This is a genomic window from Avibacterium sp. 21-599 (assembly GCF_026226765.1).
GTDB lineage: Bacteria > Pseudomonadota > Gammaproteobacteria > Enterobacterales > Pasteurellaceae > Avibacterium.
In genome coordinates, this window is sequence record NZ_JAKKOB010000001.1 from 1 (window position 1) to 56,686 (window position 56,686).

Consider the following 56,686-nt stretch of genomic DNA (forward strand, 5'->3'; position numbering starts at 1 on the left):
CTTCTTCATTAGAAACGCCCTCACCAACTTCACTCCCATCAATGTAAAGCTTATACGGCATTCCTACATATTTCTTTTGCTCAGAAAAGGCTGATTGAAAGAGAGATAATTTAAGTTCCTGTTTTCCCTCTGCACTTTTGCCATGCACGGTTTTTGTGCTGTCATACACAGTAATCGTTGGAAAGGCATTGATAATCACCCCGCCACAACTGGTTTTATCTCCCTCTCGGGCTAACGCCTTACCGCCAATGGAGACGGTTTTTGCTCCGGCGATAATTACACCACTATGTCCTGGACATTCTACCTTATCACCAATACAAGCCGCCGCTTTACCCCCAAAAGTGATGCTAGATTGCCCTCCCACAACCTGGCCAACCGAACCATCAGGGTGTAGCACAGAAGCACCAATATGAGCAGGATTTTTGCCTTTCGGCGTAATAGACCAACGTTTTGGAGAAGAAATTAAATTTGAGTGTTGCATAATGGCGTTCCTTATGCTTATATAGATTGAACATTATTTCAGCATAGTTTATATATGCAATGCAAGCTAAACGATGCTCGACTTTGTATTTATTCATTAAGATGAAAGATTCCACAAAAACATATTTAGTTATATAATGTTTTACGTCCGAGGTTTAAGCAGGGTGTCTGTATTTTGCTTTTCCTATAGGCAGCCTCTTCTTTAGTTGTTAAATCTATTTTTAGTTTTTTTATTATTATCAGTAAAAAAACTAACACAAATTGGTATGGAGCAATAAAATGATAAGCGGAGACAATAAGACTCTAATCCTGAAAGTAACAAACTCTGCAAATATAGAGAGTGGCTGTCAGGCTTATTTTATTTTTGATTACAATGGAGGAACGCTAGGTAGCAGTAAGAATAATCTGTGGGTTATTCAAGATACCAAGAATAACATTCAGCCCGACCAGGCTAGAGTTGAATGGCGAGATAACCATTATTGTTTCCAAGTCACCGGTAAGAATGAGGTTTCAATCAATGGAAGTATGATAAATTCTCGTTCTGGTTTTATTAGATTAAATAAAAGTGACATCATCACCATTGGTAATATAGAGATTAAAGTTTATATTGAAAATGAAAAAGATGTTGATCTTAAATCTCTCGCTCTAGAACCAGTAGAAATTATCGGCACGCAAGATCATTTAAAACACCTAATCGGAGATAAAAAACAATTCTCCTCCCCTCAGAATAAAACAAATAATTTCCTCAAAGGGGATAAAAGTCTAGACCCTTTATCAGCCTTATCTAATGATGATCCAGCAGTTTCCTCCACAGGATTATCAAATAATGAAAGTCCATTTACTCACTCTTCGGCTACCTCTTCAAATATAGGACGCTCTACCATGTCTTCATCAAACTTTATTGATTTACCACAACCTGAACAACATCAAAAATCCGAATATATTGAAAATGCATATGTAACTATTTCTCCTTTGCTACGAGAAATGGATACGAAAATACCGTTAAACAATAGCCAAGACATCAATGATATTCTAAGTGAGATAGGAAGCACATTAAAAGCAACAGTTGATGGTCTATTACGTTTACAGCAAGCTCAAAGTAGTTTATCAGATAAACACCTACGCCCTATTGAGGATAATCCCTTACGTTTAAACTTAGATTATCCAGCCACAATGGACATTTTATTTGGGAATCAAAAAAGCCCTGTTCATTTAGCTGCGCCTGCTGCTGTATCTGAATGTTTAAATAATTTACTCATTCATAATGAAGCAAACAAAATGGCTATCATTAGTGCGTTATCTGCAATCTTACAGGCATTCTCACCCGAAATGTTATTGGCTCGTTTTGAAAATTATCGCCGCAGTAATGAACGGCAAGACATGGATCCATCCTGGGCTTGGCGAATGTATGAAAATTACTATCGAGAATTAACTTCAACACGTCAGCAAGGCTTTGAGAAACTGTTTTGGGAAGTATACGAACAAGCCTACGATAAAGCATTACGGGAACAGGGTAAGTAATAGGATTTAGTATGATTAGCAAATTTAGTTTTTTCCTGAAAATTGCTATTTATTTACCAATTAGCATGGTCTTAATTGGGTGCAGTAGCACTTTAGAAACTGCGACAAAAATTGGGCAGATAATTAGTGACCCTAGCACCCCAGTAGGACCAATTGAAGATCGGCCATCTACAATGACATTAACTTTATTAACTGATAATAATGTTAATCCTAATGATGATGGTGAGCCTTCCCCTTTAGAATTACAAGTTATTTATCTTTCTGAAGACTCAAAATTACTCGCCTCTTACTATGAACAATTTGAAGGAGATAGCTTAAAAGATATACTAGGAAAAAACTATATTTCTCATCAAGATTATGCAGTTCAACCAGATCAGTACAAGGTTATTTCTGATATTACATTAGATAAAGATACACGTTATTTAGGGGTTATTGCCTATTACTCAGATCCAGAAAAAGCACAATGGCGTAAAGTCATTCCAATCAAAGGTAAGGGATACCATTATAATATTTTAGTTTATTTAAAAAAATGGACATTTGATATTAAGGAGTATAAAGAATAAATATGGCAACAAGAAATCGCGTTATTTGGGGAGAAGGGACTTTTGTTAGACCTCAGCACTTCCAGCAACAACAACGGCATTTAGATTATCTACTGTCAAACCAGCTCCTTTCTCTGACAGGGTATAATTATGGATTACAATACGTAGAAATTGATTCGGAGCTTTTGAACTTAGGTAGAATTTCTCTCATCGCTGCAAAAGGTTATTTTTCTGATGGTACTTATTTTGATATACCATCTCAAGATGCCAGCCCAAATATTCTTGAAGTTAAACAAGGTGATAATGTCGTTGGACAATGCATTTATTTAGCATTACCTACTTTAACGAATACTATTAATGAAATTCAATCAGAAAATCAAAAAAATAATCATATCGTACGTTATAAAGAAGTTCATGAAGAAATAAGAGATTTGCATACACCTCATGGAGATACTTCAACCATATTTTTAGCTCAATTATCACCACGCTTAATGTTTGAAATGGAAGATAAGAGTGCTTATACCTATATCCCTATTGCTAAAATAAAAGAGCGATTGGAAAATGGCCAAATTATTTTAGATGAAAAGTTTATTCCAACCTGTATGACGATATCTGCCTCTGCAGTATTGAAAGATTTTGTCGTTGAAATGGAAAATACACTGGATCAACGAACATTAACATTGGCATCCCGCATTGGTTCTCCAGGACAGCGAGGCGTTGCTGAGGTTTCTGAATTTTTAATGCTACAATTACTTAACCGTAAGTTGCCATTTTACCGTCATTTAAATATTCATCCTAATTTACATCCTGAATATTTTTATCGAGAACTTGCTTCATTTTGTGGAGAATTGATGGTTTTTACTGATGCTTCGAGAACAGTAAGCCCATTCCCTCCTTATGATCACCTTAATTTGACAAAAAGTTTTCAGCAACTATGTTCAGAAATTAGAATGGCATTAAGTACAGTTCTAACACCTAGAGCTGTATCAATCCAACTTGCTATTAACGAACATGGCATTCGTTCTGCAGCAATTAATGATGAACAATTACTCAACACTGCAACATTTATTTTAGCTGTGTCTGCAAGAATACCTGTTGAAAATTTAACTCATCAATTTATGCATCAAACCAAAGTTACCTCTCAAGGTCGCCTACAGCAACTGGTAAGTGTACAAGTACCCGGTGTTTCTCTTATATCATTAGGCGCAGCCCCAAGAGAGCTACCTTACCATGCAGGTTATGTTTATTTTCAGCTAGATACAAATTCAGATGAATGGCAAGAAATTAAACGTAATCGAACTATTGCTTTCCATATATCAGGAGAATTTCCAGATTTAGATATGCATTTATGGGCGATAAGGAATTAATTTATGTTCGATCAGTCTGATTTATCATTACAAGAATATTATCATCTTCCATTGCGCGGAAATAACATTAATAAGATGATTGATGCTGCAACGCCATTACTCGGAATGATTTTACGCCTAAAAGAAGTAAATGCAGATATGATGCCAGAGAAACTGTATTCGCAAGTGGTGACGGATATACAGTCTATGGAGCAGTTACTAAGAGAAAATCATTATGAAGCTGGTATGATTGTCTCTTTCCGATATATTTTATGCACATTTATTGATGAGGTTGTGCTATCGCATGGATGGGGAAGCAGCAATAGCTGGTTAAATAAATCCTTATTGACTCATTTCCATAATGAGACTTGGGGTGGTGAGAAAGTTTATATCTTACTCGATAAGCTAATGTCTGAACCTAAACGTTATAGAGATCTCCTTGAATTTATGTATCTATGCTTCTCCTTGGGGTTTAAAGGACGTTACAAAATAAACAATCATAATGCTGAGTTTGAAGATATTTTTAAACGTTTATATGATTTGCTCCTCACATTAAGAGAGAATAAACCAGAACATCTTGTTTTATATCAAAATAATGATGAGCAAATACAACAACCTTATTCATTAACCAAAAAGCTCACAATTAAAAGAATTCTTATCTATCTCATTATCGTATTAACTTGTATTTATGCGGTCTATTTCTTTATGCTAGACCATCAAAGTGATGTAATTTTAGAGCAATTAAATAATTTACTTAATTAGGAAAATGTATGAAAGTAGAATTATCCAGCCTTATTGCCAAACTCTCTCCAGTTACTAAATCCATTATGGAAAGTACTGCTGCACAATGTATGTCAGAAAACCAAACAGAAATTTTGGTACCTAATCTGTTATTACAAGCAATAAAAACCCCACTTTGTGATATAAGAAAAATACTTTCTCATTTTGACATCGACATAGATACACTGTCAGAACAGCTCCAAGAAACATTACCTCAAACTCCATCTTTAGTTGAGGGGAACTACCCTAGTTTCTCACCATTATTAGTAGATTTATTACAAGATGCCTGGTTGCTAACAACCACTGAACTTAATCAAAAAGTCCTTAGAAGTGGCGCTATTTTATTAACTTTACTTGCAACACCACAACGTTACTTATTACCCAAAGTATCGAATATCTTAGTTAATATCAATCGTGATTTATTAAAGCAACAATTTGAGCAAATTACATTTGGCTCTAGTGAAAGCGATACTTTCGAAAGAGAGCAAAATAGAAATAACTATGAAACTGAACATCAGCTTCTTAATAAATATGCACAGAATGTGACCGCATTAGCAAGAGAAAATAAATTAGATCCTGTCTTATGCCGAGATGACGAAATTAACTTAATGATTGATATACTTTGTCGTCGTAGAAAAAATAATCCGATCATCGTTGGAGAAGCTGGCGTTGGTAAAAGCGCATTAGTTGAGGGGCTTGCCTTACGTATTGTGGAAGGAAATGTCCCTGAAAATATGAAAGATACCGAGTTGATGACATTAGATCTCGGAGCTATGCAAGCTGGTGCATCTGTAAAAGGTGAGTTCGAAAAACGTTTTAAAGGTATTATGTATGAAGTTAGTCATTCACCAAAACCAATAATTCTTTTTATAGATGAAGCTCATACATTAATTGGTGCAGGTAATCAACAAGGTGGGTTAGATGTATCCAATTTATTGAAGCCCGCACTTGCTCGAGGAGAATTAAAAACTATTGCTGCAACTACCTGGAGTGAATACAAAAAATATTTTGAAAAAGATGCCGCACTTTCTCGTAGATTCCAATTAGTCAAGGTTGATGAGCCAAATGTTGAAGAATCTATAGTGATCTTAAGGGGGTTGCAAAATATTTATGAAACCGCCCATAATGTATTGATTGAAGAGGAAGCGCTTATTGCCGCAGCTCAATTGAGTGAACGTTACCTAACAGGCAGACAATTACCAGACAAAGCCATTGATGTACTAGATACAGCTTGTGCTAGGGTGGCTATTAATTTCACTTCTCCGCCAAAACAACTAGCCTTATTTCAGAATCAATTATCACAGATAAAATTAGAAATTGAGCTATTAGAGCGTGAAATTTCAATAGGATTTAGCCAAAATAATGTTCGTTTAACGCAATTAAATAAACAATACAATCATATACAGAAGCAAAAGGATACCTTATCTAAACAATGGGAAAAGCAAAAAGATTGCGTAAACCAGATTATAAAATTAAGAGAGGCTCTTTTAAATAATGATGTTGCGAATAAAAGATCAAATATCAATAAGTTAAAACATTTATCCTCTCGTTTATCAAAATTACAAGAAACACAAATTCTTGTTGCACCTCAAGTGACGAAACAGCAGATTGAAAGTGTTATTGCAGAATGGACCGGAGTCCCATTAGACAAATTATCACAAGATGAATTGAATACAATTACCCATCTACCTCAATTTTTAACCCAAGAAATAAAAGGTCAGGATCTTGCAATTCACCACCTATATAAACATTTACTTACTGCAAGAGCTGATTTGCGTAGATTAGGACGCCCGCTAGGCTCATTCTTATTAGTCGGTCCAAGTGGTGTCGGTAAAACAGAAACAGTAATACAAATTGCAGATTTATTATTTGGAGGAAAACAGTATCTAACGACAATCAATATGTCTGAATTTCAAGAAAAGCATACTGTTTCTCGCTTGATTGGCTCGCCTCCTGGCTATGTTGGTTATGGCGAGGGAGGAATACTTACCGAAGCAATTAGACGCAAACCTTATTCCGTTGTCTTACTAGATGAAGTCGAGAAAGCGCACCCTGACGTACTAAACCTTTTTTATCAAGCTTTTGATAAGGGGGAGCTTGCGGATGGAGAAGGTAGATTAATTGATTGTAAAAATATTGTATTCTTTCTAACATCAAATTTAGGCTACCAAACTATTGTAGAGAATGCCAAAACGCCTGAAGTGATAACGGATAAGCTTTATCCTGAACTAGCAAATTTCTTCAAACCAGCTCTTTTGGCAAGAATGGAAATCGTTCCTTATTTACCATTGAATAAAGAAACGCTATTGACCATTGTAAATGGAAAACTCAATAGGCTCGTTAACCTACTCACTGAGCGTTTTAGTGCAAAAGTGACTATCTCAGAAGAAGTGAAAGAGGAAATTTTATCTCGTGCAAGTAGATCTGAAAATGGAGCTAGAGTTCTTGAATCAATTATAGATGGCCAACTATTACCTCCAATTTCATTATTACTTTTACAGGCATTAGCAAATAAGGAAAACATAGATCATATCCACTTTATCGTTGATAACCATACGTTTATTGCAAAAATTGGAGACAAAGAATGCAATTTAAGCTAATTTTATACGTGATCGGAATTCTATTTCTCCCTCTTTCTATACACGCCAGTGAAAAGGGAGAAAATTTAGATCTTTCCCTATTAAAAGACATAAAAAAATGCCGTGCGGTTCAATCTGTGTTAGAACGAATAGAATGCTACGATTCTATCTCTATTGGTCAAGAAACTGGGGAGCAAAACTCAAACTCCCCCAAAGGAGAGGCTTGGACTCGAGCAAATCAGCAGGAAGCAAAACGCGAAACGAATACTACCCATTTTATCTTAACTGAACACGGAGATACTAATCCAACAATACTATTAACAACACCCGCTTTAGGGTATCGTTCAAATAGGCCAATTCTTATGTTTAGTTGTATTGATAATATCACTCGATTACAAGTAGCTCTACCGGCTCCTATCAATAAAAAGAATAGTATTTCAGTGATATTGACAACAGAAAATTCGACATTCTCAACACAATGGTTTGTTCGTGAAAACTATTTTTTACTCGAGTCTAGCCGTGGTTTAGATGGGATCAAAGAAATACAAAAATTATTTAATGCAGATACATTAAAAATACAAGCTAAACATAAAGAATTTTCTGATTTGATCTTCAACATCAAAGAATTGGCTAATGAAATTAAGCCGCTACGAACAGCTTGTCACTGGTAAATAAATTTTATAACGTTGAGCAACACTATGGATTACTTAGAACAACATCCTTGGCGTCAGTTAATAGCTTCTCCTATTAGTTCGCCGATTGAGCAAGAAATCTCAGAACAAAATCTAGACTGGGAATATTTAGATGGCGAAATGGTTAAGCTAGGCTCTCTAGAACATGAACTATTGGATATTGATAACGTTCAAAAAACGGCCCTTTCTCTACTCTCTAACGAAAGTAAAGATTTAAGAATCTTAGCCCATTTATTACGAACGCTACAGCATTCTGGTGGTGTTTTAGAGGTATTACTTGCTCTGCAATTATTGAGTGATTATGTCGAGCTATATTGGGAAAACGCACCGCCATCTTCTGAACTAAAGAAATATCGTTTAACAGTACAAATCTGTAAACGTTTTGAAAATGCTGCTAACAACTTCAAGCAATCTGCCTCCCGAATAGAACAAGAAGTTGCACTTCAACTATTAAATAAACTTCATCAATATTGGCAAGATAACAAACTGGCTACGACATTGATGGATTTACTTTCTCGTTACGCTGTAGATCGAGAAATTACCATTACTCCTAAAGATCCCGAACAGAAACAACCACCGAAATCACAAAAACAAACGTTTAGTTCCTCTACGCCATCAAATCATTCTATTATTGACCCTATAGAAGTGGACGCAAGCAATGAGAGAGCCTGGAAAAATACCTTGTTTAAGGTGGTAGAATATTTATTAGATCGTGAAATATCCCAACCTTTAGGTTATTTACTCAGACGCTATGCAATTTGGAATAACATTACTACAATTCCTTTAGCTGAAGAAAATAAAACGCCTTTATCTCCACCTTCAGCAGATCGAATCGCCTATTATGAGTCATCAATAGCAAATGCAGATCTTGCATTATGGAAAGATATCGAACATAGTCTCACTGTTTCGCCTTACTGGTTTGAAGGACATTATTTATCTGCGATGATAGCTATTTCATTGGGCTATGATGAAGTAGCAAATGCTATTAGAGATTCCGTAAATAAATTTTTAGAACGTTTACCTCAATTAAAAGAATTGTATTTTAGCGATGGAACAGCTTTCTGCTCTGAACGTTTGCTACAATGGCTATCTGAGGATAATTTGTATATAAATGATAATACATCTGCACTTCAGGTTAATGGAACATCTACTGATGATTTATCTAATGAAGATATTGAAATTGCACTTGGATCCTTGAATAGAAAGAAACATACAGATTTAAAAGACAAGTTTTATGATCAAATTTTCTTAGCTCAACTACTAGAAGAGAAAGGCTTCAATGAGCTAGCCAAACAGCATTATTTTTCTATTTATAAATCCATAGAAAATCTTTCTGTAAAAGAATGGGAAGATAGTTTATATAGTACACTTAAACAAAAATTAGATAGAAATTAAAAATATAAGGTTTATAAAAATGAAATTACCATTAGCATTAACAACATTTAAACCACTTTTAACGAAAATTAGAAGTTCAGGAATTATGCTATGTATTATAGGGTGGTTTGCATTATTAATCTTCATCTGGCTAAAAGGAGAACACTTTGCTTTAGGTGAATATAAACCACTATCAAGTTTAACTTCAAGATGGCTAACAACAGCTATATTAATTATTATTGCAATAAGTTTTATTACTTGGAAAGTAATCCAAAGATTAAGAACACTTGAAGCACGTCAACAAGAAGATAAACAACAAAAGTATCAATCTATAAAACCTGAAATAGATGCACAACGTCGATATTTTGACCATTGGGTTAATCAATTCAAAAGACATATAAACCAACAAGACTATGCCTATTTCCTGCCATGGTATCTTATATTAGGAATTGAAGATAGCGGAAAAACTACATTACTGCAAGAAGGTGGAAATTTTACTAAATTATATAATGATGAAGAGGGTGAGCAGCGAGTAAATTTCTCGATATTTACTAATAAACAAGCCGTAGTAATAAACCCTAATCACAATCTCATAGAACAGCTCGATAATATTGAAGAAAAACCCAAATTATATAAAAAATTGTGGGGTAATTTATTACACCAAATTGCCGAACAAAGAGCAAGACAACCATTAAATGGCATCATTCTTACTATCGATATACATAGATTATTAGTGTCAGACAAAGCTCAGAAAGAAATGTATGTAAAGCTATTATCTCAGCGTTTGCAAGATATTTTTGAGATGACTCAGGGAGCATTGCCCATCTACCTGATTATGACAAAACTAGATATATTGCACGGCTTTGATAGTATTTACCATACATTAAATAAAGAACAAAAAGATGCTGCATTAGGTATTAGCTTTAGTCAACACGGTGAAAATTGGAAAATAGAGTTAGAGCATTTTTGGAATCACTGGATTTCTCAAATGAATGCTCTACTCCCTTCCTTACTCTATCAAACGACTTCTGAAAAACGTAGCCAACTTTTTAGCTATGTAAGACAATTAGCAACAGCAATGGATATATGCATTCCCTTTCTGGAAAGTTTAATGACGAATAAAAGTCGTTCATTTCATTTTCTAAAAGGGGTTTATCTGACATCTGCAACTCAAAAAGGGAAAATAGATGACATTTTTGTACAGTCTGCATCGGAACAATATCACCTTGGTAGACAAACCTACCCAATATGGGGAGTAAAAAATACTCAACCTTATTTTTGTAATGAACTCTTTGAGCAAGTTATTTTTAGCTATCCAAATCTCGCACAAGAAAGCCAAGGCTGGATAAAGCAATATCGCTCTTACATAAAAACATTTTGTTTCTCAAGTGGTATTCTTGCATTAGCTTTATTAGGAAGCTGGCATTACTTCTATTATAAAAACTATCAGGCTGGTATCAATGTACTTGAACAAGTAAAAGAGTTTAAAGCGATCCCTATTTCCTCTGAGCAAGATCATTTTGGAGATAAACAATTACCACTACTTAACCCAATCCGAGAAGCCACATTATCTTACGGCAATTATCACGATAAATCTTATATTTTTAAGGATATGGGACTATATCAAGGTAACGATATTGGCCCCTATGTAGAAAGCACTTATTTAAGGCTTCTTCAATTAAGGTTTATTCCAGCCATTATGAGTGGTTTACTAATCGAACTCAATAATGCGCCAGCAGAAAGTGAAGAAAAATTAGAAATTCTAAGGGTAATGCGTATGCTTGATGATAAAACAGGTAGAGATAACCGTTTTGTCAAAGAGTTTATGCGTAATTACTGGAGTAATGAATTTCCAGGACAAAAAGGATTACAAGATAATCTAATGTTACATCTAGATTATGCATTGCAACATACTAACTGGTTTAACGGTCGATTAAACGGAGATGAGATTCTCATTGAGGCTTATAAACCCTATGATTTATCCATAAAGGATGCTCAAATCGAATTAGCTCGTCTCTCAATTTACGATCGGGTTTACCAAAACTTAAAAATAAAAGCAAACACTGTGCTTGCGGCTCCTTTGAATTATAGGGATGAAATAGGCTCAGGTTTTGATACAGTGTATATGGCAAATAATGAGCAATTATTGAAGATCCCTAGATTCTTTACAGAACATGGACTAAAAAATTATTTTGTTAAACAAAATGAGCATTTAATTGATTTAATAGCAATGGATAGTTGGGTATTAAATCTTAAAGAAAATATGGAATACAGCGACGCAGATCGACAACGTATTAGCGAGCGTATTTCAGAACAATATGTGAATGATTATATTTCCACTTGGCGATCTGCGCTAAATAATTTAGATATTAGGGATTTTGCTAACCTGGAAGAAGCAATAAGTGCAATTGAAAAAATAACAGGCGGAGAACAAACAATTAAGCGAGCCTTGGTTATTTTAAGCGAAAATACGCTACCGCCTATATTACCAGATAAAGAAGGAAAGGAATTGCAAGAAGCAATAAATACGCTAGAGTATCGATTAATGTCGCAGATAGATCATAGTTTTGCTGAAGAAAAATCAGTCTTAAACGATGCAGAAAACAAAAATAGTGCATTGCAAGATATTTATCAGAAGCTATCTGATCTACATCGCTATCTTCTATCCATCCATAATGCACCAGATTCTGGAAAAGCTGCATTACAAGCAGTAAAATTAAGAATAGATCAGCGCTCATCTGATCCTATTCTAGAACTGCAGCAATTAGCAAAAACACAGCCTCAACCAGTTTCTCGTTGGTTAGGACAACTTGCGGAATATTCTTGGCGTGCAGTATTAAAATCAGCTATTGTTTCATTAGAAGTTGAATGGAACAATAAAGTGGTAAAACTATATAAAACCTATATAGATGGGCGTTATCCTTTTTCTGATAGCGCACAAGAGGTTCCACTAAGTGAATTCACCCGTTTTTTTGCCCCTAATGGGATTTTGGATGAATTTTATCAACATAATTTAAAACCATTTATCGAAAGCGACCTAACTGAATTATCAGAGGATCACTCACCATTAATTAGGAATGATGTCGTTGAGCAATTAATGCTGGCTCAAGAAATTAGAGATACGTTCTTTAATACAGGAAATGGAATTGGTATTCAATTTACCATTGAGCCAATCAATATTTCAGCAAATAAAAGACGTAGTGTATTAAATCTTGATGGTCAAATTATTGATTATTCACATGGCTTAAAAAAACAAACAAATATTGTCTGGCCAAATTCAATGAATGCGAATGTAGAAAGTAAGCTGACACTCGTTCCAACATCAAGTAATGCTCCACGTAGTTTAATCTTCAAAGGACCTTGGGCACAAATGAAATTACTTACTACTGGAAAAATAAGTAATGAAAAAGAAGGATCATTTGATATTCGCTATGATGTTGATGGAGGATATGCTACTTATAGAGTACATATTGATGCCTCAGACAATCCATTTTCTAAGGAACTATTTAAACTATTCAAATTACCTGAAACATTATATTAGTATGCTTTTTAAATGCTTTATTTTAAAGAATAGATATGAAAAATATGGATAAAAACATTACGGAAATCCAAGTAGGCAAAAACCCTTCTAATACAGATGCTTATTTAAAAATTAGGGAGCAAATCAACTTTCTCAGTCGTCCAGAAAAACGTATTGACTGGAGGAAAGTTGCTAATTTATCCTATGGTATATTTAACCAAAATGGTATGGATCTACAAACGCTTTGCTATTATACCGTTGCCAAATCTTATTTAGATCCCACTATTACACAAATAAATCAAAATCTAAGCATTATGGCTACTTTAATGAGTAATCACTGGTCTACATTCTGGCCTGATGGAATTCAGGCTAGGATAAATATCTTAAATTGGTTAAATAAACATATTAGTCCTTTAATCTTAAGTATAAACATTGATGATAAAACCTCAAAAGAGCTCTACAGGCTAAAAAATCACCTTACAGAAATACTAAATCAAATTAGTCTACATACAAATACATCTTGTAATCTGACTAATACATTAAACTTATTACAAGAGAAACTGAAAATAGAAAGAGAGCGGGATAATAATTTTCATATAGAAGAGAAGAAGAACATAAACGTTAAAAAAGAAATTCAAAAAACTCCCTCTAGAGCACAAAAGATAATAAACTATGAACATCCCAATGCCCCAGTGATAGAAGCAACTCATAGTTTTTCTCCACCTAAAAATAATAGACGCTACATTAGCCTTCTAAGTAGTTTTTGCATAGGTGTTATACTATCCTTTCTAGTTAGTTATTTTTATCTACAACAAAAAAGTGAGAACTTTCAACCTATACCACATAGTTCACCAGGTATCTTAACAATTGACTCAATGAATATTGAATTACAGTATCAATTAAACCAACAAGAAAACATTGTTAAATATGTAGAATACATTCAAAAAGAGTTGGCAAAAAATCAACTGAAACAGAAAATAACACAATTACAAAAAGAGCTAATTACAGCAGAACAAGAAAAAAAAGGAATAACAATTTCTCAATTAAAAACAGCACTTTATGATATGGAGCGCACTATAAATATAAATCCACCGATTGAGCAACAACTTTACCAGTACAGTCTTACGCCTCAAGATTATATGCTACAAACATCACTTGAAGAAAAGTTAATAGGTTTATTAGTATATTATTATAGAATACGTCAAGACAACCAAAATATTAAATGATTTAGATACATATTAAATTATATTTTTTAGATAAACCTAGAAGTATCTAGTCATCTAATAATAGGTATCTATTATTTATTAAGATTTTATCACCAAAAAATAATTTGGTATTCGGGACAAGATAACCTGTTAAGAATGACGATTTTTTAGGTCCAATCACCTTACAACGCCAAAAATTAGTCGTATCATCCTTGATCATTCGTTTTCTATGTAAGCCTAATGCTTGAAATTCATATTGTAAATTATTTACACATTCTTCATTATAAGGCTTCCCTTTTTCTTGTAAATATAGTTCAAAAGAACTTGGGCTAACAATAAATAAACAATCATTAACAATATGAACTTTTGCCGTACGATCATTAAAAGTGAGTTTATTATTTAGCAGTTTATCTTTTAGCCAATCCACAAATTTCTGACCTTCGGATTTTAAATGCTTATTTTTATCTGTTGAAGATACAACAACAGCCTCCGTTTCAACAGTGATACAAGTATCTAAATCCTCTGACTCAGATTTTAATGTCATTGTTGCCTCAGTTTCAGAATTCTCAGAAGATATATTCTCAACTTTTTGCTTATTATTGCTATTAGGTGCGAACATATTTAGTAAAAAATCAACACTATTCTCATCATTATTTTCTAATGTTGCATCAATATTATGTGATTGAAGTTCGGCATCTTTCTCTTGTAAGTTTGAGGTAGTCTCTGTATTTCCTTTTTTATTTATAGGTGCAGTATCTGCAACAGCATTTATTGTATTCGATGTATTTTCTTCTTCCTCATTTTCCTTTTCTACAACACGGATTGTTCCAGCAAATAATTCAGGGCGATCATCAACATTATCCCAAATTACCTCAGGTTTAATACGTAACAAGCTAAACTTATCTTTTGGTTTCCAACCTGCATCTGCCTTTAACTGACAATACCAAATCGCCATACCTTCTGACGTACTTTCAATAACTTGATGAGCTTGCATTTCATCAAACAGTTTACGATTATCATTCGGCGCACTAATCCCCTGTCCTATCAAATAAGCTCGAATTTGATCTGCCGCAGTTTTACTCATTAGCCATAACCCTTCTTCGGTAAGCCAACCATCTCCTGGACCTTTAGCACTGATTTTAAATTTTTGTGAAACTAAATAACGTAAGGCTAAAACAAGTTGTTTTGCAAAGGAAATTACTGGTTTTTGGACAAGTTTAGTAATATCACCGCCAAGAGCAAGAGCAACACTGTTTTGATCTGCTTTTTGCACAATTTCAGCTAATACACTCGCTTTATCATAATGTCCCGCCATAGCATACATTAATGCAGAAAAGACGTCGGGATAATTTGCTAGCCAATCGAAAGTTTCTTTGGAAATCAGTTGATTCGCGATAAATCCCCCTAATACTGGATGAAGCTCATAATCCCTTTTCTTTATATACTTAAACTTATACGGCAACGTTGGGACACCATTCCAAGCAAACCAACGTTTTCCATCTTGTAACTGTATTTCGATATCTACAATAGATTTACCAATATCGTGGACTAAGGCTAAATAAATCACTGCTGTGGTCCAAGCATCTTTTTGTTTTGCTTGTTCTTCTGGAGCTGCATTTAATGGTAAAACATAGTTTTGGCGTAATTTAGCCGCAAAAGAAATGACTTCTAAACCGTGGTCTAGCATCCCACCTAAATGGGCGTGATGATGTGATTCTGAGGCTGGCAATAGCTGAACCATCTCTGCATAACGCTCAATGGGTTTTTGATACAAATGTTCAAACATTTCCCTTGTCATTGAGACTTGTTGCCACAGCAAGCCAAGATAACGCTGCCGCAATTCTGTATTAAGTAATTCTTGGGCAGAATGAGGCTTAATCCAATCGTCTATATCCTGCTTTGGGAGAGCGTTATCTTTTACTATTTTAGATGTATGTGGTTTTGATTTAAAAAACTGTGTCAGTGATTTAAACATTAAGGTATCTCGCAAAAAATATGAATAATGAAAGAAAAGGCCATTTAGCCCTTTGGCCTTTTCGGGTAAGACCTTTCCCCTTGGAAAGGTTACCCTTAAATCCCTTAGGGGATTTCCCTTAGGCCTTTTCGGGTAAGACCTTTCCCCTTGGAAAGGTTACCCTTAAATCCCTTAGGGGATTTCCCTTAGGCCTTTTCTTTTTGAGGTTTTCGTGCGATTGTTTGACTTATACGCTCAAGTTGCTTCAATATATCTGCCGTTTTAGGCGAAATGTACCATAACACCTGTTTTATATTATTAAATACGTTGATAAGATCGATTTTACTTTCATCGAAAATTGGCTCATGGTGACAAATTCTATTCCTTAGATAACGTACTCGGCTTGTTATGTTATGTATCTCATTCACTATTAAATCACGTTCATCAGGGAAGGAAATACAAACATTAGGGAATGCTTTATTAAAATGATTTATCCATCTCATTCGATGAGTTCGTGATAACATATTTTCCCAAAATATAAAGTTAAGCTCTGCCACAACTTTTCCTGGCGAAATCTCATTAGTATCTATTCTTAATGGCTGTAAGCGTCCATTGATGAAATGGAATTCATAGGTTTTGTGTGAAAACAACTTATTTACAATACGGAGCAATTCTTCTCTTGTTGCAGGTTTTAATGCTCGAATAAAGTTATCATTTAGAATACTATGTGCCCTATAACTAGGTTCTAGCGCATTAATAATGGCATTTCGTAATGCTACTTCATATAAGCTAATCACTTCCAAAAGTGCGCCACTTATTTGTATGTTCCAAATATAGAGTTCATATGCCTGCATATCTTTTAATGAAAGGTCATCTTCATCTTTGAAGTAAGATAGATAGGTTTCTATTCTTGCTTGGGATAATAGAGTGTGAAGCTCACTAATTTTAAATGCCATAATTTTAAACCATATTAATTAACACATTGACAACGATGTCATTGAAGTATAGCATATAGGAAGACTTAGGGACTGTGAAGATAGCGATCATTGATTAGCTGGACCCCCCTTTGCAAAAGAGATAGCCCCAATTGATGAAATTGGGGTTTCTTTTTATTCATCAATTTCTGCTTCCACTCCTTCTTCCTCTATAATCACTTCTTCCCATTCATCTTCTGATAAAAACTGCCAATAATTACAAATCCAACCATCTTCAAATTTTTCCCATACCCCCGCATAGTTATACTCTGTCACTTCGGGATCCGCGTGGCAAATTTGGCCCGCTTGAATTTGTGCGTTGGCCCAACTTGAAAAAAGAAGAGTTATAACGATAATCAAGATTTTCATTTTTAGGTCATCTTATTCCTCCTGTTCCAGTATATTTATCCTAAATGACTTTTCCTCTCCTAAATTCTCTGAAATTTCAAAACAATTAATTCTCCTAAAATCTCCTGATATTTTGCAAAATAGCTACTGTCATTAGGGTATACCTCAATGGCACAGGCAAAAAGCCATTAAATGCCTCCGTCATTTAGACCGAAAATGGGGTTCAATAACAGGGTCATAAAAAAATGACCTTAATGAAGGTATATTGAGTATTTTATGTTCGCACGAATTTATATGCGGGTTTCAACCGAAGAGCAAGACCTACAACGCCAAGATAAATTGATTGAAGACGCAAAACAAAAAGGATTTTATGTGGTTGCGGTTTATCGTGAAAAAATTTCAGGCACAACGGAATGGGAAAAACGCCCAGAACTTACAAGATTGATTGGGGATTTACAACAAAATGATGTCGTGATTGCTGAGAGTATCGATCGTTTAACACGCTTAGAGCCGAAAAAAGCCCTTGAGCTGATTGATGCCATACAATCGAAAGGGGCAAAAATTCAGGTTCCTGAGGTCTTTGATATGAATACCCTCTCACAAAGTATTGGGGGACAAGCGAGCGTATTTGATCCTCACTTTTTGATGTCTGATTTATTTTCAGCACTGCAAAATATGTTTTTTAAGCTCGCGGTCAGTGTTGCCTATAACGATTATCAAAAACGTAAAGAGCGACAGCATCAAGGTATTGCCCTTGCTCGAAAGCAACGAAAATATCGCGGTCGACAACCTAACATTGAGCTACATAATGCCATCATCGAACAGCGTAAAAATGGCACGACTATCAAAAAGACCGCTGCAATCCTTAATACGAGTGAAAGTACGGTATTACGGGTTTGGCGAAAATATAATACTTAATATAATTAAAAACGGTAATGAGGAATATCATGAAAAATAATATCTTGGTGATTATTTCTGGAAAAATTGCAACATGAAAATCTACGCTCTTAAATAAAGTGGCAGAACAAAGAAACGTCATTCTGATTAACTATCTCCGATTTCAATAACAACATTTCTTTCCTAGATGAGAATACTATAACATTTTCATCCTTTCATTTTAGCCCTTGAAACTACCGTACAAACACCGTACAATCAGCATCTAAAAAGAGGATAACATTATGCCAGCAACAGCGAGATTTGAAGCAAGAATTAATACTGAGATACAAGCCTTATTAAAGCGTGCCGCAACCCTTGAAGGACGCAGTTTAAGTGATTTTGTGATTAGTGCAGCACTGTCGGCTGCGAAAAAAACAGTGGAAAAAAATGAACTTATTCACCTTTCCATCGCTGATCAGCAGTGTTTTGCAGAAGCATTGATTTCACCGCCTATGCCAAATAAAAAAATGCAAGAAACACTTGATTTAAGCACCTCATTATTGGGGGAATAATGCTCTCCAATATCAAAATCACTGCATTTGATAAAGCCTATCTACGCGATCAATTTGATTGTGGCGTTCCACCGTTAAATCAGTATTTACAAAAACAGGTTTCACAAGACATCAAAAGGCGTATCGCCTCTTGCTTTGCTGTCATTGATGAAAACAAACGTATTTTAGGTTACTATACTTTAGCCTCAGCAAGCATTCCTCTTGTTGATCTCCCCGAGAACCTTAATAAAAAACTGCCCCGTTACCCTAGTGTTCCAGCGGTGTTACTTAGTCGCTTAGCCATTGATAAGCAAGCAAAAGGCAATGGTTTAGGAAAAGCCTTACTCGGTAACGCATTAAAACGCATTAAAACGCATTAAAACGCATTATTCGTTCTGATATTACTACTTATGCATTGATTGTTTATGCCAAAGATCAAAGTGCGGTGGATTTTTATCAACAATTTGGATTCCTCCCTCTCTCTAAAGATTCCCACAAGTTATTTTTTCTATTAGTAAACATCAATCTTCTAACCTTCTTACAGTAAAAAAGCACTCAATACTGAGTGCTTTTATCACCATTATTCACGGTCAAATTCAAAATCGTCCTTCGAATAACCAAACTCCATTGCAATATTGAAAAGTTTCTCTACTGAATCAGGATATTCGCAATGACAAGTCTCTGTTTCATCGGAGCTTTGAATACCCGCAAATAGCATTCCTGGTTCAAAATAGACTAATCGAAAACTTGCTTCAGGGAACTGATGGGTAAGCTCAGTAAACCATTCTGAAGGTGGACACCATGCGGTATTAAAGCTCACACAAAAATACGTCTGCCCATCAAGTATATCATCGCAACATTGCGTATCCGCATTCCATTTTACGCCCCAATTTGCATAAGCCCATTCATACCAAGTAGGCGCATTATATTTAAGCTGATTATCAATATATTGCTGCCCTAAGGCTAAATCAAACTGAAAATAATCTTGCTCATTAGAATGACCGTTAAGCCAATGGATAAAATCACCCACAGTCCAGTGCCGCTCTCGTGATAATAAAGATAGTCGTAACGCTTTCTTGCCATCTTTGATAAATTCATCAATTAGCTCATCGGTCAGTTGCTGTAACCTATCTAACCCCAATAATTGAAATGATGGCCAACCATATCCTCCAGAAACAATATTCACTTCTTCAGGCATTGGGATTAACAAGTTAAAATCAACCACCTGCTGATTTTCTTCTTGATCGAAGCGTAGAACTTTCTCAACAATCGACTTCAGCATAACAGAATCTTGAGCTGAGACTTCAAGTGAATTTTCGCACCAATTTGGCATTGTGTATCTCCTTATTTAAGTTAAATGATAAAAGGGATACACTACCCCAAAGGGATAAATGTATCCCCATTGGGAAAAGTGCGGTTAAATTTCACCGCACTTTTAAAGGTTGAAAGGAAGAGGTGCATCATTAAATGATGCCACTCCGTATGGTTTACGCTGCTTCAGGATAGTAATGTTCATATTGTTTTTGAACATCAAGCGTCTCAAGCATATATTCACAGGCTTTGCGGGCAAACCCTGAGGCTTTGAGAATGGCACGATTATCCTCTTTCAAAATCTTGAGCCAACTTTGAATATAGGCGGCATTTTGTGGAACTTGGTTAAACCCAAGATGTGCACATAAAAATGCCCCGCCCATTTCAGCAATTAGCTCTTCAAACGCATAGACTTTGTTGCCAAATTTGGCTTTACCTGAGGCAATGCCTTCTCGATTTAAACGCGAGGCGTGCCCTGTGGCATGCGTCATTTCGTGCAAAAGTACACTGTAAAAATCCTGCTCTGAATGGAATTGCTTCATTTCAGGCATCACAATTTTATCGGCACTCGGTCGATAAAAAGCGTTAGGACTTGGTCCGATATTCACTGTCAGCGACATACCATCGATAATTTTGCGAATATCTGCGTAAATCTGGTATTGGGTCAGCTCAGCATCTACTGTACGTTCTTGAACGTGATCAAACATTACTTTCGGCAAACCGTCACATTGTTCGATGTTGAAAACAGGATAACGTTTTAAAATGGCAAACTGCTCCATTTCAGGGTTTCCTTCTTCATCACAAATCGGGTTACCCTCATCGTCGCATTTTTCACGTTCAATCGGACAATAGCTCGCCACAATCGTCGCGTTCTCACCTTTACGCACATAGCCACCTAATTTGTTGGCCGCGCGAGCGGTGATCCATTTACATTGTCGATAGCCATTTTCTGCACCCGCAAGCCATAAAAGTAATATATTTATTCCTTGATAGTATCGTCCTGATACCGCATTACGAGGGATACCTAAATTACCCTCAGGGTTATTCCAAGGTTTTAGCCAAGGAACCGTGCCCGCTTCAAGTGCGCTAATAATGCGATCGGTAATTTCTTGGTAAATATCTGTTTTCTGTGTTGAATTGTTCATTACTGTTCTCCTAAATAGAAAAAGGGAACAGCCCCACAATCGGGAATGTTCCCCGATTGGGTTGAAAAGTCAGTCAATTTATTGAGGCTGACGTAATTGCGTTAAGCCCGCCAACTTGTGTGCAAAGGTTCTTGCTTCACGAATAGCATCAAGGATTAAATAACGTTGACTGCCGCCGTAAGTAGTATCCTCACTCAAGCAAGTACACCAACTTAAAGAACTCTCACCCATTTGAATGCCGAGTGCTTTGTGATATACCGTGGCACTTAAATCAACGATTTTCATACCACTCAAGATGGCTTCGCAAAATTGATTGGTATCCTCGTAGCCAAAATCTTCTGAGCTAAAATAGCCATAATGAAAAGGCACAGGTTCAACCGTAAATTCAATGCGATACTGCTTGGTGTTAATGGTGCGACGTTTTTCTTCTGGTTCAATATACATCGACTCCAGTAAACGATAACCGAGACGTTCCAGCATTGTTGAGATGGCTTTAATATATTCACCTAAATCCGCAATAAAGCTATCCCAGATTTCTCTGAACATTTCTTTATCTTTGTTGCGAATATCTCGAAAGCAAAACGCTTCTTCCGCTGGACGAGCATCAAGACTCATCGTATTACAATGTGAATAACGATACCCGAAATGATTACGCGTAATGTCAAGTACATTGAAATACTCATTCGCCCCGATATATTCGGCAATAAATGCAAATCGGCGATAGGCTTTCTCTGTTTGATCAGGATAAATGTGTTTATACAAATTTATCCAATCATCAGAATAAAGTCGCCCATAAAAAGCAACGCCATCGCCTTGGCTATAAGAAAGCGAACTTTCAATAGTTAATTCACTTGGAAAGCCTGCTTCAACCAATTTATTGTCAAAATAAGTGTGTAAAATATTCATTGTGTTTCTCCAAAATAAAAAAGGGGAAACACATTTCCTCAAGGGAAAGGTTTTCCCCTAAGGATAGGAATATCTTATCGTGATACGATTAAGATAGGTGTTGAAGGGTTAAACCCCCTTCAAGAACAGAAACGTTGTCTGAAAATAAAACCGTTCCTACAAGTCCCATCAGGTAAGCCCCTTTGCGTAAATCATCACTTAAGCGCAATAACGTTACTGTCTGTAAATGATGGAATAATGCTTTTAGCTTGGCTTTCATCTTGTTCGCCCTCCTGAGACCAACAAGGTATTTTCATCTTTTTGAGTCACCTCCAAAAAACGAAAATGTGAACCATGTTGTGCTGGCATTTTTTGTAAAAATCGCACCGCACTTTCTTGTGGTTGGCGAGCTGCCCAAACAGCCTTAGCTCGCTGAATAATTTCATCAATCAAGGCTTGCTGGGGTTTAGTATCAAGATGCTGATATTTCGGCATATAATCTCCAACTGCTGAGAATAAAATTTGCACTCTCATTGTGTTTCTCCTTAAAAATAGTGGGGAAACACAACCTCCTTGTGGGAAGCAATATGTTTCCCCAAAGGACGTAGCAAGGTTAACTAAATGTCAGTTTAGTAATACCAAAATAAGATAGCCGCAGACACCGCCCCCATCAGTAAGCCAATTAAGCTCATTGAGAGAACGACTTTTAAATGACGCCGCTTAAGTTTTTCGATTTCTTCACAATACGAAATTTCCTGTTGCTGTTGCAACATTTCGTGAAAGGCTTCTTGCTCAGCCAAACGTCGCTGAACATCGTCTTCAATACTGTGATGAACTGCTTGGCTCACGCCTGATAGTTTGTTGCGTGCAAAAACCACGGCTTTGCCTAAACCCCGACCTAAAACATAGGAAAAAGATTTTTTGGCTTTTTCGGGTTGTTGAGATGATCCAAAGGGATCGAAAGGAAGTGAATTGCTCATAATGCATTCTCCATTGAAGTTAAACATAGGTTCAAGGAGAAACGCCCTGCAGGGACATTTTTCCCTGAACAGGTGAGATAAAAGACACATTCACAGTGTAATCACTGAAACCTCTTTCAGAATGCTGAGGTTATTTCGGCAATGAACACAACTACCACAGCGGGCTAGTCCGTTGCTATTTCAGGTGTTCTGCAACGTTTTAAGGGCTACCAAAGTAGCTGACTTAATGCCCTTATCATACAAAATTCACTCCCATAAAAAAATCCTTTTTTGCTGTTTCTTTGCACAATAATTGTTTCTATTTCAAAGAGAATTAATTATTCAGTTCATTTTGGAAGTTCGCTAAGGTTGGGCTATTTCTCTTTTAGTTGGTAAAAGGTCATGATAAAGCGAACGCTCCTTGTATGTTTAAGTATCAGTATAGCTGCTTGGGCTGAACTTCCACGCGAAGTCAATATCACGGTTTTCAGCACACAAGCCTATCCCATTCAAAATGTCCAATTAGCTCAGCATCTTTACCATCTCGACCGCGTCGAACAATGGGAAGACCAGCTTAGCCAAGGCTTAAGTACCAATCCTACACAAGCGGAATATCAAGCTAAAGCGTTTTTTCAACGTCCTGATAGCCAAACCCAAATCCGCGAATTACAGCAGGCTTATCAAGGCGTGATCATGGGCTGGCAAATGGGCATTCGCAAAGTGCCCGCGATGTTATTTGACAGCCCACAATTTGGTCAAGGTGTTATTTATGGTGTCACTGATGTTCAGTATGCCATTCAACTTTGGAAACAATGGATAAATCAAAAAGAGGGAAAATAACGTGACAATAAAAATCCCGCAAAAACTGACCGCACTTTGTACCGCACTTGCTTTTACTACAACAGCACAAGGCGAAATCAATACCGCAACCATTATGGCATCGAGCGCCTCAACTAGCTGCTTAGAATACAAGGTGGTTGGCACCTGTTTCTGGCTCTTCTGCACTTATTTTGGTTGCAAAGTTCGCACTTCAACAAAAGTACGCCACTTTTTGCCTGAAATGGTGGTTTCAGCCTATAACCACGATGGACAAAATCCGTGGTCAGAAATGAATGTGATGTCTCAAGGGGTTAAAGGCGGGGAATATCGCTCACCACAAAAAAATTACAGCCAGCTTAATTTTAAAAATGCTACTGCACTTGGCCACCCTCAAGGGGCGATTGGTAATTTGTTAAAAAGTACAGGTTATTATTGCCAAACCCAAACAACACCATTTATGCCGTATTTTTTAAGTAGTCTTGATTACTTTGCTTGGCGACAAAATTTGCCCGAGATGTTTTACCCTGAAGCCCTCACGCCAGGAATGCGTGAAGTGCGTTCAGGGGCGGAGATGTGGGGAAATATTTTTCCTCGCGGTGGTGCGGTAACCCAAGTGGATGATTATAAGGCATCAGCCGTCATTGCACAGCGTGTTGCCGACATTGTTACCCGCACAGGACAACTCCATATTTATCAGCCTGCTGCGAGAACAGGCGGTGCAGGCACTTGGTATCCTAAACCCGTTAAAGAAGGCAATGCCAATAATCATAAATGGCAACAACTCTCCCCTGAGATGCAACAATCTTGCAGTGCATTCCCTGATACCCCGCCAACAATGTTATCTGAAAAAGGCAATTATGCCTGGGCGTTATGGCGTCCTTATAAATGCTGTAAGCGTCGTGGACAAACCTTTTTATACAGTATTGATTGGTATAACGACAACGAATAAAAGGAAACAAAATGAAACGACTCAATAAAGTCAGTGTTGCGGTACTTTTCGCACTCAGTACATCTCCCATTTATGCAGAGAGTTCCCTGTTAGACAACATTCAATTCAATAAATCCGACTCTGTTTTATCCGATCAAATTTACTATCAAATCGGCGGCGGTTCAGGCTATATGACACCACCGACACGAGCAAAATCCCTAAAAGCCATTGAATTTGGGATCGGCTGGAAAGCCAATTTAATGTGCGGTAATTTTGACATTAAAACCACCGTAAAAAACCAATTAAATGGCATCACGGAGGGATTTAAGGATTTAATGGGAAACGTGATGGAGTCGGCAAAAGGGGCGGTAGCCAGTCTTCCTGCGATGGTTATTCAGCGTGCCAATCCGCAGCTTTATGACATTCTGACTAATGGCGTTTATCAAGGACGGCTTGATTTTAATCGTCTAAAAACCAGTTGTGAAGCGATGTCCAAGCAACTTGCTGACTATACCCTAAATGGGCGTTGGGCAAAATCGGCGGATTTGGAAAATTATAAAGACATTGTGGCCACCGAACCCGATGCACAAAAAGCACAGAAAAAATCGGAAGACAATAAAGGGAAAAATGGTAAAGAATGGATTGGGGGACAAAAACGCGGCGGCGAAAATCAAAAACAAATCAAATTGATTGAAGATGTCTCTAAAGCAGGTTACAACCTCTTACATAACCGCAATGCCTTAGATGAAAGTCCACTTACAGGACAATCTTGTACAGGGGCGACTTGCCAAACCTTTGACTCACCACAAAAACTCTCTGATTTTTTAACCCGAACCATTGGTGAACAATCCATCTCGACCTGTACTGAAGATTGTGGTCCGAAAACCAGCTCAAAAGCGGGTGTTGGGCTGGCGCCTGCGATTGAAGAAGAAAATGTGCAAACCGTAGAGAAACTTGAACAAGTGCTGAATATGGATACACCAAGTAAAGAAATGCTAGCTGAACTGAGTTCCAATACCATTCCTGTTACACGGGGACTCATTGAAGCCTTACGCGAAGATCCCGACGTGGAAGTGCTTAGCCAACGTTTGAGTGCCGAAATCGCGACAGCCAAAGTGATGGAAAAAATGTTGCTAGCACGTCGAGCAATACTCGCAGGAATGCGAGAGCCTTATGTTGCCGCTGATAAGAATGCACAAGAAGAGTTGGAAAAAACCTTAAATAAAATTGACTTAGAAATTTCTCAAGTCAAACTTGAAATGGATATGCAAAAAATGATCACCAGTAACACCGCATCTGTTGTGATCCAAAACAAACTCAACCGCGAAGCCAATGTTGGCAATCATGGAGAGGGCTATGACAACGTGGATAAACGTGTCAATGACTTAGCTTACGGCACGCCAAATGCAGAAGATCATATGGAAGCAGGCGATATTGCCTTACCTCGCCGAAATATTGCCCTAGATATTCCGATTGTGAACAACGTTGTGCCTTATAGACCGCCTTATAACGCAAGCGGAAACTATTCTGGCAATTATAAACCGATTGCCCCCATCAACGGTTCCTCTCTTGATCAAGCGACAAATCTATTGAGAAAGTTTGAAGGATTTATTGGTACAGCAAAATGGGATATGAATGCACAGCGTTTAGGCTACGGCTCAGATACCATTACCAAAGCGGATGGTACGGTGATCAAAGTACAAGCTGGAATGACCGTAACCAGAGAAGATGCGGAGCGAGATTTAGCCCGAAGAACGAAAGAATTTGCAAATATTGCAAGAAGAAACGTTTCTGCCGAGACTTGGGATAAATTACCCCCAAATGCACAAGCTGTTTTAACCTCAATGGCTTACAATTATGGTTCTCTGAGTAAATTGGAGTCTGTGGTAAAAGCAGCAAACGTATCAGCTAATACAGGTGATATGACTGCATTAGCCAATGCAATCAGAAGACGACAAGTTGATAACGGCGGAATGAATGCTCGACGTCGAAATCAAGAGGCTGATTATGTCCTGAATAAAACAAACTAAAAAATAGTCGCATTTTTAATCATTCATTGATACATTATTAATGTCTCAAATAACAGGAGCTTCTTATGCGTAAATCTCTTTTTTCAAGCATTATTTTAACCGCACTTTTTTCTACTAATGCCCTTGCCGCAAATAATAGCAGTATTATTTTTTCTTGCACGGCAACAGATGGTAAACCCATTATGGTGAAAAAAGTTGGCAGTGATTATGAATATACTTATGGTCAATTTAGTTTTAAAAATCCAATCAAACAAGTCATCGCTAATGAAAACTCTGAAATCTCAGTAGGTTCAGGATTTATTACGAATGTGATGGAACTTAAAAATAACGGGATTTCTTACCGTGTTGGCTTTCTCCAAGGTAGAGGAACTAACACAATTGATAACCCTAGCGTTGACATTTACAAGAATGGGCAATATGACGACTCTATCGAATGTAATGTAAAAAAAGCGATTAAACAAAACTTTGCTTCAACCAAAATACGTCGTAGTGGTCTTTAGACTGTAACAAGGTATCTAAAAAAGGGGCGTTCCAATTTATTACGCTCCTTTTTATTGCAACACAAGATGAATTAGACAAGAGCATTGGCTATGAAAGAAACAATTTATATTCCGAACGTGATTGATACGAATATGACTCTCACCAATGACATTTGGGATAATTGGTTTAATAATGGACTGGTCGCATCAGCAGATTTTATGCCCGATAGAGAGCAACCGCAAATACAAGAAAAAGAACCTTTTTAATTGTAGCTAACAATTTAGTCTTTCAGAATTGCCTCAATAATATCTTGTGTTTCAGCTAAAATATAGTCAGGCACCGACTCCACTTTCTTTGCATTTCTTCCTTTAAAATCAATAATTCTGGCTTGGTACGCTACAATAACACCTTGTGTTTTACAACCTGTCCCACTTAGTGTCACGGCAAAACCGTTATTTCTCGCCAGTGTAGCATTACCTTGTGTAATGGGAGCAATCATCATAAATCCTAAATTATGAAAGGTATGGTTACTTAGTACCAATGCAGGACGGCTCTCCCCTTGTAACTCGTTTCCTACAACAGGATTCAAGCACACAGTAATAATGTCCCCTCGTTTAAAATTGTATTTAGCCATTAAATTTCATTCCCTATTGGCGTAAGAGAATCCCATTCTTCCATAACGGGGAGCTGTTCAGTAGAGGTCATTGCGATACGTTCAGCTAAGGTGAGTCTTCTTTTTTTCGGGGCATTAGGAACAATGACAATTTTGATTGTATTGTCATCCACCTTTTCTAGTTCTAAAAAATCGCCCATATTTAAATTCATTGATTCAGTAAAGTCTTTCGGTAAACGAATCGCTTTACTGTTGCCCCATTGTTTTACTTGTAATCTCATATTTGTGCTAGGCAAAACGTATATCTCTCGATAAACGAAAACTCAGCCTCTCCTTAATCCACTAGTCTTTCATTTAACCACAATTGTATCATTTTATGATACAATTTTAGTGTAGCTTTATTTTTTGTAATGTCAAATGATTACGCAAGTTCATTGTAAATTGCCTATTGACTTTTCCGCACAAGAGGACAAGAATAGTCAGCATATAAATTGTACAACCCTATGGAGATCATAAACGGAGGCAAAAATGAAAATGACAGGTTTTGCTAAATTCGTAGATAAAACAGAAAATATAATTAACAAATTTAAGCATTGGCAAGTGGCGAAATGGGTGAAAGTTATCGTTGCACTTAGCATTCTTAGTATGCTTTTCAGCTTATTTTATGTCGTCTATAAAATCCCTCAACTAATTATTTTGTTCCTGTTAGTTATGGGTATATGTTATTCAATTTTTATAGTTGAAAGCCCAGAAGTTTATCACCTTAGAAAATTAAGGGAAGAAGTGACCTGTCTTAGAAATGAGTTAAAAAGATATAAATAATCAGGACTATATGTTGCCAATTGATATAGGCAGAAATCATAAATAGGTCTATTTCTCTATATTGAAAATAGACCTAATTTTTTTACTTCATTTTTCTTATTGCAATATTCTCACCAGTCTTTCCAACTTTCTCACCTGATTCTTGTACTGGTTTACTCGCTTTAGCAAAGTGATCTGCTAATGCCCCCACATTAACCCCAGCCCAAGACATTGCCGTAACCCAAACACCAGGCAAAACCAAAAACATTACCCCCAAAACAAAGCTCATAATCACATCATCACGGCTATTTTGGAGAAACGCCCAACTGATTTCTGATTGATGGCCAGGGGAATTATACAAAATGCTAATCAGAAACGAATCCAACCAACGTGCTAGCTCCCACCAAAATGACACGGTCACTAATGCAAACTGCACAAACATCAACGTTACAATGGCTTTTAAGGAATACCCACTAAATATAATGACAATCGGCGTTAAAATAATGACTGCCATAATCAGTAAGGCTTGGATCATAGGCAACGCATTACGCATTGCATCAAAACCTGGGTACGCAGCAAGGCTGCCCGCCGTAATCCCCAATGCGGATACCACTGAAGAAACATTATTGGTTAGTGTAGAATCTAAACTGCCACCGTATCCTTCATAGGCTTTTCCCCTTGAGATATTAATATTTTCAGGGCGTAATAAGGTGCGAAGTAACGCCTCATCTTGAATATTCGAATCAGTAAACAGCTCGCCTAATTTCACCGATAAATTTTGTCGCATATCCGAAAGTAGCATATCTTTTAGCCCTACTTGGCTATCTGCCCACCATTCATCGCAATGAGGAAAACCGCCCTCACCCGTATTGGGTAATCCCTGATCACGGTTAGGTTCATAAGCCCAACGTTGCATCGGTTGCATCGCTCGATAACGAGGGTAAAGTTCACTATTGTTCACTAAAATTTTCCCCCCAAGCCAGCTTACTTCTCGGGCTTGTGCGGCATTCATTGCCACTTGGCTATCCAACACTTTGCGTCGAGCAGGCAAATAACATTGTTGCACAAATTGACGGACTTCGGTCAGCAGTGCGGGGTTGTTAATTTTTTCGTGTTGCACCTCAAAGCGAATTTGACGTAAGTCAGGTTTACAAGGAATGGTTGAAACCGCCCCATGCAAAATCCCCTTATTAATGGCGTGTACTAATCCCCACAACAAGGGTACTTTGGCTTGTTTATCGGCGAACTCACTCACCATACTGGCATAACCTGTTTTTTCAGGTGCTAACGGCACTTTATAGCCACAATGCTTCGATTGCTCCACATTGTAAGCCATATTATTCAGCGAAATCGGCAACATCGGGGCAAGGGTAATCACAATCACCAACATTGCAGGAAAAAATTGTATGCCTAGCCAATCAATCAGTAATTCGCCTTTGTTCCCTTCATCTGCCCCTTGCTTTTTCACCTCTAACCACGTTTTAATCAGTACGCCAATTAAAGGCGCAATAAATAAGCCTGTACTGGCAAGCAATCCAAATAAACCATTGTTGATTATCCAACCCAATAACGTGAGAAAATATTCAAGATAGCTATCCACATTAAACGTCATCTTATTCTCCCATTTATAATCGATACAGAAAATTCAGCCCTTCAACGGTGAAGAATACCGCTATCACTAATCCCCAAAGTTTAACGGAGAATGGACGAACACGATAAATGCGATACATTAATCCTATCACCACGACATACAAGAAAAATCGCCAAGCTATCCACCCATTGGCGGTTTCCTGCAACCATTGATTTAGATTCAGTCCTGGCATATAGGTAACCAATACCACGCCAAGCAAAAGCACACTAAAAAAGAGCAATACGCCGATTAAAAGTGCGGTCAATATTTTGCGTGTTTTTGAACGGGTTTTCATTGTGCGTCTCCTCCAAATAGTCCAGTCGGAATCGTTGGAGGAACAGCAAGCCTTTCGCTCAAGGCATAGGCAAACCAAAAGGCGTCAACATCATCGGCAATAGTGATAGAGAGACGCGTAGCCGTGTTATCATTGATAAATTGATAATACCCAACAATATTGAGCAACAGATAAGTTACCCCTTTCTCCCCCATAATTTTGATATGCCAAGCACGCCGTTTAAAAACACGATGAGGATACAAAATATACTGGTGTACTTTACCTACTCTGCCAATAATAAGCTCACTGAGCATAGATAAATCATTTAAAATTGGGTCAATATTAAACGATCGAATAATTGGGTCAGCTCGAAATAAGAGGCCCGTATAAGATGGCTTAATGCTTGTATTCGACATTCTCAATTCCTCTTGCTTTATCAATCTGTGTCGCCATAATTAGCGCTGCATCTAGTTCACTGCATTGATGTTCTGCCATAATGGCACGTCGTTGCGCTTTTTCGTGTTTTTCAGTCATTCCTAAAGCGAGATAAATACTCGGTGGCACAACACGGAAAAGGGCTTCCATATTCGTTGCCAGCACCACGCCTTCGGTATATTTTTTATCGGCTTTTTTCGCTGACAATAACATCAGTTTTTGAGCCTCCGACAATCGACGAAAACGGTTTACTTCTTCGATTTCATCATTGGTGAGATTCAGCAACTCCCACCATTCAATCATACTAAGCAATTTCGCGGCCTCTTTCGGAAAATCTTCCATATTTTGTGTGGCCAGCCACAACCAAATGCCTAGTTTTCGCCACATTTTTGACCCTTTTACCAAAAACTTGGCGAGCAAGGGATTAACGGTGATAATATGGGATTCATCGGTAATATTAACGATAGGACGAAAACTGTGTTGGTATTTTTCCCCAAGGCTATTGATATGGTTGATTAAGGAAATGTAAGCTATGGCAAGTTCTGCTTCATAGCCTTCTCGCGCAAACATCGCTAAGTCCACAATCGTAATATCAGCCTCTGGCCAAATCTCCCCTTCACGGTTAAAAAACTTCCCATTGATTCCCGTACAAAACATATCCATTGCCTCAGCCATTTCAGCCAATCTTGCACGGCGTTCTTCTCGGGTATCGGGGTGTTGACTCAACGCCTCTAACGCATCTCTTACATCACCCGCGAGGGTTTGTCTCCCCTCGGCATAGGTTTTTTCTGCGGCCATCATAATGGCGCGACGAATTTGGGCACGGTCGGCACGACTCATTTTGTCATCTTCTTTCATTTCACCGCCCGTGATCATTAAGCGCGTAGTCAATTCCATTTCAGCTAATAAATCACGTTGCTCACTGCCTTCTTCGTCCTCCTCTTCCTCATCAATAACTGCCTCAACATCGACGTTCATTTCGAGGAGTTTATGCGCTTCGGAAAAAAGCGGTAAGGCAATATCACTGCTCGGCTCAAGAGAGATACGGTTGACCGTTAAACCATAACGTTGGGCGTAATCGGCAAATAAGCCAAAGGAGTTTCCTGCTTCAACCACAAAGAGACGTGGTCGATGTACCGCCATCAGTTGTGCCATTTGGGCATTCAATGTGGCTGATTTTCCCGACCCTGTTGGTCCTAACAGCAATTTATGGGCATTTTTGGCTCTGTCTTTCGGATTAATGGGATCAAAATCCAAGGGTGAACCACCGCGATTAAAATAGGTAATGCCAGGGTGTCCAGTGCCTGTTTCACGCCCAAAGACAGGCAACATATTGGAAAGGTGTTGTACAAAATAATACTTGGTATAGTAATGCGTTTTCATATCCAACTGTGGATTGAAATTCATTGGCAACCAACGGAGATAACTGTTCAACGGCGCAATTTCAGCATTTTCTTTGACGGGAACAAGATTGTTACTCAATAAAATGGTTCTAAGCTCACGAGAACGTCGCTTGAGTTCTTTTTCATCTTTACCACGAAGATAAAAAGCCAGACTGGCTTGATAGAGCTTGTGACCATCTTTGAGGTATTCCATCACGGTTTTAACATCTTGTTTCAGGTAAATCGATTCATAATTTTCGCCTACCGCACGGCTGCTAATTCGTTCAAGATGGGCTTCTAATTTGTCTTGCGGATACACCACAATGGTTGTAACCATAATGGTCGATTCAGGCAACAAGTCGAATAAAGCATTAATATTCTTACCACGTCGTACCTCACCGGTAAAATGCCCAATGGCGGGGGTATTTCTTAAATTATCGACAACCACTACCTCATGCGGTAGTCCATCAAAATACCAATAGTCATCTTTACTTTCAGGTTGGTTATAAAAGAGATTTTCAGAAAAATCTTGCCCAACAAACGGCAAGTCATCGCTTGTTGGTTGATGCAGTTTGTCATAACAGCTACCATTATCAAGATCAAAAGCCATCGCAGGATTGGGATTAAACCAACGTAGAAGCCATTGATGGATCTGCTCGCCTGTTTGGCGTGTTAAGTGAAGCCCCGCGGTCGTTAATGCACCAACTACTCGCTCACAGGCATTATTTAAACTTTCTACCGCGCTTTGTTCTTCATTTTTCCCCACATAACGATAGATGACCATTCTGGTACGACGAATGCGTCCAGACCAAATGGTGTTAGTAATACGATCATCAACAAATAAGCCCCCAGGTTTGCTAATATCGTTTAAATGCTTTGCCGTATTTTTCAGCCATTCTTGCGTAAACGCAGTTTGCAAAATATCAGGGGCAATATAGTCTTTCAGACTTTCCACATAAGGACGTAAATCTTGTTCATCTTGACAATAAAACTGCACAACGTACGGGTAATTATCTAATTCATCAAAACTGTCTTGCAGTGCGTCTTTAACAAGGCTTCGTACACGACTTAAATAGTCTTCGCCACGCCCTTCCGTACCAATAGGTTTAACATCAAATACCACGCCAACACTGCGAACATCATCTAATAACATCACGCCTTCTTGTTCTAAAAATTCGCCCCACGGCAGATAATCTACAAAAGAGGGCTGTTTGCTATAGAGTCGCTGATGATGTGCTGCTTGGGTTAATTTTCCACTCCGCCTCACGGTATGAGGCACTGAAAACCCAGATGAATGCTCAGAGGAATGCATTTCCTTCTCAACGTTTTTCTCTACGTCCTCGCTTTTTTCTGTACGAGAAGCCTCCACCTTATCAGGAAAAAAGGAAGCCAATACGTCTGAAAATACGCCCATTATAACCCCCTTGTTCGTTCACCTGGTTGAGCATACTGTACGCGACTATAAAAGGGGATCACCGTGGAATACCCTGGGATCGGCATTGGCTCACCTGATGCCGATAAATGAGGATACACATACATAATTAAATCTGGATTAGGGAGCTTGGGAAAAAGGTTTTTAATTTCATTTTCCGCTGTGCGGGTATAATCCTGTTGTTCTTTAAACCCGATATAATTGACAGGATCAAGCTGACGGTTGTTACTATCACGATAAACCTGTAACTGTGCGCCACTGCCGCCTTTATTCCAAATCGCCTGCATTGTTTCCTCACCTGTTGGCAATAAGGCTTTTTGTGAAGTTGAGCAAGCGGACAATACACAAAACGTGATAAGTGCGGTAAAAATTTGTCTTCTTTTCATAGCAAATTCCTTAATTGAAGTCTTAATCAAGCTGAGAGGAACGAGAAAATTGGGCATATTTCACTTTACGTCCGTTGAGGTCGTAATCAATATCAATGGCTTTATCAATGTGGATAGCAATAGGGTGTCCAGGTGGTACATAAATGGCATCAAAATTCTGCCCATAACGCTCTTTAAACCAATTTGCGGTTTCTTGAATGCCTTGCCCAAGTGCTTGGCCTACCACATATTTGCCTTGCTGTCCCGTTACCGCACCGACAACCGTATTGCCATCAACCACCGTTGTAGTTTGAGCTTGCGAGTAACCTTGTGCGGCTGCGCCCGCGGCAGCCAATAAGAAATGCGTGCCTAAATATTCAGGAGCATTAGTTTTCCGCTCACCAGGAATGCAAGGGATACCGTGCGGGTCGGATAACCAGCCAATTTTTTCATCCCCTTTGCCCTGGTTGCCATGGGTAACAATCCGTCCATCACTAAATACAAAGGTCAAACTTTTGACCTTGCCGCGCACGCAAGATAAGGTCCAATCCCCTGTTGTCGTCCCTGACACAATGGCTTGTTCGATGTCTGGCAGTTCAATGCCATTAGCAATTAAATTATCTCGCCCAATAATGGCTTTAAAAGGGTAAGGATCGTTCACCGCATTACCAATTGGGATACGCCCTAACAAGGCGGTCATTGACGTTGATCCCATCAACGTTGAATTTTCAGGGATCGTGTAAACCGCAATTTTACTTTTTTGTTTCCCACTTGATGAATTTGAAGAGGTTGTGCCACGATCATTCTCATCACTGCCTGAAATAAAAGGTAATCCTTTCTTACCCGATGTGCTATTGAATGCATTAAGGTTTGGGAAGCCAATTTTAGCGGGGTTACGTTCATCTTCGATTTGATCATCAGGATTAACCCATTCCACGCGCTGTCCGTTTTCCTCTGTCCCTGTTCCCACTTGACCATTTCCGATAGGCAACGCCGTATCCTCCTCAACGCCAATCCCATTGGTTGTATTACCTTGATACGTGGTTGACTCATTAGACGACGTGCGACCTTGTACTAACTGCGACATCTCTTCGCGAAGCATCGCGACCATATTTTGTAGCTCTTGCGTTTTGCTTTGTACCGCCTCATCGACTTGTTGCTGGACATCTTGCTCACGTTTACGCAAGGTTTCATTTTCTTTGAGGATTTTTTCATTTTGCGAGATCACTTTCTCATAACGACGGTTACTTTCTTTCGCCGCCCCAATTAACGTGCGAACCGTATCATTTTTGGTATCTCCCTCTAAACCAAGTTGGCGGATTTCTTCAGGCGTGAGATCTTTAAGTGCGGTATCCAACACACTGGGTTTTGTGCTTGAAGGCGATGATGAACCACTAAATAAGAGATAGGACACACCGCCGACCATAAGAAAAATAATCGCACCAATGACAATAAACAGCTTATTGGCTTTCATTTTGTGCCTCCTTCACCGTTGCAGAACGGGTTTGCTCAATCACTTTTTTCACCACAATTTTGGTGCGTTTAACTTTTTTAGGTGGTGCGTATTTTTTTGATTCAGGAATGAGGGCTTGATTTGGTCGCCCTTCCGTGACCAAATAAAGGGTTGTGGTATCTTCTGTTGAACCGCTGCCACCCAACCAATGATGTTGAAAGGTCGCCGCATAAAAACGCCCTTGCAACTCACGTGGGTCGAGGTCAAGACGTGAGGCGCCTTGATTTTGTAGGCGAATGGCGGTGACCACATAATCACCCAGTTGCCAGCTCATCAGTGGCGTGGCTGTAATAGGATAAGCAGGTAACAAGGTCGTGATTTTTGACGGCAGACCGTGTGCAATCTGGCGAATACCTGGAACGGGCTCAACCGTTCGCAATGGGGCATAAAACATCTGTGCGGCATAACGGGTCAGGGCGGCAGGTACAGGTAATTGAAGAGAGGTAGAAGTTTGCTCTTCTGCCTCTTCATCTTGATTTAGACTGCCTGATTGATTCTCTAATTTTCCCTCATAAAGTAAGCGAACGGTTTCTTGAGGATTGGCCACCTTTTCTTTTGCGGTAATATCTAGCAAAATAATTTCGTTGGTCAGCATATCTTTGAGCTGTAACCGTGCGGTAGGAAAAGGTACTAAGGCTTTAAGATAGACCGCCCCACCTGTGGATTGTAAACGGATTTTCCCCTCCAAGGCTTTTGGATAGCCCACTTTGACGTTTTTATCGACCAAAATGACCCGTTCTTTCTCCACCTGCAAATCAATCGGCAAAGGGAGGCGTTGCCACTTCATTAAGATTTCGGCTTGAGCATTCCACGCAATCACAGCACAACAAAGTGCGGTCAAATTTCGTAAGGTTTTTCGCTTCATTTATTTTTTCTCCTCACTCTCGCTTGCCTCTAAACGTAAGGGTATTGAGGCATAACAGTTAAAACCTAACCCCCAAGGATTACGCTGCGAATCAATATCCATTCGCACAATACTGATAGGGAAACGGGTTAAGACACGTTTGACAGGTTCGTCTTTGTAATACTCATCGACACTTAAATCCAAATTCACCGTCCAACTATCTCGGCTGTGGACAATAACACGCTCATCACTAAATCCCCGTCCAGGGATTTCATAGACGCCACGCACACGATCACGCAATTCACTATGACGTTGTCGATCCTCATAATCTTGTTGCAAAAAGGCTTCACAAGAGGGAGTTAAAAAGGGCTTAAGTGCTTCAATGTTTTTTTCGTAATCTTGTGTCCCATCAAGTGTCCAACGATTAAGCTGCTGAAAGGTTTGATAGGCAAAGGCATACACGGTTGATGTAGGCACTTCCCACCAAGGTCGCTGACTGCCTGCCCTTAAATCAGGGGGGAGTAAGATTTTTAAGGTGCTTGGGAAGGTGTAAATAATAAACATTAAGGCAAAACAAATAATGGTGATGCAAACTATCGCAATTTTGGCGACGGTTAATTGGCGATCTTTATGGTTCAGTTCACTTTTCAATCTACTCATTTAGAACATTCCTCTTGAAGAACGACGAGTGGCCCAAAAGCCGACACGTCGAATAAATTTATTGCCGCCTAAAAGCGAATCAATGCGTTCTTCAATCAGACGGTTTAAATAGGCTTCAGGCTTTCCCCGCTTTAAGCGTGCGAACACCACTTTGCCAATCAGTACAAAAATAATGCACATCAACATCGCAAAAGCAGGGGCAAGAATCCAAGACAGCCCTGTTGCCCACAGCACAAGCCCCAAAAACAACCCAATCCCAAATCCGATCGCTGCTGCAATACCAAATTCAGGTACCGTCATCCCACCGTACACGGTAGCTTCTCGATTAAGTCGGGTGGGTAAAAATTGAATATCCTCTTGATTTGACATGGTATATCCTTATCCTGTGAGCAAAGGGGAAATCAAATAAGATTAGAAAAGCCCAACGGCCATCTTCACTAACCAGAGCGAGAAGAAAATCAGAATAAAACCAATAATCAAAGCGGTAATAAAGGGACCCCAACCTTTTTTATCGTTTTCATCTGTTGCTTGCGTATAAGTTTTAATTAAGGCTCTAACGACGGCATAGATACACCAAGCTGAAAATAATACTGCTGCAAGGGTGACTAATGATTTGAGCACAATAAAAACAATTTCCATCGGATCGGTCGTATTACTATCCACGCCAGGAATTTTAAAATCAGGAATTTTGGACGCATCAGGTCCCGCGGCTAAGGCATTTTGCACAGCCCCAAAACACAGAACAGAAAAAGCCAAATAACGCTGTGCACCCCATTGCCAAGTGTGTTTTACTTGCTGAAAAAAAGAATGGAAAAGAGTCATAATTACCTCTCAGAAACGAAAAATATCACGACAACAATTAACACTGCTGCCCCTTTCAGAATCAATTTTAAGTAGTCAAAGATGTCCCCCTTAAACCCATTGAATAACCCGCTGTAACCTTTTTTCATTGCCCACACATAAGCAAACAGCAACAATGCCACGAAAATAATCGCAAAGAAGGCACGAAGCTCGGTGGCATTTAAGCCACTGGCAATTTCAAAGGCCTTAAGCGGGGTATAATCACTTGCCATACTATCCTCCTTAATGTCTTAATTTGGTGTAATCTTCTTGCAAGCGACGAGAGGCGTTGGGATCGCGAGGAATGGCACGTGTTGGATTAATATATTGATTAATGCCACTTTTAATCGCATTAATATCTCGACGTGCAGCCTGATAATCAAAATATTCACGGTTTTTCTCCGAGGTCTGAGCGAGTACCTCGGCACGCGTAAGTGAAAGCTGAGCAGCCTCAAGCTGCTTGATAGCTTGAGCTAACTGTGCAGTTTCAGAAGCCTGCACAGTTAATGTCATCATTGACATTGATACGGCAAATAAAACCTTTTTTCCTAACGGATTCATCGACAACTCCTTAACTTAAATTGATTCGGGTTAAGGTTGCCAAAAACACAATGGGAATTTAATGAGAAATTCTATTCAGAATTGAGAGAGTTTTTAGGGAAAAAATAGATACAGCGTCAAAGGTATTGTTGAGGCTCACGAAAAAGATAAATAATCTGATACTCAGATTAAACGACATAATAATATTGAAGGAAATAATTCCTATTTCCTTCAAATTTCATTCTATGCAGTGCGACGTTATAAATATTTTTTAAAGCTCGCTGCCGTAATACAAATAGATAAACCAAATAAAAATGCGGCAGGAATTAAAATAATATTCGGGTAAACAGAAACAGGAATGGACAAATAAAGTACCCAAGAGCCTATCATCACAGGCTTAATGTAGCGTCTTGCATGGTGATACAAAAAACTTGATTCTCGTCCTGAGCCAAATTTACGCAAATCACGCATCATTAATCCCTCCGTAAAACCTGCAAAGGCGGCTAATAGAAACAACGGACTGGTAAAAATAATCACAATCAACCGCACAACAAAGGTAATCGACACATAAATAATGGACTCTAAATAGGCTCGCGTATAATGGTAAATCAAGTATTCCCAATCACTGTGTTTGTTGGGTGACTGTAACCAAGGCTGAAACCCAGTTTTCACAAATAGCCAATCATGCAAAGTGAGGGTAATAGTATTGGCAAGCTCACTCGGCGAATAACCAAAGAGGCTGCGTGTTGCACTTTCTGAAATCCAGCCTAATTCCTGAATCATCATCGCTTGGCTATGCCGATGACCTTGTTCAGGCCAAATAAAGGCAATCCCTAACCATTCAAAGAGAATGCTTAATAATAGAGAGATAAACAATGCAGCCAATAAGGCTGAAACTGTATGACAAGGCCCCTTTTTCTTGCTTGAACTTGAGGTTTGTTCACTCACTGAAGTGCTTCCTTATGCGATAACTGACAGTGAATAAGGACGTAACCTTGCTCATTTTTCGTTGACACCAAATAAAAGCAGGTTCGTTGTTTTGCAATATCTTCTTCGCGTAAAGGAACATCACTGGCTGTCCACAGTGAGATGCCCTCATCGGCATACTTTGTGGCAAATTGATGCACGGAATCTTGGCTTTCGACCCATTTATTTAAATAGGGCTCGAGATAAAAAAGCAGCGCTTCAGCATTTGGTAGCCCACTTGACACCGCAAAGGCTTCCTCAAAATTAATATATTGATTCGGTAAATCAAGCACATTGGTTTCATTTTCAAACATCATTCTTCTTCTCCTATATCATCATCGGTATCCACTTGACTAATGGCATCACTTTCCTCTTCGGGCATATCTATATCGTTACCCCAATCCACCTCTACCTTGGCAATGCGTTCTTCTGCAATCATCTCTTCAAATGAACTCGCAATATCTTTTGAGGGAGTATATTCCTTAAACGCAGGCTCCCACCAATTTGTCGCCACATGGTAATGCTTTTGCATTTTCTCCAAAAGTTCTTGCATCGAAGCGGGGATCACATCGTCTTTATCAATGGCAGGCAGTGGCATTCGCACTTTATATAACGTACTCCCGTTCATCAGAATAAATGCTTGCCCCTTAGGGAGGTTGGTGACATTCGCCACATCTAATAATGGCACTTCTTTTTGTGAAATCCGCTCTCCTGTATTGGAGGTAAAGGCTTTGTCATCATCAGGATTGCTTGAGTCGGTCACACTAGAGGTAACCATACTCTGTAAAATCGTCACCCGATGCAGTTGATCGGTAAGCAATTTTGCGGTTTCAGGCGATTTAACCCGAAACATAATCAAAGTATTAAAATTACCAATAGTTTGCTCGGCTTTGGCACGATTACCTAAACGGGCTTCAATATCGGCAATGGTTTGGGTATAGGCGGTCACTTGCATACCTGCCCCACGTCCTTTATTGATAAGGGGGATAAATTCATCGCCCATTAGCTCATTAAACTCATCGCAATGTAAATTGATTTTTACGGGTTTATTTGAACCGCCAAATGTCTCAGGTAATCCTTCATTTACGCCGTGCTTATAAATATGTCCAGCCATTGAAACGAGATCGGCAAACATACTATTACCTACCGCCGCTGCAACCGTGGCATCAGAAAGCGCATCAAGCCCAACATACACAATGCCCCGTTTACGTATCACCTCTTCCCAATCAAAAATTGGTCGTTCATCATTCACATCCGTATAGTCTGGCGATAATAACTCTTCGATTTTCCCCGTGGTCAATTTTTCCAAGAGCGGTAATAATGACGCCACAATCTTATCAAAATAGGTTTTATCATAACGTACAGCCGTCGCCAATCCTTCAAGCACAGGATCGAAGATTTTATTTTCCAAAATATATTGATTGATCACCCAAATCAGTGGGCGGTCTTTCATACCAAAGGATAAATTTTTTACATCAACGCCTGCGGCAATGCTTAATAGCTGTGGCCAAAGTGCAGGATCACGGGCATCAAAATAGGTTTTCGCATAATTAAGAAACAGAGAATCAATATTTTGTACAAAACGAGAAATTTGCGAATAATTTGGGCGTTCCCCCATTTCAACCAAGGCTCTCGCAACAATATTGACAAAACGCCAAGCAAATTCTTTAAAGGCGGCAGAATTACCCGCGCCACTTAACTGCCCTGAAATCCGCCCTGCAACCTCTGAAACACGCCCAAAGCGTCCAATCGGGTTATAGCGTGCTGAACGTTCAGGATAGCCCAAATGGAACATATAAAATTCCTTATCACGCCCAGCCCGTTTCGCTTCGGCATACATCCGTTTTAACATATCGGGATCGCCTTTGGGATCAAAAAAGACAACCACTTCACGCTCGGCTTGCGTTTTTCCTCGATGAATATCTTGCGTAACAAGGACCTCAGCAAAACGGGTTTTCCCTACCCCCGTCGTGCCAAAAACTGCTGTATGCCCACCGCGTGAATTTAACGGCTGCATCACATCAATTTCATTGACTTCAATCCCGTGAATAGCGGGAATTCCCTCAACAGGCGGTAAGGGTCTGACGGGATTAAAAGGAGAATCTGAGGTGGTGAACTTGGTGATCACATTATCGTGATGTTTTTCATATTCTCTAGCACGCAGAAAGAGTTTAGATGGGCGAAGGTATTTTTTTCCCTCTGCTGAAAAGCAATCATATAATCGCTGAGTATGTTCAGGTTGCCATTCAAATCCTCGACCAAGAAATAAAAATTTCTGACTAACAGGAATTTGACGACTAGTTAACGCATAATAAGGTAATCGCTTTAAATTCCTATGGTAACGCACAATACGCCACCCTTGTCGAAAGCGAAAATAACTGATCCCGCCAAAGCCTGCGGCAAGTCCATAGCCAATCATCGGATTTAAGGCAAGAGACCAAGGTGCTACCGCACAAATATAGGCACAAGCGGCGTGAGCCGCAGCGGGATAAAATTCCACAGGGGGACGCAGTAGCCCTTCTAATAAATACTTCGATGCCATTATTGTGATACTCCTGTTTCAGTGATTAGTGCAGGATAATGATTCAGCTTCAAACGGCGGCTTAAATCGTCCGCACTGGTTGGTAATAATGGCAAATTTGGGGCAAGCTCGCGTAGTGCGGTCAATTCCTCAAGGGTTGCTACATTCACCACTAATCCCACTGCTTGATTGGCTAATAATACGTCATAATGTTGTTTAAGCCATTGACGAGATAAGTTATCTACTCCCACTAAAAACAGTGGCGACATTCCTGTCAAGTCAAGGGCTATTGGATTAACTTTGCCAGGGGTTAAACGATGGGAAACCACAGGGAGCATATCGGCCTCACTAATGGTATCGGGAATTGCATTCGGGAAATGGGAGGTATTTTCATCCGCCTCAGGCTGAATTCCTTCATAAAAACGCACCGCACTTTCACCACCTAAATCAGCAATAACGGGCAATTCTGCCGAAACGGTACTTGTGCAGAAAACAAACATCGCACTCAACATGAGCGAACGAAGTCGGTTCATTTATTTTCTCCTTAAAAAACACACATAGATGAAATAACCTATCGCCGCAAAATTCAAACTAATGAGTAGCGTAACCCAATAAATCTGATTAAATAAGGCTTGATAGGCTAAAGGGTAACCTTGCAATCTAGCTAATTGAGCTATCGTTGTCTCAAAATGGTCAGGTGAGAAAAAATAGAGCCATACACAACCATAAACGACGAGAAAACAAACCCCAACGCTGAAAATAAATTTGATAATGGCAGCAATTTTTTTATTCATCATATTTCAAATCTCGTAAATTTCTCTTATCGTTTATTTTGGCTCAATCCAAACAAGCTGTGTACTTTGTGGTTCAACCCAAAAAATCCCTTGATTTTTCACCGCACTTTTAGGGGTAACCCAAGCGTAGTTTTGTTCGTTTAAATGGATTAGATTATTCGCAATTTGTTTATGCAGTCGATAACGCTGACCTTGATACGCAAGAAATTGCGCAACCGACATACCTTTACGCATACCATTACGACGCATATTGCGAATATCTTCGGCATTCGCACGCCCTAACAAGGCTCGATGTAAGCCCTCCAAACCAATGTTATGAGCAAGATAGAGATGTTCATCAGTCGGTTTAATGCCACGTAAGGCAAACTGTTCTAAATGCCAACGGGCTAATAAGGCTGTAGCATAGGTATTTGTGCGGCGATGACGCCGCGGATCGGATTTTGTGCCACGATTGGAGGGCGTAATTAATCGCATTCCAAGCATTTTCCCTCGCGTACTCTGTGCTAACCAATTCCACGTTTTTTGCGTAAACTGTCCAACGCCTAATGCCCCTGTTGGCGAACGTTTTCCATACCAGCCATCTTCCATCTTTACTAAACCTCTTAACATCGCCTCACTCACTTGATAATGTCGTGCCGCATTATGGATATCTTGATCGATGTCTTGACCAAAACTAAACGCCTGTGCCGAAACCGTACAGGTACACAACAGAAAAATACCCACTAATAAACGAGTGATTGCCATTGTCCGTCCTGTTGAATTTGAAATGCGGCGGGCATTTTGCCTTTCGCATACTGCAACCAATACCCCGTATCGTGATTTAGGGTAATTAACCGTTTTTTCACCTTAATCGGATCAATGTGATGTTTCTTCGCCCACGCTTGAATCGCTTTATCATTCCCGCCGACGATATAAATATCGACAGGGGTGCTATTCCCTACATGGGAAAGAATACGGCTCACATCCGCCTCACATTTTGCACAGTTGTCTAAACGGGTAAAATAAATCACCCGTCCAGCCGATTGTGAAATATGCGGTTCAACCTCAAACGGCAATTCATTAGGATAAAGTTTGGCAAAGGCTTTATCATAGGCACGCTGAAATGCAAGCTCCCGTTCAACACGTTCATACATCTTACGGGCTAAGAGTTCAGCATATCGGGTACGTTCTTCCTCGGTTTTTGCTTCAATGCCCAAGGTCGTTAAGGGGTCAAGATTCGGCGACCATATTCCCCGCTCCCCTTTTTGTAATTCAAGGTAACGTTGCCATTCTTCAGTGGTCAATCCCCATTCCTGGGCTTTCTGTTGTAATTCGGATTGGGTGAGGGGATGTGTATCTAGCTGCTTTTCAAGGGGTGTCGTGTGGCTTGATGTTGCTGAAAGTAACGACGAAGAACGCGTTAAGGGATCCGCATTTCCCTGAAACGAAATGCCTATCCCCAATATGGACAATGAAACCCACTGAGCCAATTTATTCATTGATCACCTCAGTTTCTGTCGTGGTTGAAATGATTTCGACACGTTTGGTTTCCATATCAATGGGCTTATCACGTGGTGTAAAACACACCGTACGATTAAACGCATTTAACGTCATTGCGTATGCGGGACCTGCCAACATTTGGAGGGCTTCACGAAGTTTGATTGGTCCAAATTGACGATGAACTTTAGGGAGCGGTAGCGAAAAGAGCGACGCTGTTTGATTAAAATGAGAACCTGCACAAAGACGCAATCCTGTGCCTGACAAGGTGCGTGTTAAACCTTGTTCAACGGTTACCACATTAAGTTTTTTTTTCTTTGGCAACATATTTACCGTCACCATCTGTTCCAGTAAATACTTCTGTCCCTCTTCTGGTGAAGTGTTCACAAGCGTATAACGACCCTGACGGATTATTTGTGTTTTAGATTCATCTAAGCTTTGATAAATATCTGGCACAATAACTTGCTCAAATTTCACTGAAGGCGGAGAGGTATTTTGTCCAATAACCACTTCTGGCTCGGGCAAGCCCTGTGTTTCAGTAGCCGTTGATAAACCTTGTTGAGGGTGTTGAACACAACCGATCATTGTCACACTCACACACCCTATAATTAAAAGTGAAAAATAAGATTTTTTCATTGTTCTTCTCCAAAGCTAAATTGATGAATTATTGCTTTACTATGGAGAAGATAAAATGGAAGTGGAATAATTTTTTATTCTGGCAATAGAAATAAATAAACGTATAGCATTCTTGCCATTAAGTCATACATTTAGAGAATAAATGGCAATAAGAAACCCGTTTATTACACAATAAACGGGTTATGGTTAGTGAGTTAATTTTACTTACATAGAACAGGATTACCTTCAGTATCAACTTTTACCGTTAAAACTTCATTTTTTATCCTTAAGTAAGTAACATCATCAATACAAATTTCTTGTATTGGCGAACGAGAAAAAATAGCCTCTCCAGTCACGTTCTCATATATCAACATAACGATTAGTGAAAGTAAAATAACGGCTGAAATAAAAAATAACCCTATCAATAAATTAGGTAAATATTCCTTTTCATTGTTCATAAGTTCACCTCAATTTTTATTCAAAATTTCAAGGAAAACCTCCCATAGGGAAAGTTTCCCTTATGGGATATAGTACGACGAACATTCGCCATACTTGGACGTTAATGTAATGTGGATTTGATTTCTTCCACTTTTGCTATAAACGCATTAAGCGTGTTAATCGCTTCACCATCAATACAAAAATGGCTGTCGAAACCATTTACAAAGGTGAATACCTTAACTCGCTCATCGCCCTCCTCTAAACTAATCTGTTCAAAAAAGAGACTTTCGAGTCGTCCAATAACGAGGCTTTGGTAAATATTGCCAAGATGAGGAATGTCCTCACAACCTCGAGCCACTTCCCAAACCTCGCTATCTTCAATTGTGGCATTAAAGTGATAAAGAATACCCTCCCAGTCTGCTAAATTTTGGCTAACAGAATGGAGATAGAGTTCAGGCATAATATTATTGCAGTACATATGTGTTTCTCCTAAATAATCAATCAGAGAGAAACACACCCTAAAGGGAAGTATTTCCCTCTAGGGTTAAGATGGTGTAATAATTAGTTTGCTCGTACAGATAAAGCTACTTGTCCTTTTTCTTGTTCAATGAGCATTAAGGCATCATTGAGCAAACGATGAACTTGCTTTTTCCATTGTTGCAATAATTCCCACGGATTTTGTGGCACTTCAGCAAAACCACGTTGTTTTACAAGTTCAATGACACATTGAGCTTTGTTCATAATGCTTTCAAGCTCAATGAGCAAACTTTTTACCAAGTACGTTTTACCTGGCGAAATAAAAGAGAAATTACGCATTTGTGCATTGATTTGTTCCATTGCCTCTAACGCCTGCTCTGAGATTAGTTGAAAATCCCAGTGTGTTGGTTTGAGCTCGAATGGACGCCCAAAAGCTAAAAGTGCGTGACTGCCATTTAACAATTGTTGACATTGTTGAATAAAGGCTGGGTTTTGCATTGTTTTTTGAAAACAAGCATGTTCTGGCTCAAACGCCTGAATACAGGCAAAATCCATACTCATTGATTCATCACATTCAATTTCACGTTGGCACTGTGATAATTGACGATAGAACCCTTTCACTGAAGACAGATGCGTCAACTCACTGACACGATCGCAGAGTTTATAGGTTAAATAGATGAATCGTTGCTGAATATTTTTTACGGTTTCATCGTAAATTTGAGCCGCTTCCAAAACTTGGTTTACCGTTAATGTTGTCATGGTGTTTCTCCTTAATTGATAAAAAATGAAAGGGAAACGCCCCATAAGGGAATGTTTCCCCTATGGGTGAATAAAGTGCGGTCAATTTTCACTGCACTTTTAACGTTAAAGATAAATGCAATTAGCCCCAAAGCCGCTGAGCTAGCTCAACTTTTTTCGCCAATTCATTGACTTTTTTCTTGGCGTAAGTGAGTGAATAGCTATGCTCGCGTTTTTCTGGATTACCCTTCAAATCTTGATGATTTTCCTTGGCTTTAGCCAATTCAAACTGAAAATACGCAAGACTTTCTGGCATAGATAAATCAATCGTTTCGGCGCGTTCTTGCCAATAAGCGATTTTGTCCTCGTAGCGCTCAGCTTTTTGCATTTCCTCAACAGATTTATCCATCCGTCTTGCATTACGTTCAATTAAAGCACGATGACGTTTTTCACTATGATGTCCGACTTTAATCGGCTCTGCCAAACGTAAAAACTCACGTCCTTCATTAGCGGCCTCACAGTATTGCTCGCTACGATGCTGAGCATTGTTCGCACAATCTTGATAGCGTTCTGCTTTTTGTAATGCGTGGGTTTGACGATTGATTCCATCACAACGCACAAAAGAATAAAAATAGGCATCATCTTGTTGTTTAACAAGATTAAAGATTTCTACTTCCGTTTCTTTTCCATATCTACTGGTCAGTGTAATAATGTCGCCACGTTGATGAGGTTCTGCACATTTTGCCAAAAATACATTTGGGACAAATTTTGCGTAAGTGTTAAGTGACATAAGATATTCTCCTAATAAAATGGGGAATATCTGCCCCACAAGGGAAAATATTCCCCTATGGGTATTGAACGGAATCTACTTATTCAAAATAAGCAGATTTAATGTGAAATGTTAACGGGATTTGGCTCGTTTATCTGCTTTCGTATTTTTACCTGAAATCAGATCCCAATTAGCCCAATATACCAAAGCGGTAAAAGTACCTGCTGCCAGGACTAAAACACTTGATACACCTAATAACCACCAGTTCATACAAGCCTCCTTAGCGATGTTGCTTCGTGCGTTTGACTGGTTTATGTGCCTTTTTTGACATTATATCTGCCACATAATTGAGAAGCAAACCTAATAACCAAAAGGTAATACCAACAGTTAAGAGTACGAAAGCCTCTATTTCATCAATATTATCTTTAGCTAAGACAAAACCAATCAATCCAACGCCAGCGATGGTTCCCGCTTTACGAAAATCCTCCGCAATATATTGCAACGTTTTCGCTGGAATTTTGTTAAAAAATTTGTGAATCATATCGTTCACCGCCTTTCATAAAATTAAGGGAACGACACCATAAGGGACATCATTCCCTATGTGGGGTTGAGTGAATGTTAAAACAGGCAATCAACGGTTAATCATCGCGATAGATATCACCTGAAACCGTATTAACTGCCCCCTGTATCCGTTGTGCTTGTACATCACCATTCACGGTTTTAACACTACCAAACACATCGCCGTGTATCGACACATCACCATTGACCGTTTCAATGCGTTCGACATTACCTGTTACCGCAATGTCAGCAACATTGCCTGCATCAAGGTGATTCACATTGCCAAAGACTTCAATGTGTAAGACGGGTGCTTTTTCAAGCACAATCACCTGACCATCAATGGTAAGCTGTGGGGCTTGAATTGACACTCGTCCATTCTCTATTGAGATGGTTTGTGATGAGGCGACCATATTTTTCACATTGCCGTGAGCAATCTGAGTGAAGACAGGTTTTCCGTTAACATAAATACCTTGTTTCATTGTATTCTCCTTCCAAAAAGAAAAATGAGGATAAAGAAAAAGACTGACAAGCGTGCCAGTCTTTCCGTTGAGTGTAATGATTAAGCGTTTGGTGTGGCTAATTCTACATTGGCATCTTCAACATGTTCTGTTTTTGCTTCAGTAGAGCTAGAATATTTGAGTTCACCATCAATTTTAATCATTTTGATATTAATCAAGCGACCTTTCAATGCCACGCCTGTATCACCTTTCTTGTGATTTTTACCGTCTTTTTGATAGGTAAACGTATCAAACCAAAGGTCTGACATCACAAAGGCGACTAGGACTTTTTTGTTAGCATTTACAGCATCTTGACAACGTTTAACCAGATTTGCCGTATCTTTTCCAACCACATTACAGTTGAAAAAACGGTATTCAGGCTGAGATGATTCCCCTACTAATGCAGCAATATCACAAGAGTAGAAAGGCGTTCCTTTTTTCGGCTCAACTAAACGAATATTGTTCAAGTAGCCTAAACCTTGAGTATGAAGGTTAAAGAAATTTTTTTGTGTAGATGAGTTAGACATAATGTTTCTCCTAAAGTAAAAATAAAAAAAGCGGAGAAACATCCTTACCCAACACGGGAAAAATGTTCCCCGCCAGGGTTAACAGATGAGGCAGCATTCCTGTTTTCACAGCGTCATCTTTCAGAATGCTGATGACATTTCGGCTGGTATTAACACAACTACCACATCGGGCTAGTCCGTTGCTCTTTCAAGTGTTTGGCAACTTTTAAGGGCTACAAAGTAGCAACTTAACGTCTCCATTTAACCGCAAATGCCAAGTACTTTCATAGTAAAAATTAAAAAAACAAAGAAAATAATTTTACGCTGACCAAAAGCAAATAAGCCATTGATGACAAATCTCATCAATGGCTTATTCACTTTTTAAGATAACAATCTGAAAAAAGATTGTGAAAGGTTGACCAATATAAACGGATTTTTGAAACCAATCCATCTTCGTTACAATGTTTGATTTCCTATCGCATCTACCTGATTACATTGTGGTCTTTAATCAGTATAACGGAGGCATCTCAATCGATACAAAGGGCACCCAATTTTTCACCAGTGGGCTCTGGCTAGGATAAAGAAGCAACGTATTGCTAAGTCGTCATACCACTTAATAAAATGCGATGACGATTTAGCAATCACGCGATTGTCGATAAAAAGATAAAATACACACTCCCAATATCACTGAACCCTCTTTCAGAGTGCTAAGGGTATTTCGGCACAACATTGATGACCGACAATGTTAAAACGGCTTACTTTTGCCTGCCATACTACCTTATTTGACGGATTGACGCAAATTTGCAAATTGTTGAGAAAGGTTAATCGATGTCGCTTTTCTGGCAGAGGATTTTTTCTTGGCGTTTGATTCAATATATTTGCATTGTGGATAGCCCGTACAACCCCAGAAGTCCCCATTTTTCCCTTTCATTTTTCGAAGTCCCTTACCGCATTGCGGGCATTTTTTAATGGCTATATTGCCCATTTTGATACTTTGATGCCCACAGGTTTGAATAAGATGACGAATAAACTGTTCTTGCTTTTGCATAAATCCTTGCAAGCTCATTTGGTTCTCGGCAATTTGGTTTAAGGCTTGTTCCCACAATGCCGTTAAACCAGGATCTTTTAATACCGTCGGTAAATTATCAATCAACATGACACCTGCCTCTGTCGCCACAATGGATTTCCCTTTTTTCTTGATATAACCACGATCATAAAGGGTTTTCATAATACTGGCTCGAGTGGCTTCTGTTCCCAACCCCTCCGTTTCGCGTAATTGTTTCTTTAGCCGTTCATCGGTAACAAAACGGGCAACATTCACCATTGCCGTGAGCAAGGTGCCTTCTGTATAGTGTGCAGGTGGCGTGGTTTTAAGTGACTTAACTTCTGTATTCATCACCCTCAATATTTGTCCACTATTCAGTATTGGCAAACCTTGTTTCTCTCCCTGTGCATCTTTAGAGGAACGAAACAAAGCTTTCCACCCTGAAACCACAATCACTTGACCTTTGGCAATGAATTGATGTTCGCCACAAGATAACCGAATTTGGGTTTTATCCACTTCAAAGTGCGGTAGAAATTGAGCGAGATAACGACGACGAATTAAGTCATAAACCTTAAACTCATTCTCGTCCATTTTGCTAATATCGACGGGCTGTGTTGTGGGAATAATCCCGTGGTGAGCGGTAATTTTTTTATCATTCCACGCACGGGATTTTTGGCTCAAATTAAGCTGTGTTCGTAAAGGCTGTAACTTGGGATCTGACTGCATTAGGCTACCGATGACCTGAGGCACTTCAAGTAATTGTGCTTCAGGGAGATAACCGCAATCCGTACGCGGATAGGTGGTTGCCTTATGTTTTTCATAGAGGGATTGGGCAATATCAAGCACTTGTTGCGTTCCTAAATCATAGAGGCGATTACATTCTGCCTGCAAATCACTTAATGCAAAAAGTAACGGCGGGCTTTCTTTTTCTCGCTTTGTTTCTACATTCTGCACGCACACTTGACCCGCTTGACGAATCTGTTGTTCAGCCTCCTGAACAACCTTTATCTCTAAACAACGCCCCTCTTCATCACAATATTGCTCTGGTACAAAAAGCGTTGCAAAAAAAGAGGTCGCCTTGTCGGAGTTTACTTGAACGAGCAGGGCATAATGAGATTTTGGCACAAAATTCGCGATTTCCTTATCTCGATTCACCACGAGAGCCAATGTAGGGCTTTGCACTCGTCCTACCGAAAGCGGCGGACCTTGATAGCCTTGTTGTTGTGCCAAAAGGGTAAACATTCGACTAAAATTCATTCCAATTAACCAATCTGCCCGACTACGGGCAAGCCCAGCATAATAAAGTGGCAAGGTTTCTTCATTGGTTTTAAGTTGGCTGAGTGCTTTACGCACACTGATCTCATCAAGTGCGGTGATCCATAGCCGCTGAATATGTCCACGATAGCCCGCAATATCTAATAACTCACGGGCGATCGTTTCTCCTTCACGATCAATATCGGTTGAAATTACTACCGTGCGTGCTTTTTTCAGCAATGTCATCACGGTTTTATATTCTTTTTTTGCATCGGTTTTAGGGGAAACTTGCCATTGTGAAGGAATAATCGGGAGGGTATCTAATCGCCACGCTTTAAGTGCAGGATCGTATTGTTCTGGTGAGAATTGCTCAACTAAATGCCCTCTTGCCCAAGTCACAACGATTGTGCCATCAGCAGTAGATAAATAGCCTTCCCCTTTTTGTGTTGCCCCCAAAACTTTTGCAATATCCCGCCCCTGACTGGGTTTTTCGCATAGAAATAGTTTCATCTAATTACCATTAAATAACATTTTTAATGGTTTCATTTAATCAATAACAATATTGACTCACAATTTTTTATTCTATCTAAATCTAAATAAATAAAACAATCATCAAGATTAGGCAATAATGAGATTTTTGTTCAAATACACTCCAAGGCTCACTTTTGCAAAATTGTTCTTATCTGATTTAAACTTCTCCTCCTATTTATCTTATTATTAAATTGATTTAATGCCGAACTTTGTTCTATTCCTATGATAAAGTTTGGGCATTATTCAATTCTTATTAACTAGGAGATAGGTTAATGAACAAATATCAAAATGACGCATTATCAAATCGAGCTATTCTTAATAATGGTGAATCACCTGAATGCAATCAATGTGACGAGCCTATTATTTTTTCATTACAGGACAATTATCATCATTTTTCTCTTAACTTATCCACCTTACTTGAATGCTTGAAATTTGCTGAAAACGAAAACGTTATTCCACCTATTCCTGAAACTTGGTGGGACGAAATCTCTAAGATAGTAGAAATTCCCTCTCACCCTCTCTAAAAGTAAAACCCTTCTCTTGAGCAACTTCTTTGGCTAGTTTTATAAGTGATTTATTATTTTCTTTTATTTTTTCACTTAATTTAGTTTGATCAAAATGGATAAGGTTTTCAATATATTTCGGCTCCAGTTCTAACTTATCTTCATAAATAAGTTTATTATTTAGCATTACTTGAAATAGCAGTGTTTCAATTAATGTATGTTGATTTAACTTAGTCTCATGAGCAATAAAGCAAAACTCCAAACTCTGATAACCATCTGTGTTATTGCATATCTTACCATTGTCAATTGCAAGCTCTTGACAGTTTTCTAAAGCCTGAGCCAAACGGCTTTTAAGATCAATTTTTCGATAAAACAATGTATTCGCTCGCATAAAATACATTAGCATAAAAGGAATATTTATCAGAGTGGAGCCAGGATAAAGATAAGCTTTACTATCAAAGTAATCATTCAATAAAATGCGTGCAAATGATTTACTTATATATATTCCCGTGTATTTAGAAATGAGATAAATCATACGATCAAAGTTTAGGACAAGCTTTTGGATAATTGAACGAACAAGAGGATTGACTTCAGCTTTTCTAGTTTCTTTATTATATTCTTGCCGTTTAGCACGGTAGGGGCAATAATCATAATCTTCCTGATAATAAGAGGCTAATCCCGACAAGGAATAATTGATATGCTTACCATAAGGTTTATCAGTATTACGCAGTTTTTTGTAAAGTCCAATAACTTGTACGGGTCCATTACAAGCAGGACAAATTGCATACTGATTAATTTCACCAGAAACATTTCGGCGATTAAACAACTTAGATTTATGCGTTTTTTCTTCAAAAAGTTTTTTCTCTATAGGGTAATTCTGAGTATCATTTTGATCAAACTTTATTCTATCCATAGTGCCTCCTATACCTCACTACATTCAATCATAACATTTACGGACTCATGAGCAAATAAAAAAGCCCAATCATTAAGATTGGGCAACACTGAGGTTTCAGAGCAAATAAACCTATTTAACCGCTTTTAAAATATCCGCTTTGATTTGATTAGCAAAGTCTTGAGAGCCTTTCACTTTCCAAGAAATAAGGGTATTTCTGCCCTCTTTTTCTAAGGTAACTGAGGCATAATATCGCCCCTCTTTACCAAAAGAATCCGCCATTCGATAATAAACGCCAGGCGTTTTTTCATGGACATAGCCACCTTCAGCAATCGCAGCTTTCTTCCAAGCACAGTTCTTATTTGATTCAGGATCGCATTTCAGCATTTCTTCCATTGTTTCAAACCCTACATTACGCTTAATGCGTACATACAGGGTATCAATATCTCGTTTAGAGGTTAAGGTATCCGAGAATTGTTGTTTATCTGCATTGATCGTACGATTAATTTCTCCTGCCCAATCGCCCACTTTTTGATTGATCGCAGAAAGTTCTGCACAACCTGAGAGAATGCCCAATATAAAAAGTGCGGTCGTTATTTTTAATGTTTTCATTATATCAACTCCGAATTGCTAGCTAGAAAGGAATCTGATCATCGTCAAAGCCATCATCAGGGATAGGCGGTGGTACAGGCTGAGATGCTGAAGTTTGAGTTTGTGGTGTTTGGTAGGCAGGCTGACTCTGTTGCGCATATTGATTACGACCTTGTTGTGCCGCTCCAACTTGCGTTGCCTGCCCTGCTTGATAGCGCTCAGGACGGCTATCTAACATTTGAAGTACATCGCCTTGGATTTCTGTGGTGTATCGATCTTGCCCATTTTGGTCTTGCCATTTACGGGTTCTTAGTCGCCCTTCGATATAGACTTTCGAGCCTTTGCGTAAATACTCGCCGACAATCTCAGCTTGACGACGATAAAATACAATCCGATGCCATTCCGTTAATTCACGTTTTTCACCTGTCGTTTTATCTGTCCAACTTTCGCTCGTTGCCACACTCATATTCGCCACAGCTTCGCCATTCGGCATTGTTCTCACTTCAGGATCTACACCAAGATTCCCCACGATAATCACTTTATTAATCCCTGCCATAATGTTGTCCTCACAAATGATTGATAATTGACGTTATCTGTATTAAACGTGATTTTAGTCAGGAATAAAGGGGGTAATTCAATTTCAATTTTAAATAATTATTGAGTTGCTATGGTTTACTTTAATTGTGAATGAAATTTCTATCTTTGACATAACAACCTCCATTATAAATAACGTGTCAAATTAATTACCTAACTACTCTATTTTTTATCTACCAGATAAAAACCGATATAAGTACCATCTAGTATTTCATCTTTACACTTATCATTGCTTCTATTTAACTTTATTTCTATTGGTAAATTAAATTGCTCAACTAGGGAAAGAAATCTATTCTGGCTTAAATAAAATGCAAAAACCTGTTTTCCATTTGAAAAATCATATATATCTGCACTATCCCCATAATGGGAACTTAAGTAAGTATAAAGTGTCAAATTACGGCTTTCACCTAACAATAAGTCTTGTTGTATACTTTTTGAATCTTCCCACGATGTAATGCTGTACGTTATATCAATAAAATGATTAAAATCTATTTGATGCTCCATTACTAATACTCCCCTATTACTCAGTGATTGTTATCTATAACCTATCCAAAGGTAATGCCATTTTTCGTTAAGGTAAGGGGCTTGCCCCCTTACCTTTAAAAGGCCTTTTGTATCCAGCGAGTACAAACTTTGAAAATCCAATGAGTACAAACTTGAAAATCCAGCCATTACAAACGTTTTAATTAGACGACAGTTCACCTTGAATGATGGCTTCAACTTCGGTTAATTTATCAATGGTTGAGGATAATTGTCGCATCATCGAATTTAATACCGACATTTGCATATTTAACACTAACCGTTCTTTTTCCATCTGAGCAATACGTTTTTTAATGCCGTCAGATACCGTACTATCTTCAACCAATCCTTTCCAAATCAACCCGCCTTTTTCAGCGGATTGGTTAGTTTGCCCAATAGTAATACGCCAACGTAAAAAATGGCCCCCTGAAGAAGAGGCTTTATCTTGCATTAAACGAAACCCTAAGGCTTTTGTAATTTCATTGCTTCTCAGTTTCTGAACAACATCTTGATGTTGACTGATTAAATGCTCTCTCACTTGATAAAGCGAGAGCTGTAATTGTTCGCAATCCTCTATGCTGGCTATCTCACTAAAAAACTGTTTCAATGCCAAATTAAGTGGGGTATGCACCGCTAAATCACGGTACATACTTTTTGGAATTAACTCATTTTTCATTCTTTCCCTCTTAGCACTGTGCCATTCTTATGATGTTCTTTTATTCTGAGCCATTCTCAACAAACTCATCTTGTTCTGGTTCAGTCTCAGATGATGAGGCATTTTTTATAACTGGAGCAAAATTTGCACGTTTTTCACCCGATAAAATTTCAGGGGATAATTCATACTTCATTCGTTTTATTGCGGCCTTATAGCGTGCATTATTTTCGATGGCATCGCGGCGAGTAATACCTGAATGGCGATAATTTTCAACCAAGCCAAAACACTGACGAATTAATTTTGCCCCAGCTTCAATCCAATCCGAGGCGTCGCTACGGGTCATTAAGGCAATATGAGAGGCGGCCATTACTGCACAAGCGAGCTCATCAAATTTTAGAAAAAGGTAAATTAATTGATAGCCAAGTTGAGAATTAAAGGTCAGAGCATAACGTGCAGGTTCTACTGACACTGAATTTTCCATATGGAATGCCGCGGGGATTTGTTCACGATAAAGGTAATTTACCTTATCAACCAATTGCTGCATTTCCTGACGATAACCCAGTACTTTGGTTTCAAACCGCAGTAAATAATCATCTGCATAAGGGTCATCATTCATTGCGGCTTTTTGAATTTGGCTTAATAAACTCAGGCAATTCGGCATACTGATGATCCCTGCACGGGTAATTTTGCCTTGTTCATTCCGCACCGCAGCACGCCCCACCCATAATTTAGAAGCATAATGGGTATTGATAGTAATTTCAGGTGCACTGCGTAATGGTCCTGGTCGTTGATTTTGAAGATCGGTAGTTGTCATATAGATACTCCTTATTCTATGGTTGATTTTTGTACTTTGAAGAACCCTTCTTCACTGGTTGTTTTTTGTACTTTGTCCAGCCCTGGACAGTGATTAATTTTTATACATTGGAAAGTCCCTTTCCAGTGATTAATTTTTATACTTTGGAAAGCCCCTTTACAGTGATTAATTTTTGTACTTTGCAAAGCCCCTTTACAGTGGCTATTTTTTGTACTTTGCAAAGCCCCTTTACAGTGGCTATTTTTTGTACTTTGTGCAACCCTTGCACAGTGCTTATTTTTTGTACTTTGTGCAACCCTTCTTCA

The 56,686-nt window shown here is 38.7% G+C and carries 67 protein-coding genes (1 of these 67 cut by a window edge); 19 read left to right on the forward strand and 48 right to left on the reverse strand.

The genetic code is table 11. The features are described from left to right. Positions 1-481: PAAR domain-containing protein (locus L5B83_RS00005; protein ID WP_265777159.1), on the reverse strand; the 481-nt coding region annotated here is incomplete at its 3' end. 278 nt (positions 482-759) lie between these two features. On the opposite strand from L5B83_RS00005, the gene tagH reads away from it, so the two are divergent. The 9 genes from tagH to L5B83_RS00050 are packed head-to-tail and all read left to right on the forward strand — an operon-like array spanning position 760 to position 14,060. Then, a complete protein-coding gene (tagH, locus tag L5B83_RS00010) occupies positions 760-2,001 on the forward strand; it encodes a type VI secretion system-associated FHA domain protein TagH (protein ID WP_265777160.1) in 1,242 nt (413 codons plus the stop codon). 11 nt (positions 2,002-2,012) lie between these two features. Then, the gene (gene tssJ, locus L5B83_RS00015; RefSeq protein WP_265777161.1) at positions 2,013-2,564 is read left to right on the forward strand and encodes a type VI secretion system lipoprotein TssJ; all 552 of its coding nucleotides are present in this window, start codon (positions 2,013-2,015) and stop codon (positions 2,562-2,564) included. A 2-nt stretch (positions 2,565-2,566) separates the two neighbouring features. After that, the gene (gene tssK / locus L5B83_RS00020; RefSeq protein WP_265777162.1) at positions 2,567-3,910 is read left to right on the forward strand and encodes a type VI secretion system baseplate subunit TssK; all 1,344 of its coding nucleotides are present in this window, start codon (positions 2,567-2,569) and stop codon (positions 3,908-3,910) included. A 3-nt stretch (positions 3,911-3,913) separates the two neighbouring features. Beyond that, entirely contained in the window at positions 3,914-4,651 is a 738-nt protein-coding gene (icmH, locus tag L5B83_RS00025; RefSeq protein WP_250349946.1) for a type IVB secretion system protein IcmH/DotU, read from the forward strand. 8 nt (positions 4,652-4,659) lie between these two features. After that, the gene (gene tssH / locus L5B83_RS00030) at positions 4,660-7,269 is read left to right on the forward strand and encodes a type VI secretion system ATPase TssH (RefSeq protein ID WP_265777163.1); all 2,610 of its coding nucleotides are present in this window, start codon (positions 4,660-4,662) and stop codon (positions 7,267-7,269) included. Further along, positions 7,254-7,919, forward strand: coding sequence for a type VI secretion system-associated protein VasI (gene vasI / locus L5B83_RS00035; RefSeq protein WP_265777164.1), 666 nt, complete (start codon positions 7,254-7,256; stop codon positions 7,917-7,919). Before tssH ends, vasI begins: the two co-directional genes overlap by 16 nt. A gap of 27 nt (positions 7,920-7,946) precedes the next feature. After that, positions 7,947-9,335, forward strand: a complete 1,389-nt coding sequence (gene tssA / locus L5B83_RS00040; RefSeq protein ID WP_265777165.1) for a type VI secretion system protein TssA — start codon at positions 7,947-7,949, stop codon at positions 9,333-9,335. A 19-nt stretch (positions 9,336-9,354) separates the two neighbouring features. Then, complete coding sequence (tssM, locus tag L5B83_RS00045; RefSeq protein ID WP_265777166.1) at positions 9,355-12,855, forward strand: type VI secretion system membrane subunit TssM; 3,501 nt, start codon at positions 9,355-9,357, stop codon at positions 12,853-12,855. Positions 12,856-12,890: 35 nt separating this feature from the next. After that, positions 12,891-14,060 (forward strand): type VI secretion system ImpA family N-terminal domain-containing protein, encoded by a 1,170-nt coding sequence (locus tag L5B83_RS00050; RefSeq protein WP_250349941.1) that lies wholly within the window; start codon positions 12,891-12,893, stop codon positions 14,058-14,060. A gap of 46 nt (positions 14,061-14,106) precedes the next feature. On the opposite strand, the gene mobH is transcribed toward L5B83_RS00050, so the two are convergent. The 3 genes from mobH to L5B83_RS00065 form a co-directional block, all read right to left on the reverse strand. Beyond that, entirely contained in the window at positions 14,107-16,014 is a 1,908-nt protein-coding gene (mobH, locus tag L5B83_RS00055; protein ID WP_250349940.1) for a MobH family relaxase, read from the reverse strand. Between the two features lie 185 nt (positions 16,015-16,199). Further along, entirely contained in the window at positions 16,200-16,949 is a 750-nt protein-coding gene (locus L5B83_RS00060) for an Abi family protein (RefSeq protein ID WP_265777167.1), read from the reverse strand. A 153-nt stretch (positions 16,950-17,102) separates the two neighbouring features. Continuing rightward, positions 17,103-17,336: a hypothetical protein gene (locus tag L5B83_RS00065; protein ID WP_265754913.1), complete on the reverse strand. Its 234-nt coding sequence runs from the start codon at positions 17,334-17,336 to the stop codon at positions 17,103-17,105. A 273-nt stretch (positions 17,337-17,609) separates the two neighbouring features. Here L5B83_RS00065 and L5B83_RS00070 point away from each other — a divergent pair, with 273 nt between their 5' ends. From L5B83_RS00070 to L5B83_RS00080, 3 genes are all read left to right on the forward strand, one after another. Beyond that, positions 17,610-18,233 (forward strand): recombinase family protein, encoded by a 624-nt coding sequence (locus L5B83_RS00070; protein WP_265777168.1) that lies wholly within the window; start codon positions 17,610-17,612, stop codon positions 18,231-18,233. 260 nt (positions 18,234-18,493) lie between these two features. After that, a complete protein-coding gene (locus L5B83_RS00075; protein ID WP_265777169.1) occupies positions 18,494-18,763 on the forward strand; it encodes a type II toxin-antitoxin system TacA family antitoxin in 270 nt (89 codons plus the stop codon). Then, entirely contained in the window at positions 18,763-19,122 is a 360-nt protein-coding gene (locus L5B83_RS00080) for a GNAT family N-acetyltransferase (protein WP_265777170.1), read from the forward strand. The genes L5B83_RS00075 and L5B83_RS00080 overlap by 1 nt, the downstream gene beginning before the upstream one ends. A 200-nt stretch (positions 19,123-19,322) precedes the next feature. On the opposite strand, the gene L5B83_RS00085 is transcribed toward L5B83_RS00080, so the two are convergent. The 6 genes from L5B83_RS00085 to L5B83_RS00110 all read right to left on the reverse strand — a co-directional run bounded on the left by L5B83_RS00085 (position 19,323) and on the right by L5B83_RS00110 (position 23,063). Continuing rightward, positions 19,323-20,075 carry a hypothetical protein gene (locus L5B83_RS00085; protein WP_265777171.1) on the reverse strand — a complete coding sequence of 251 codons (753 nt, stop codon included), beginning with the start codon at positions 20,073-20,075 and terminating at the stop codon, positions 19,323-19,325. Between the two features lie 154 nt (positions 20,076-20,229). Next, positions 20,230-21,198 (reverse strand): ArdC family protein, encoded by a 969-nt coding sequence (locus L5B83_RS00090; protein ID WP_250349933.1) that lies wholly within the window; start codon positions 21,196-21,198, stop codon positions 20,230-20,232. A 78-nt stretch (positions 21,199-21,276) separates the two neighbouring features. Continuing rightward, on the reverse strand, positions 21,277-22,104 hold the full coding sequence (locus L5B83_RS00095; protein WP_250349932.1) for a hypothetical protein: 828 nt from the start codon (positions 22,102-22,104) through the stop codon (positions 21,277-21,279). Between the two features lie 88 nt (positions 22,105-22,192). Next, a complete protein-coding gene (locus L5B83_RS00100; RefSeq protein ID WP_250349931.1) occupies positions 22,193-22,363 on the reverse strand; it encodes a hypothetical protein in 171 nt (56 codons plus the stop codon). After that, positions 22,360-22,617 (reverse strand): hypothetical protein, encoded by a 258-nt coding sequence (locus tag L5B83_RS00105; protein WP_250349930.1) that lies wholly within the window; start codon positions 22,615-22,617, stop codon positions 22,360-22,362. The genes L5B83_RS00100 and L5B83_RS00105 overlap by 4 nt, the downstream gene beginning before the upstream one ends. 95 nt (positions 22,618-22,712) lie before the next feature. After that, positions 22,713-23,063, reverse strand: a complete 351-nt coding sequence (locus tag L5B83_RS00110; protein ID WP_035686545.1) for a hypothetical protein — start codon at positions 23,061-23,063, stop codon at positions 22,713-22,715. Positions 23,064-23,444: 381 nt separating this feature from the next. On the opposite strand from L5B83_RS00110, the gene L5B83_RS00115 reads away from it, so the two are divergent. From L5B83_RS00115 to L5B83_RS00135, 5 genes are all read left to right on the forward strand, one after another. Beyond that, complete coding sequence (locus tag L5B83_RS00115) at positions 23,445-23,882, forward strand: TIGR03757 family integrating conjugative element protein (RefSeq protein WP_250349929.1); 438 nt, start codon at positions 23,445-23,447, stop codon at positions 23,880-23,882. A gap of 1 nt (position 23,883) precedes the next feature. Next, the gene (locus tag L5B83_RS00120; RefSeq protein WP_395895764.1) at positions 23,884-24,810 is read left to right on the forward strand and encodes a TIGR03756 family integrating conjugative element protein; all 927 of its coding nucleotides are present in this window, start codon (positions 23,884-23,886) and stop codon (positions 24,808-24,810) included. Between the two features lie 11 nt (positions 24,811-24,821). Beyond that, entirely contained in the window at positions 24,822-26,819 is a 1,998-nt protein-coding gene (locus L5B83_RS00125; protein WP_265777172.1) for an integrating conjugative element protein, read from the forward strand. Positions 26,820-26,884: 65 nt separating this feature from the next. Further along, positions 26,885-27,319 carry a hypothetical protein gene (locus L5B83_RS00130; protein ID WP_265777173.1) on the forward strand — a complete coding sequence of 145 codons (435 nt, stop codon included), beginning with the start codon at positions 26,885-26,887 and terminating at the stop codon, positions 27,317-27,319. Between the two features lie 90 nt (positions 27,320-27,409). Continuing rightward, on the forward strand, positions 27,410-27,565 hold the full coding sequence (locus L5B83_RS00135; protein ID WP_265777174.1) for a hypothetical protein: 156 nt from the start codon (positions 27,410-27,412) through the stop codon (positions 27,563-27,565). 14 nt (positions 27,566-27,579) lie between these two features. On the opposite strand, the gene L5B83_RS00140 is transcribed toward L5B83_RS00135, so the two are convergent. Both L5B83_RS00140 and L5B83_RS00145 read right to left on the reverse strand, forming a co-directional pair. Next, positions 27,580-27,933, reverse strand: a complete 354-nt coding sequence (locus tag L5B83_RS00140) for a type II toxin-antitoxin system PemK/MazF family toxin (RefSeq protein ID WP_035686557.1) — start codon at positions 27,931-27,933, stop codon at positions 27,580-27,582. Beyond that, on the reverse strand, positions 27,933-28,193 hold the full coding sequence (locus L5B83_RS00145; protein WP_265777175.1) for an AbrB/MazE/SpoVT family DNA-binding domain-containing protein: 261 nt from the start codon (positions 28,191-28,193) through the stop codon (positions 27,933-27,935). The genes L5B83_RS00140 and L5B83_RS00145 overlap by 1 nt, the downstream gene beginning before the upstream one ends. Before the next feature lie 247 nt (positions 28,194-28,440). Here L5B83_RS00145 and L5B83_RS00150 point away from each other — a divergent pair, with 247 nt between their 5' ends. Continuing rightward, complete coding sequence (locus tag L5B83_RS00150; protein ID WP_265777176.1) at positions 28,441-28,734, forward strand: hypothetical protein; 294 nt, start codon at positions 28,441-28,443, stop codon at positions 28,732-28,734. An 82-nt stretch (positions 28,735-28,816) separates the two neighbouring features. On the opposite strand, the gene L5B83_RS00155 is transcribed toward L5B83_RS00150, so the two are convergent. The 29 genes from L5B83_RS00155 to L5B83_RS00295 form a co-directional block, all read right to left on the reverse strand. Beyond that, entirely contained in the window at positions 28,817-30,325 is a 1,509-nt protein-coding gene (locus tag L5B83_RS00155) for a conjugal transfer protein TraG N-terminal domain-containing protein (RefSeq protein ID WP_265777177.1), read from the reverse strand. Between the two features lie 13 nt (positions 30,326-30,338). After that, positions 30,339-30,638, reverse strand: coding sequence for a hypothetical protein (locus L5B83_RS00160; protein ID WP_250363241.1), 300 nt, complete (start codon positions 30,636-30,638; stop codon positions 30,339-30,341). Beyond that, on the reverse strand, positions 30,635-31,033 hold the full coding sequence (locus tag L5B83_RS00165; protein ID WP_250363242.1) for a hypothetical protein: 399 nt from the start codon (positions 31,031-31,033) through the stop codon (positions 30,635-30,637). Before L5B83_RS00165 ends, L5B83_RS00160 begins: the two co-directional genes overlap by 4 nt. Continuing rightward, entirely contained in the window at positions 31,014-33,848 is a 2,835-nt protein-coding gene (locus L5B83_RS00170) for a conjugative transfer ATPase (protein ID WP_250363243.1), read from the reverse strand. Before L5B83_RS00170 ends, L5B83_RS00165 begins: the two co-directional genes overlap by 20 nt. Beyond that, a complete protein-coding gene (locus tag L5B83_RS00175; RefSeq protein WP_110478407.1) occupies positions 33,848-34,252 on the reverse strand; it encodes a TIGR03751 family conjugal transfer lipoprotein in 405 nt (134 codons plus the stop codon). The genes L5B83_RS00170 and L5B83_RS00175 overlap by 1 nt, the downstream gene beginning before the upstream one ends. A 22-nt stretch (positions 34,253-34,274) precedes the next feature. Next, positions 34,275-35,705: a TIGR03752 family integrating conjugative element protein gene (locus L5B83_RS00180; RefSeq protein ID WP_250349918.1), complete on the reverse strand. Its 1,431-nt coding sequence runs from the start codon at positions 35,703-35,705 to the stop codon at positions 34,275-34,277. Then, the gene (locus tag L5B83_RS00185; RefSeq protein WP_250363244.1) at positions 35,692-36,609 is read right to left on the reverse strand and encodes a TIGR03749 family integrating conjugative element protein; all 918 of its coding nucleotides are present in this window, start codon (positions 36,607-36,609) and stop codon (positions 35,692-35,694) included. The genes L5B83_RS00180 and L5B83_RS00185 overlap by 14 nt, the downstream gene beginning before the upstream one ends. Beyond that, the gene (locus L5B83_RS00190) at positions 36,610-37,248 is read right to left on the reverse strand and encodes a PFL_4703 family integrating conjugative element protein (RefSeq protein ID WP_250363245.1); all 639 of its coding nucleotides are present in this window, start codon (positions 37,246-37,248) and stop codon (positions 36,610-36,612) included. Beyond that, positions 37,249-37,617, reverse strand: coding sequence for a TIGR03750 family conjugal transfer protein (locus L5B83_RS00195; protein WP_265777178.1), 369 nt, complete (start codon positions 37,615-37,617; stop codon positions 37,249-37,251). 42 nt (positions 37,618-37,659) lie between these two features. Next, positions 37,660-38,070, reverse strand: coding sequence for a DUF2976 domain-containing protein (locus L5B83_RS00200; protein WP_265777179.1), 411 nt, complete (start codon positions 38,068-38,070; stop codon positions 37,660-37,662). Positions 38,071-38,072: 2 nt separating this feature from the next. Continuing rightward, positions 38,073-38,321, reverse strand: coding sequence for a DUF3262 family protein (locus L5B83_RS00205; RefSeq protein WP_265777180.1), 249 nt, complete (start codon positions 38,319-38,321; stop codon positions 38,073-38,075). Positions 38,322-38,331: 10 nt separating this feature from the next. Then, complete coding sequence (locus L5B83_RS00210; RefSeq protein ID WP_442778838.1) at positions 38,332-38,610, reverse strand: integrative conjugative element protein, RAQPRD family; 279 nt, start codon at positions 38,608-38,610, stop codon at positions 38,332-38,334. A 276-nt stretch (positions 38,611-38,886) separates the two neighbouring features. Continuing rightward, complete coding sequence (locus L5B83_RS00215) at positions 38,887-39,576, reverse strand: TIGR03747 family integrating conjugative element membrane protein (RefSeq protein ID WP_250363248.1); 690 nt, start codon at positions 39,574-39,576, stop codon at positions 38,887-38,889. Continuing rightward, positions 39,573-39,911 carry a hemophilus-specific protein gene (locus tag L5B83_RS00220; protein ID WP_250363249.1) on the reverse strand — a complete coding sequence of 113 codons (339 nt, stop codon included), beginning with the start codon at positions 39,909-39,911 and terminating at the stop codon, positions 39,573-39,575. Before L5B83_RS00220 ends, L5B83_RS00215 begins: the two co-directional genes overlap by 4 nt. After that, entirely contained in the window at positions 39,908-42,136 is a 2,229-nt protein-coding gene (gene traD / locus L5B83_RS00225; protein ID WP_035686607.1) for a type IV conjugative transfer system coupling protein TraD, read from the reverse strand. The genes L5B83_RS00220 and traD overlap by 4 nt, the downstream gene beginning before the upstream one ends. Next, positions 42,136-42,648, reverse strand: a complete 513-nt coding sequence (locus tag L5B83_RS00230; RefSeq protein ID WP_035686610.1) for an integrating conjugative element protein — start codon at positions 42,646-42,648, stop codon at positions 42,136-42,138. Before L5B83_RS00230 ends, traD begins: the two co-directional genes overlap by 1 nt. Continuing rightward, on the reverse strand, positions 42,649-42,912 hold the full coding sequence (locus tag L5B83_RS00235) for a hypothetical protein (RefSeq protein ID WP_250363250.1): 264 nt from the start codon (positions 42,910-42,912) through the stop codon (positions 42,649-42,651). Between the two features lie 30 nt (positions 42,913-42,942). Further along, entirely contained in the window at positions 42,943-43,653 is a 711-nt protein-coding gene (locus tag L5B83_RS00240; RefSeq protein WP_250363251.1) for a hypothetical protein, read from the reverse strand. Next, on the reverse strand, positions 43,632-44,387 hold the full coding sequence (locus L5B83_RS00245) for a TIGR03759 family integrating conjugative element protein (protein ID WP_250363252.1): 756 nt from the start codon (positions 44,385-44,387) through the stop codon (positions 43,632-43,634). Before L5B83_RS00245 ends, L5B83_RS00240 begins: the two co-directional genes overlap by 22 nt. Next, positions 44,380-45,021 carry a PFGI-1 class ICE element type IV pilus protein PilL2 gene (gene pilL2 / locus L5B83_RS00250; protein WP_265777182.1) on the reverse strand — a complete coding sequence of 214 codons (642 nt, stop codon included), beginning with the start codon at positions 45,019-45,021 and terminating at the stop codon, positions 44,380-44,382. Before pilL2 ends, L5B83_RS00245 begins: the two co-directional genes overlap by 8 nt. A gap of 200 nt (positions 45,022-45,221) precedes the next feature. Further along, positions 45,222-45,458 carry a hypothetical protein gene (locus L5B83_RS00255; RefSeq protein WP_250349903.1) on the reverse strand — a complete coding sequence of 79 codons (237 nt, stop codon included), beginning with the start codon at positions 45,456-45,458 and terminating at the stop codon, positions 45,222-45,224. A gap of 101 nt (positions 45,459-45,559) precedes the next feature. Further along, positions 45,560-45,916, reverse strand: coding sequence for a hypothetical protein (locus L5B83_RS00260; RefSeq protein ID WP_039163175.1), 357 nt, complete (start codon positions 45,914-45,916; stop codon positions 45,560-45,562). A gap of 83 nt (positions 45,917-45,999) precedes the next feature. After that, entirely contained in the window at positions 46,000-46,674 is a 675-nt protein-coding gene (locus L5B83_RS00265) for a hypothetical protein (protein WP_265777183.1), read from the reverse strand. Between the two features lie 121 nt (positions 46,675-46,795). Beyond that, positions 46,796-47,443, reverse strand: coding sequence for a DUF3560 domain-containing protein (locus L5B83_RS00270; protein WP_265777184.1), 648 nt, complete (start codon positions 47,441-47,443; stop codon positions 46,796-46,798). A 111-nt stretch (positions 47,444-47,554) separates the two neighbouring features. Further along, complete coding sequence (locus tag L5B83_RS00275; RefSeq protein WP_181021975.1) at positions 47,555-47,692, reverse strand: hypothetical protein; 138 nt, start codon at positions 47,690-47,692, stop codon at positions 47,555-47,557. A gap of 10 nt (positions 47,693-47,702) precedes the next feature. Then, positions 47,703-47,963, reverse strand: coding sequence for a hypothetical protein (locus tag L5B83_RS00280; RefSeq protein ID WP_250349898.1), 261 nt, complete (start codon positions 47,961-47,963; stop codon positions 47,703-47,705). A gap of 97 nt (positions 47,964-48,060) precedes the next feature. After that, positions 48,061-48,459, reverse strand: a complete 399-nt coding sequence (locus L5B83_RS00285; RefSeq protein ID WP_265777186.1) for a heme utilization protein — start codon at positions 48,457-48,459, stop codon at positions 48,061-48,063. 80 nt (positions 48,460-48,539) lie between these two features. Continuing rightward, a complete protein-coding gene (locus L5B83_RS00290) occupies positions 48,540-49,004 on the reverse strand; it encodes an STY4534 family ICE replication protein (RefSeq protein ID WP_264244671.1) in 465 nt (154 codons plus the stop codon). A gap of 757 nt (positions 49,005-49,761) precedes the next feature. Next, positions 49,762-51,792, reverse strand: coding sequence for a DNA topoisomerase III (locus L5B83_RS00295; RefSeq protein ID WP_265777188.1), 2,031 nt, complete (start codon positions 51,790-51,792; stop codon positions 49,762-49,764). Positions 51,793-52,085: 293 nt separating this feature from the next. On the opposite strand from L5B83_RS00295, the gene L5B83_RS00300 reads away from it, so the two are divergent. After that, positions 52,086-52,337 carry a hypothetical protein gene (locus tag L5B83_RS00300; protein WP_080737768.1) on the forward strand — a complete coding sequence of 84 codons (252 nt, stop codon included), beginning with the start codon at positions 52,086-52,088 and terminating at the stop codon, positions 52,335-52,337. On the opposite strand, the gene L5B83_RS00305 is transcribed toward L5B83_RS00300, so the two are convergent. From L5B83_RS00305 to L5B83_RS00335, 7 genes are all read right to left on the reverse strand, one after another. Next, entirely contained in the window at positions 52,303-53,229 is a 927-nt protein-coding gene (locus L5B83_RS00305) for a hypothetical protein (protein ID WP_039163722.1), read from the reverse strand. The two genes, L5B83_RS00300 and L5B83_RS00305, sit on opposite strands and share 35 nt — an antisense overlap. 111 nt (positions 53,230-53,340) lie before the next feature. Beyond that, a complete protein-coding gene (locus tag L5B83_RS00310; RefSeq protein ID WP_039163720.1) occupies positions 53,341-53,820 on the reverse strand; it encodes a hypothetical protein in 480 nt (159 codons plus the stop codon). 22 nt (positions 53,821-53,842) lie between these two features. Beyond that, a complete protein-coding gene (ssb, locus tag L5B83_RS00315) occupies positions 53,843-54,355 on the reverse strand; it encodes a single-stranded DNA-binding protein (protein ID WP_265777189.1) in 513 nt (170 codons plus the stop codon). A gap of 200 nt (positions 54,356-54,555) precedes the next feature. Further along, complete coding sequence (locus tag L5B83_RS00320) at positions 54,556-54,897, reverse strand: hypothetical protein (protein WP_039163716.1); 342 nt, start codon at positions 54,895-54,897, stop codon at positions 54,556-54,558. Positions 54,898-55,075: 178 nt separating this feature from the next. Further along, a complete protein-coding gene (locus tag L5B83_RS00325; protein WP_265777190.1) occupies positions 55,076-55,588 on the reverse strand; it encodes a DUF3158 family protein in 513 nt (170 codons plus the stop codon). A gap of 40 nt (positions 55,589-55,628) precedes the next feature. After that, positions 55,629-56,381 carry a PFL_4669 family integrating conjugative element protein gene (locus L5B83_RS00330; protein ID WP_265777191.1) on the reverse strand — a complete coding sequence of 251 codons (753 nt, stop codon included), beginning with the start codon at positions 56,379-56,381 and terminating at the stop codon, positions 55,629-55,631. A 136-nt stretch (positions 56,382-56,517) separates the two neighbouring features. Then, positions 56,518-56,686, reverse strand: the final stretch of a protein-coding gene (locus tag L5B83_RS00335; protein ID WP_265777192.1) for a hypothetical protein. The gene runs 215 nt beyond the window's last position; 169 of the gene's 384 nt are visible here — the last part of the coding sequence; its start codon lies off the right edge, out of view; it ends in the stop codon at positions 56,518-56,520.

Bases quoted from the DNA above. Each gene is read 5' to 3' on its own strand.
- tagH (WP_265777160.1), top strand. From the start codon at position 760: ATGATAAGCGGAGACAATAAGACTCTAATCCTGAAAGTAACAAACTCT.
- tssJ (WP_265777161.1), top strand. From the start codon at position 2,013: ATGATTAGCAAATTTAGTTTTTTCCTGAAAATTGCTATTTATTTACCA.
- tssK (WP_265777162.1), top strand. From the start codon at position 2,567: ATGGCAACAAGAAATCGCGTTATTTGGGGAGAAGGGACTTTTGTTAGA.
- icmH (WP_250349946.1), top strand. From the start codon at position 3,914: ATGTTCGATCAGTCTGATTTATCATTACAAGAATATTATCATCTTCCA.
- tssH (WP_265777163.1), top strand. From the start codon at position 4,660: ATGAAAGTAGAATTATCCAGCCTTATTGCCAAACTCTCTCCAGTTACT.
- vasI (WP_265777164.1), top strand. From the start codon at position 7,254: ATGCAATTTAAGCTAATTTTATACGTGATCGGAATTCTATTTCTCCCT.
- tssA (WP_265777165.1), top strand. From the start codon at position 7,947: ATGGATTACTTAGAACAACATCCTTGGCGTCAGTTAATAGCTTCTCCT.
- tssM (WP_265777166.1), top strand. From the start codon at position 9,355: ATGAAATTACCATTAGCATTAACAACATTTAAACCACTTTTAACGAAA.
- L5B83_RS00050 (WP_250349941.1), top strand. From the start codon at position 12,891: ATGAAAAATATGGATAAAAACATTACGGAAATCCAAGTAGGCAAAAAC.
- mobH (WP_250349940.1), bottom strand. From the start codon at position 16,014: ATGTTTAAATCACTGACACAGTTTTTTAAATCAAAACCACATACATCT.
- L5B83_RS00060 (WP_265777167.1), bottom strand. From the start codon at position 16,949: ATGGCATTTAAAATTAGTGAGCTTCACACTCTATTATCCCAAGCAAGA.
- L5B83_RS00065 (WP_265754913.1), bottom strand. From the start codon at position 17,336: ATGAAAATCTTGATTATCGTTATAACTCTTCTTTTTTCAAGTTGGGCC.
- L5B83_RS00070 (WP_265777168.1), top strand. From the start codon at position 17,610: ATGCGGGTTTCAACCGAAGAGCAAGACCTACAACGCCAAGATAAATTG.
- L5B83_RS00075 (WP_265777169.1), top strand. From the start codon at position 18,494: ATGCCAGCAACAGCGAGATTTGAAGCAAGAATTAATACTGAGATACAA.
- L5B83_RS00080 (WP_265777170.1), top strand. From the start codon at position 18,763: ATGCTCTCCAATATCAAAATCACTGCATTTGATAAAGCCTATCTACGC.
- L5B83_RS00085 (WP_265777171.1), bottom strand. From the start codon at position 20,075: ATGCCAAATTGGTGCGAAAATTCACTTGAAGTCTCAGCTCAAGATTCT.
- L5B83_RS00090 (WP_250349933.1), bottom strand. From the start codon at position 21,198: ATGAACAATTCAACACAGAAAACAGATATTTACCAAGAAATTACCGAT.
- L5B83_RS00095 (WP_250349932.1), bottom strand. From the start codon at position 22,104: ATGAATATTTTACACACTTATTTTGACAATAAATTGGTTGAAGCAGGC.
- L5B83_RS00100 (WP_250349931.1), bottom strand. From the start codon at position 22,363: ATGAAAGCCAAGCTAAAAGCATTATTCCATCATTTACAGACAGTAACG.
- L5B83_RS00105 (WP_250349930.1), bottom strand. From the start codon at position 22,617: ATGAGAGTGCAAATTTTATTCTCAGCAGTTGGAGATTATATGCCGAAA.
- L5B83_RS00110 (WP_035686545.1), bottom strand. From the start codon at position 23,063: ATGAGCAATTCACTTCCTTTCGATCCCTTTGGATCATCTCAACAACCC.
- L5B83_RS00115 (WP_250349929.1), top strand. From the start codon at position 23,445: ATGATAAAGCGAACGCTCCTTGTATGTTTAAGTATCAGTATAGCTGCT.
- L5B83_RS00125 (WP_265777172.1), top strand. From the start codon at position 24,822: ATGAAACGACTCAATAAAGTCAGTGTTGCGGTACTTTTCGCACTCAGT.
- L5B83_RS00130 (WP_265777173.1), top strand. From the start codon at position 26,885: ATGCGTAAATCTCTTTTTTCAAGCATTATTTTAACCGCACTTTTTTCT.
- L5B83_RS00135 (WP_265777174.1), top strand. From the start codon at position 27,410: ATGAAAGAAACAATTTATATTCCGAACGTGATTGATACGAATATGACT.
- L5B83_RS00140 (WP_035686557.1), bottom strand. From the start codon at position 27,933: ATGGCTAAATACAATTTTAAACGAGGGGACATTATTACTGTGTGCTTG.
- L5B83_RS00145 (WP_265777175.1), bottom strand. From the start codon at position 28,193: ATGAGATTACAAGTAAAACAATGGGGCAACAGTAAAGCGATTCGTTTA.
- L5B83_RS00150 (WP_265777176.1), top strand. From the start codon at position 28,441: ATGAAAATGACAGGTTTTGCTAAATTCGTAGATAAAACAGAAAATATA.
- L5B83_RS00155 (WP_265777177.1), bottom strand. From the start codon at position 30,325: ATGACGTTTAATGTGGATAGCTATCTTGAATATTTTCTCACGTTATTG.
- L5B83_RS00160 (WP_250363241.1), bottom strand. From the start codon at position 30,638: ATGAAAACCCGTTCAAAAACACGCAAAATATTGACCGCACTTTTAATC.
- L5B83_RS00165 (WP_250363242.1), bottom strand. From the start codon at position 31,033: ATGTCGAATACAAGCATTAAGCCATCTTATACGGGCCTCTTATTTCGA.
- L5B83_RS00170 (WP_250363243.1), bottom strand. From the start codon at position 33,848: ATGGGCGTATTTTCAGACGTATTGGCTTCCTTTTTTCCTGATAAGGTG.
- L5B83_RS00175 (WP_110478407.1), bottom strand. From the start codon at position 34,252: ATGAAAAGAAGACAAATTTTTACCGCACTTATCACGTTTTGTGTATTG.
- L5B83_RS00180 (WP_250349918.1), bottom strand. From the start codon at position 35,705: ATGAAAGCCAATAAGCTGTTTATTGTCATTGGTGCGATTATTTTTCTT.
- L5B83_RS00185 (WP_250363244.1), bottom strand. From the start codon at position 36,609: ATGAAGCGAAAAACCTTACGAAATTTGACCGCACTTTGTTGTGCTGTG.
- L5B83_RS00190 (WP_250363245.1), bottom strand. From the start codon at position 37,248: ATGAGTAGATTGAAAAGTGAACTGAACCATAAAGATCGCCAATTAACC.
- L5B83_RS00195 (WP_265777178.1), bottom strand. From the start codon at position 37,617: ATGTCAAATCAAGAGGATATTCAATTTTTACCCACCCGACTTAATCGA.
- L5B83_RS00200 (WP_265777179.1), bottom strand. From the start codon at position 38,070: ATGACTCTTTTCCATTCTTTTTTTCAGCAAGTAAAACACACTTGGCAA.
- L5B83_RS00205 (WP_265777180.1), bottom strand. From the start codon at position 38,321: ATGGCAAGTGATTATACCCCGCTTAAGGCCTTTGAAATTGCCAGTGGC.
- L5B83_RS00210 (WP_442778838.1), bottom strand. From the start codon at position 38,610: ATGTCAATGATGACATTAACTGTGCAGGCTTCTGAAACTGCACAGTTA.
- L5B83_RS00220 (WP_250363249.1), bottom strand. From the start codon at position 39,911: ATGATGTTTGAAAATGAAACCAATGTGCTTGATTTACCGAATCAATAT.
- traD (WP_035686607.1), bottom strand. From the start codon at position 42,136: ATGGCATCGAAGTATTTATTAGAAGGGCTACTGCGTCCCCCTGTGGAA.
- L5B83_RS00230 (WP_035686610.1), bottom strand. From the start codon at position 42,648: ATGAACCGACTTCGTTCGCTCATGTTGAGTGCGATGTTTGTTTTCTGC.
- L5B83_RS00235 (WP_250363250.1), bottom strand. From the start codon at position 42,912: ATGATGAATAAAAAAATTGCTGCCATTATCAAATTTATTTTCAGCGTT.
- L5B83_RS00240 (WP_250363251.1), bottom strand. From the start codon at position 43,653: ATGGCAATCACTCGTTTATTAGTGGGTATTTTTCTGTTGTGTACCTGT.
- L5B83_RS00245 (WP_250363252.1), bottom strand. From the start codon at position 44,387: ATGAATAAATTGGCTCAGTGGGTTTCATTGTCCATATTGGGGATAGGC.
- pilL2 (WP_265777182.1), bottom strand. From the start codon at position 45,021: ATGAAAAAATCTTATTTTTCACTTTTAATTATAGGGTGTGTGAGTGTG.
- L5B83_RS00255 (WP_250349903.1), bottom strand. From the start codon at position 45,458: ATGAACAATGAAAAGGAATATTTACCTAATTTATTGATAGGGTTATTT.
- L5B83_RS00260 (WP_039163175.1), bottom strand. From the start codon at position 45,916: ATGTACTGCAATAATATTATGCCTGAACTCTATCTCCATTCTGTTAGC.
- L5B83_RS00265 (WP_265777183.1), bottom strand. From the start codon at position 46,674: ATGACAACATTAACGGTAAACCAAGTTTTGGAAGCGGCTCAAATTTAC.
- L5B83_RS00270 (WP_265777184.1), bottom strand. From the start codon at position 47,443: ATGTCACTTAACACTTACGCAAAATTTGTCCCAAATGTATTTTTGGCA.
- L5B83_RS00275 (WP_181021975.1), bottom strand. From the start codon at position 47,692: ATGAACTGGTGGTTATTAGGTGTATCAAGTGTTTTAGTCCTGGCAGCA.
- L5B83_RS00280 (WP_250349898.1), bottom strand. From the start codon at position 47,963: ATGATTCACAAATTTTTTAACAAAATTCCAGCGAAAACGTTGCAATAT.
- L5B83_RS00285 (WP_265777186.1), bottom strand. From the start codon at position 48,459: ATGAAACAAGGTATTTATGTTAACGGAAAACCTGTCTTCACTCAGATT.
- L5B83_RS00290 (WP_264244671.1), bottom strand. From the start codon at position 49,004: ATGTCTAACTCATCTACACAAAAAAATTTCTTTAACCTTCATACTCAA.
- L5B83_RS00295 (WP_265777188.1), bottom strand. From the start codon at position 51,792: ATGAAACTATTTCTATGCGAAAAACCCAGTCAGGGGCGGGATATTGCA.
- L5B83_RS00300 (WP_080737768.1), top strand. From the start codon at position 52,086: ATGAACAAATATCAAAATGACGCATTATCAAATCGAGCTATTCTTAAT.
- L5B83_RS00305 (WP_039163722.1), bottom strand. From the start codon at position 53,229: ATGGATAGAATAAAGTTTGATCAAAATGATACTCAGAATTACCCTATA.
- L5B83_RS00310 (WP_039163720.1), bottom strand. From the start codon at position 53,820: ATGAAAACATTAAAAATAACGACCGCACTTTTTATATTGGGCATTCTC.
- ssb (WP_265777189.1), bottom strand. From the start codon at position 54,355: ATGGCAGGGATTAATAAAGTGATTATCGTGGGGAATCTTGGTGTAGAT.
- L5B83_RS00320 (WP_039163716.1), bottom strand. From the start codon at position 54,897: ATGGAGCATCAAATAGATTTTAATCATTTTATTGATATAACGTACAGC.
- L5B83_RS00325 (WP_265777190.1), bottom strand. From the start codon at position 55,588: ATGAAAAATGAGTTAATTCCAAAAAGTATGTACCGTGATTTAGCGGTG.
- L5B83_RS00330 (WP_265777191.1), bottom strand. From the start codon at position 56,381: ATGACAACTACCGATCTTCAAAATCAACGACCAGGACCATTACGCAGT.